Origin of the sequence: Klebsiella pneumoniae subsp. pneumoniae HS11286, assembly GCF_000240185.1 — a bacterium.
Taxonomy (GTDB): Bacteria; Pseudomonadota; Gammaproteobacteria; order Enterobacterales; family Enterobacteriaceae; genus Klebsiella; species Klebsiella pneumoniae.
In genome coordinates this window covers 4,485,716-4,540,317 of sequence record NC_016845.1, presented here as the reverse complement: position 1 = coordinate 4,540,317, position 54,602 = coordinate 4,485,716, and the positions used below count along the sequence as shown (strand labels likewise).

General features: G+C 52.0%; 66 protein-coding genes and 1 tRNA gene (2 of these 67 running past the window's edge). 39 read left to right on the top strand and 28 right to left on the bottom strand.

Going from position 1 to position 54,602, the window contains the following annotated elements:
- From KPHS_45130 to KPHS_45100, 4 genes are all read left to right on the top strand, one after another.
- Positions 1-937, top strand: the 3' portion of a protein-coding gene (locus tag KPHS_45130; protein ID YP_005228813.1) for a TraG-family protein. 1,163 nt of this gene lie to the left of the window's left edge; only the last 937 of its 2,100 coding nucleotides appear in the window; its start codon lies off the left edge, out of view; the stop codon is at positions 935-937.
- On the top strand, positions 934-1,197 hold the full coding sequence (locus tag KPHS_45120; RefSeq protein YP_005228812.1) for a hypothetical protein: 264 nt from the start codon (positions 934-936) through the stop codon (positions 1,195-1,197). Before KPHS_45130 ends, KPHS_45120 begins: the two co-directional genes overlap by 4 nt.
- A gap of 110 nt (positions 1,198-1,307) precedes the next feature.
- Positions 1,308-1,955, top strand: a complete 648-nt coding sequence (locus tag KPHS_45110; RefSeq protein YP_005228811.1) for a TIGR03747 family integrating conjugative element membrane protein — start codon at positions 1,308-1,310, stop codon at positions 1,953-1,955.
- Positions 1,956-2,056: 101 nt separating this feature from the next.
- Complete coding sequence (locus KPHS_45100) at positions 2,057-2,533, top strand: hypothetical protein (protein YP_005228810.1); 477 nt, start codon at positions 2,057-2,059, stop codon at positions 2,531-2,533.
- Between the two features lie 259 nt (positions 2,534-2,792).
- Here the strand turns inward: KPHS_45100 and KPHS_45090 are convergent, their stop codons facing one another.
- Positions 2,793-3,467: a hypothetical protein gene (locus KPHS_45090; RefSeq protein ID YP_005228809.1), complete on the bottom strand. Its 675-nt coding sequence runs from the start codon at positions 3,465-3,467 to the stop codon at positions 2,793-2,795.
- Between the two features lie 448 nt (positions 3,468-3,915).
- Between KPHS_45090 and KPHS_45080 the strand changes: the two genes are divergently transcribed.
- Genes KPHS_45080 through KPHS_45000 form a run of 9 tightly spaced genes read left to right on the top strand, consistent with a single transcriptional unit; the run spans position 3,916 to position 11,377 of the window.
- The gene (locus tag KPHS_45080; RefSeq protein ID YP_005228808.1) at positions 3,916-4,233 is read left to right on the top strand and encodes a hypothetical protein; all 318 of its coding nucleotides are present in this window, start codon (positions 3,916-3,918) and stop codon (positions 4,231-4,233) included.
- Positions 4,230-4,466, top strand: a complete 237-nt coding sequence (locus KPHS_45060; protein YP_005228807.1) for a TIGR03758 family integrating conjugative element protein — start codon at positions 4,230-4,232, stop codon at positions 4,464-4,466. The genes KPHS_45080 and KPHS_45060 overlap by 4 nt, the downstream gene beginning before the upstream one ends.
- 14 nt (positions 4,467-4,480) lie before the next feature.
- Positions 4,481-4,834, top strand: coding sequence for a TIGR03745 family integrating conjugative element membrane protein (locus tag KPHS_45070; RefSeq protein ID YP_005228806.1), 354 nt, complete (start codon positions 4,481-4,483; stop codon positions 4,832-4,834).
- A 9-nt stretch (positions 4,835-4,843) separates the two neighbouring features.
- Positions 4,844-5,215 carry a TIGR03750 family conjugal transfer protein gene (locus KPHS_45050; RefSeq protein YP_005228805.1) on the top strand — a complete coding sequence of 124 codons (372 nt, stop codon included), beginning with the start codon at positions 4,844-4,846 and terminating at the stop codon, positions 5,213-5,215.
- Positions 5,212-5,865 (top strand): TIGR03746 family integrating conjugative element protein, encoded by a 654-nt coding sequence (locus KPHS_45040; protein ID YP_005228804.1) that lies wholly within the window; start codon positions 5,212-5,214, stop codon positions 5,863-5,865. Before KPHS_45050 ends, KPHS_45040 begins: the two co-directional genes overlap by 4 nt.
- Positions 5,865-6,710, top strand: coding sequence for a TIGR03749 family integrating conjugative element protein (locus KPHS_45030; protein ID YP_005228803.1), 846 nt, complete (start codon positions 5,865-5,867; stop codon positions 6,708-6,710). Before KPHS_45040 ends, KPHS_45030 begins: the two co-directional genes overlap by 1 nt.
- Positions 6,707-8,191 carry a TIGR03752 family integrating conjugative element protein gene (locus KPHS_45020; RefSeq protein YP_005228802.1) on the top strand — a complete coding sequence of 495 codons (1,485 nt, stop codon included), beginning with the start codon at positions 6,707-6,709 and terminating at the stop codon, positions 8,189-8,191. Before KPHS_45030 ends, KPHS_45020 begins: the two co-directional genes overlap by 4 nt.
- A 13-nt stretch (positions 8,192-8,204) precedes the next feature.
- Positions 8,205-8,603, top strand: coding sequence for a TIGR03751 family conjugal transfer lipoprotein (locus tag KPHS_45010; RefSeq protein YP_005228801.1), 399 nt, complete (start codon positions 8,205-8,207; stop codon positions 8,601-8,603).
- Positions 8,600-11,377, top strand: coding sequence for a conjugative transfer ATPase (locus KPHS_45000; RefSeq protein ID YP_005228800.1), 2,778 nt, complete (start codon positions 8,600-8,602; stop codon positions 11,375-11,377). Before KPHS_45010 ends, KPHS_45000 begins: the two co-directional genes overlap by 4 nt.
- Positions 11,378-11,430: 53 nt before the next feature.
- Here KPHS_45000 and KPHS_44990 read toward each other — a convergent pair whose 3' ends face one another.
- Positions 11,431-11,610, bottom strand: coding sequence for a hypothetical protein (locus KPHS_44990; protein ID YP_005228799.1), 180 nt, complete (start codon positions 11,608-11,610; stop codon positions 11,431-11,433).
- Positions 11,611-11,757: 147 nt separating this feature from the next.
- The gene (locus tag KPHS_44980) at positions 11,758-11,913 is read right to left on the bottom strand and encodes a hypothetical protein (RefSeq protein YP_005228798.1); all 156 of its coding nucleotides are present in this window, start codon (positions 11,911-11,913) and stop codon (positions 11,758-11,760) included.
- Between the two features lie 735 nt (positions 11,914-12,648).
- On the opposite strand from KPHS_44980, the gene KPHS_44970 reads away from it, so the two are divergent.
- Positions 12,649-12,783: a hypothetical protein gene (locus tag KPHS_44970; protein YP_005228797.1), complete on the top strand. Its 135-nt coding sequence runs from the start codon at positions 12,649-12,651 to the stop codon at positions 12,781-12,783.
- A gap of 39 nt (positions 12,784-12,822) precedes the next feature.
- Here the strand turns inward: KPHS_44970 and KPHS_44960 are convergent, their stop codons facing one another.
- Both KPHS_44960 and KPHS_44950 read right to left on the bottom strand, forming a co-directional pair.
- Positions 12,823-14,190: a hypothetical protein gene (locus KPHS_44960; RefSeq protein YP_005228796.1), complete on the bottom strand. Its 1,368-nt coding sequence runs from the start codon at positions 14,188-14,190 to the stop codon at positions 12,823-12,825.
- A 52-nt stretch (positions 14,191-14,242) separates the two neighbouring features.
- A complete protein-coding gene (locus KPHS_44950; protein YP_005228795.1) occupies positions 14,243-15,358 on the bottom strand; it encodes a hypothetical protein in 1,116 nt (371 codons plus the stop codon).
- 589 nt (positions 15,359-15,947) lie between these two features.
- On the opposite strand from KPHS_44950, the gene KPHS_44940 reads away from it, so the two are divergent.
- From KPHS_44940 to KPHS_44870, 8 genes are all read left to right on the top strand, one after another.
- Positions 15,948-16,241: a type I toxin-antitoxin system SymE family toxin gene (locus KPHS_44940; RefSeq protein ID YP_005228794.1), complete on the top strand. Its 294-nt coding sequence runs from the start codon at positions 15,948-15,950 to the stop codon at positions 16,239-16,241.
- Between the two features lie 205 nt (positions 16,242-16,446).
- On the top strand, positions 16,447-17,457 hold the full coding sequence (locus tag KPHS_44930; RefSeq protein YP_005228793.1) for a hypothetical protein: 1,011 nt from the start codon (positions 16,447-16,449) through the stop codon (positions 17,455-17,457).
- Between the two features lie 203 nt (positions 17,458-17,660).
- Positions 17,661-19,259, top strand: a complete 1,599-nt coding sequence (locus KPHS_44920) for a hypothetical protein (protein ID YP_005228792.1) — start codon at positions 17,661-17,663, stop codon at positions 19,257-19,259.
- Positions 19,260-19,376: 117 nt separating this feature from the next.
- Complete coding sequence (locus KPHS_44910; protein YP_005228791.1) at positions 19,377-19,772, top strand: TIGR03757 family integrating conjugative element protein; 396 nt, start codon at positions 19,377-19,379, stop codon at positions 19,770-19,772.
- Positions 19,769-20,710, top strand: a complete 942-nt coding sequence (locus tag KPHS_44900) for a TIGR03756 family integrating conjugative element protein (protein ID YP_005228790.1) — start codon at positions 19,769-19,771, stop codon at positions 20,708-20,710. Before KPHS_44910 ends, KPHS_44900 begins: the two co-directional genes overlap by 4 nt.
- Positions 20,711-20,725: 15 nt before the next feature.
- Complete coding sequence (locus KPHS_44890; RefSeq protein YP_005228789.1) at positions 20,726-22,147, top strand: integrating conjugative element protein; 1,422 nt, start codon at positions 20,726-20,728, stop codon at positions 22,145-22,147.
- A complete protein-coding gene (locus tag KPHS_44880) occupies positions 22,144-22,485 on the top strand; it encodes a hypothetical protein (RefSeq protein ID YP_005228788.1) in 342 nt (113 codons plus the stop codon). Before KPHS_44890 ends, KPHS_44880 begins: the two co-directional genes overlap by 4 nt.
- Positions 22,486-22,487: 2 nt before the next feature.
- Positions 22,488-24,017 (top strand): conjugal transfer protein TraG N-terminal domain-containing protein, encoded by a 1,530-nt coding sequence (locus KPHS_44870; RefSeq protein ID YP_005228787.1) that lies wholly within the window; start codon positions 22,488-22,490, stop codon positions 24,015-24,017.
- A gap of 43 nt (positions 24,018-24,060) precedes the next feature.
- On the opposite strand, the gene KPHS_44860 is transcribed toward KPHS_44870, so the two are convergent.
- Complete coding sequence (locus KPHS_44860; RefSeq protein YP_005228786.1) at positions 24,061-24,360, bottom strand: hypothetical protein; 300 nt, start codon at positions 24,358-24,360, stop codon at positions 24,061-24,063.
- A 224-nt stretch (positions 24,361-24,584) separates the two neighbouring features.
- Positions 24,585-24,836 carry a transcriptional regulator Nlp gene (locus KPHS_44850; RefSeq protein YP_005228785.1) on the bottom strand — a complete coding sequence of 84 codons (252 nt, stop codon included), beginning with the start codon at positions 24,834-24,836 and terminating at the stop codon, positions 24,585-24,587.
- A gap of 103 nt (positions 24,837-24,939) precedes the next feature.
- Between KPHS_44850 and KPHS_44840 the strand changes: the two genes are divergently transcribed.
- Entirely contained in the window at positions 24,940-25,185 is a 246-nt protein-coding gene (locus tag KPHS_44840; protein ID YP_005228784.1) for an Xre family transcriptional regulator, read from the top strand.
- A gap of 78 nt (positions 25,186-25,263) precedes the next feature.
- Here the strand turns inward: KPHS_44840 and KPHS_44830 are convergent, their stop codons facing one another.
- The 3 genes from KPHS_44830 to KPHS_44810 all read right to left on the bottom strand — a co-directional run bounded on the left by KPHS_44830 (position 25,264) and on the right by KPHS_44810 (position 27,186).
- Positions 25,264-25,719, bottom strand: coding sequence for a cold shock protein (locus KPHS_44830; RefSeq protein ID YP_005228783.1), 456 nt, complete (start codon positions 25,717-25,719; stop codon positions 25,264-25,266).
- 107 nt (positions 25,720-25,826) lie between these two features.
- The gene (locus KPHS_44820; RefSeq protein ID YP_005228782.1) at positions 25,827-26,795 is read right to left on the bottom strand and encodes a transposase InsC for insertion sequence IS903; all 969 of its coding nucleotides are present in this window, start codon (positions 26,793-26,795) and stop codon (positions 25,827-25,829) included.
- A 130-nt stretch (positions 26,796-26,925) separates the two neighbouring features.
- Positions 26,926-27,186 carry a transcriptional regulator Nlp gene (locus KPHS_44810; protein YP_005228781.1) on the bottom strand — a complete coding sequence of 87 codons (261 nt, stop codon included), beginning with the start codon at positions 27,184-27,186 and terminating at the stop codon, positions 26,926-26,928.
- Positions 27,187-27,354: 168 nt separating this feature from the next.
- On the opposite strand from KPHS_44810, the gene KPHS_44800 reads away from it, so the two are divergent.
- Complete coding sequence (locus tag KPHS_44800) at positions 27,355-27,549, top strand: helix-turn-helix transcriptional regulator (RefSeq protein ID YP_005228780.1); 195 nt, start codon at positions 27,355-27,357, stop codon at positions 27,547-27,549.
- A gap of 50 nt (positions 27,550-27,599) precedes the next feature.
- Here KPHS_44800 and KPHS_44790 read toward each other — a convergent pair whose 3' ends face one another.
- Positions 27,600-28,790 (bottom strand): hypothetical protein, encoded by a 1,191-nt coding sequence (locus KPHS_44790; RefSeq protein YP_005228779.1) that lies wholly within the window; start codon positions 28,788-28,790, stop codon positions 27,600-27,602.
- A gap of 903 nt (positions 28,791-29,693) precedes the next feature.
- Here KPHS_44790 and KPHS_44780 point away from each other — a divergent pair.
- Positions 29,694-30,587 carry a DNA-binding prophage protein gene (locus KPHS_44780; protein ID YP_005228778.1) on the top strand — a complete coding sequence of 298 codons (894 nt, stop codon included), beginning with the start codon at positions 29,694-29,696 and terminating at the stop codon, positions 30,585-30,587.
- A gap of 4 nt (positions 30,588-30,591) precedes the next feature.
- Here KPHS_44780 and KPHS_44770 read toward each other — a convergent pair whose 3' ends face one another.
- The gene (locus tag KPHS_44770) at positions 30,592-31,545 is read right to left on the bottom strand and encodes a hypothetical protein (protein ID YP_005228777.1); all 954 of its coding nucleotides are present in this window, start codon (positions 31,543-31,545) and stop codon (positions 30,592-30,594) included.
- Positions 31,546-31,889: 344 nt separating this feature from the next.
- Between KPHS_44770 and KPHS_44760 the strand changes: the two genes are divergently transcribed.
- The 7 genes from KPHS_44760 (at position 31,890) to KPHS_44700 (ending at position 37,254) form a co-directional block, all read left to right on the top strand.
- Positions 31,890-32,168, top strand: coding sequence for a hypothetical protein (locus tag KPHS_44760; RefSeq protein YP_005228776.1), 279 nt, complete (start codon positions 31,890-31,892; stop codon positions 32,166-32,168).
- An 82-nt stretch (positions 32,169-32,250) separates the two neighbouring features.
- Positions 32,251-32,649 carry an antirestriction protein gene (locus tag KPHS_44750; RefSeq protein ID YP_005228775.1) on the top strand — a complete coding sequence of 133 codons (399 nt, stop codon included), beginning with the start codon at positions 32,251-32,253 and terminating at the stop codon, positions 32,647-32,649.
- Positions 32,650-32,746: 97 nt separating this feature from the next.
- Entirely contained in the window at positions 32,747-33,094 is a 348-nt protein-coding gene (locus tag KPHS_44740; protein ID YP_005228774.1) for a hypothetical protein, read from the top strand.
- 102 nt (positions 33,095-33,196) lie between these two features.
- A complete protein-coding gene (locus tag KPHS_44730) occupies positions 33,197-33,802 on the top strand; it encodes a DUF3085 domain-containing protein (RefSeq protein ID YP_005228773.1) in 606 nt (201 codons plus the stop codon).
- An 83-nt stretch (positions 33,803-33,885) separates the two neighbouring features.
- Positions 33,886-34,866, top strand: a complete 981-nt coding sequence (locus KPHS_44720) for an antirestriction protein (RefSeq protein YP_005228772.1) — start codon at positions 33,886-33,888, stop codon at positions 34,864-34,866.
- A gap of 134 nt (positions 34,867-35,000) precedes the next feature.
- Entirely contained in the window at positions 35,001-36,290 is a 1,290-nt protein-coding gene (locus tag KPHS_44710) for a TraI domain-containing protein (protein YP_005228771.1), read from the top strand.
- A 163-nt stretch (positions 36,291-36,453) separates the two neighbouring features.
- The gene (locus tag KPHS_44700) at positions 36,454-37,254 is read left to right on the top strand and encodes a Phage integrase (RefSeq protein YP_005228770.1); all 801 of its coding nucleotides are present in this window, start codon (positions 36,454-36,456) and stop codon (positions 37,252-37,254) included.
- Between the two features lie 217 nt (positions 37,255-37,471).
- On the opposite strand, the gene KPHS_t00540 is transcribed toward KPHS_44700, so the two are convergent.
- Positions 37,472-37,547 (bottom strand) — tRNA-Phe (locus tag KPHS_t00540).
- A gap of 105 nt (positions 37,548-37,652) precedes the next feature.
- Positions 37,653-38,366 (bottom strand): putative transport protein, encoded by a 714-nt coding sequence (locus KPHS_44690; protein YP_005228769.1) that lies wholly within the window; start codon positions 38,364-38,366, stop codon positions 37,653-37,655.
- A 419-nt stretch (positions 38,367-38,785) separates the two neighbouring features.
- Between KPHS_44690 and KPHS_44680 the strand changes: the two genes are divergently transcribed.
- Complete coding sequence (locus tag KPHS_44680; protein YP_005228768.1) at positions 38,786-40,924, top strand: ornithine decarboxylase; 2,139 nt, start codon at positions 38,786-38,788, stop codon at positions 40,922-40,924.
- A gap of 43 nt (positions 40,925-40,967) precedes the next feature.
- On the opposite strand, the gene KPHS_44670 is transcribed toward KPHS_44680, so the two are convergent.
- On the bottom strand, positions 40,968-42,221 hold the full coding sequence (locus KPHS_44670) for a nucleoside permease NupG (RefSeq protein ID YP_005228767.1): 1,254 nt from the start codon (positions 42,219-42,221) through the stop codon (positions 40,968-40,970).
- 191 nt (positions 42,222-42,412) lie between these two features.
- Positions 42,413-43,372: a murein transglycosylase C gene (locus tag KPHS_44650; RefSeq protein YP_005228766.1), complete on the bottom strand. Its 960-nt coding sequence runs from the start codon at positions 43,370-43,372 to the stop codon at positions 42,413-42,415.
- On the opposite strand from KPHS_44650, the gene KPHS_44660 reads away from it, so the two are divergent.
- A complete protein-coding gene (locus KPHS_44660) occupies positions 43,355-43,483 on the top strand; it encodes a hypothetical protein (RefSeq protein ID YP_005228765.1) in 129 nt (42 codons plus the stop codon). The genes KPHS_44650 and KPHS_44660 overlap by 18 nt on opposite strands.
- A 61-nt stretch (positions 43,484-43,544) precedes the next feature.
- On the opposite strand, the gene KPHS_44640 is transcribed toward KPHS_44660, so the two are convergent.
- A complete protein-coding gene (locus KPHS_44640) occupies positions 43,545-43,820 on the bottom strand; it encodes an oxidative damage protection protein (protein YP_005228764.1) in 276 nt (91 codons plus the stop codon).
- A gap of 28 nt (positions 43,821-43,848) precedes the next feature.
- Positions 43,849-44,907 carry an adenine DNA glycosylase gene (locus tag KPHS_44630; protein YP_005228763.1) on the bottom strand — a complete coding sequence of 353 codons (1,059 nt, stop codon included), beginning with the start codon at positions 44,905-44,907 and terminating at the stop codon, positions 43,849-43,851.
- Between the two features lie 136 nt (positions 44,908-45,043).
- On the opposite strand from KPHS_44630, the gene KPHS_44620 reads away from it, so the two are divergent.
- Genes KPHS_44620 through KPHS_44600 form a run of 3 tightly spaced genes read left to right on the top strand, consistent with a single transcriptional unit; the run spans position 45,044 to position 46,859 of the window.
- The gene (locus KPHS_44620) at positions 45,044-45,763 is read left to right on the top strand and encodes a tRNA (guanine-N(7))-methyltransferase (RefSeq protein YP_005228762.1); all 720 of its coding nucleotides are present in this window, start codon (positions 45,044-45,046) and stop codon (positions 45,761-45,763) included.
- Positions 45,763-46,089, top strand: coding sequence for a YggL family protein (locus KPHS_44610; protein YP_005228761.1), 327 nt, complete (start codon positions 45,763-45,765; stop codon positions 46,087-46,089). Before KPHS_44620 ends, KPHS_44610 begins: the two co-directional genes overlap by 1 nt.
- A 50-nt stretch (positions 46,090-46,139) precedes the next feature.
- Positions 46,140-46,859 carry a DUF2884 domain-containing protein gene (locus KPHS_44600; protein YP_005228760.1) on the top strand — a complete coding sequence of 240 codons (720 nt, stop codon included), beginning with the start codon at positions 46,140-46,142 and terminating at the stop codon, positions 46,857-46,859.
- 40 nt (positions 46,860-46,899) lie between these two features.
- Here the strand turns inward: KPHS_44600 and KPHS_44590 are convergent, their stop codons facing one another.
- The 5 genes from KPHS_44590 to KPHS_44550 all read right to left on the bottom strand — a co-directional run bounded on the left by KPHS_44590 (position 46,900) and on the right by KPHS_44550 (position 50,210).
- A complete protein-coding gene (locus tag KPHS_44590) occupies positions 46,900-48,036 on the bottom strand; it encodes a coproporphyrinogen III oxidase (RefSeq protein YP_005228759.1) in 1,137 nt (378 codons plus the stop codon).
- Positions 48,029-48,622, bottom strand: coding sequence for a putative deoxyribonucleotide triphosphate pyrophosphatase (locus tag KPHS_44580; RefSeq protein YP_005228758.1), 594 nt, complete (start codon positions 48,620-48,622; stop codon positions 48,029-48,031). The genes KPHS_44590 and KPHS_44580 overlap by 8 nt, the downstream gene beginning before the upstream one ends.
- A gap of 12 nt (positions 48,623-48,634) precedes the next feature.
- The gene (locus KPHS_44570) at positions 48,635-48,925 is read right to left on the bottom strand and encodes a YggU family protein (RefSeq protein YP_005228757.1); all 291 of its coding nucleotides are present in this window, start codon (positions 48,923-48,925) and stop codon (positions 48,635-48,637) included.
- A complete protein-coding gene (locus tag KPHS_44560) occupies positions 48,922-49,440 on the bottom strand; it encodes a YggT family protein (RefSeq protein ID YP_005228756.1) in 519 nt (172 codons plus the stop codon). Before KPHS_44560 ends, KPHS_44570 begins: the two co-directional genes overlap by 4 nt.
- A gap of 68 nt (positions 49,441-49,508) precedes the next feature.
- Complete coding sequence (locus KPHS_44550) at positions 49,509-50,210, bottom strand: PLP-binding domain-containing protein (RefSeq protein YP_005228755.1); 702 nt, start codon at positions 50,208-50,210, stop codon at positions 49,509-49,511.
- Positions 50,211-50,226: 16 nt separating this feature from the next.
- Between KPHS_44550 and KPHS_44540 the strand changes: the two genes are divergently transcribed.
- Positions 50,227-51,207: a type IV pilus twitching motility protein PilT gene (locus tag KPHS_44540; RefSeq protein ID YP_005228754.1), complete on the top strand. Its 981-nt coding sequence runs from the start codon at positions 50,227-50,229 to the stop codon at positions 51,205-51,207.
- A 50-nt stretch (positions 51,208-51,257) separates the two neighbouring features.
- On the opposite strand, the gene KPHS_44530 is transcribed toward KPHS_44540, so the two are convergent.
- Positions 51,258-51,401, bottom strand: coding sequence for a hypothetical protein (locus KPHS_44530; RefSeq protein ID YP_005228753.1), 144 nt, complete (start codon positions 51,399-51,401; stop codon positions 51,258-51,260).
- Between the two features lie 154 nt (positions 51,402-51,555).
- Between KPHS_44530 and KPHS_44520 the strand changes: the two genes are divergently transcribed.
- Positions 51,556-52,209 carry a DNA-binding transcriptional regulator CsgD gene (locus KPHS_44520; protein ID YP_005228752.1) on the top strand — a complete coding sequence of 218 codons (654 nt, stop codon included), beginning with the start codon at positions 51,556-51,558 and terminating at the stop codon, positions 52,207-52,209.
- Between the two features lie 52 nt (positions 52,210-52,261).
- Here KPHS_44520 and KPHS_44510 read toward each other — a convergent pair whose 3' ends face one another.
- From KPHS_44510 to KPHS_44480, 4 genes are all read right to left on the bottom strand, one after another.
- Positions 52,262-52,678, bottom strand: a complete 417-nt coding sequence (locus tag KPHS_44510) for a Holliday junction resolvase-like protein (protein ID YP_005228751.1) — start codon at positions 52,676-52,678, stop codon at positions 52,262-52,264.
- The gene (locus KPHS_44500; protein YP_005228750.1) at positions 52,678-53,241 is read right to left on the bottom strand and encodes a YqgE/AlgH family protein; all 564 of its coding nucleotides are present in this window, start codon (positions 53,239-53,241) and stop codon (positions 52,678-52,680) included. Before KPHS_44500 ends, KPHS_44510 begins: the two co-directional genes overlap by 1 nt.
- Positions 53,242-53,415: 174 nt before the next feature.
- On the bottom strand, positions 53,416-54,366 hold the full coding sequence (locus tag KPHS_44490; RefSeq protein YP_005228749.1) for a glutathione synthetase: 951 nt from the start codon (positions 54,364-54,366) through the stop codon (positions 53,416-53,418).
- A gap of 20 nt (positions 54,367-54,386) precedes the next feature.
- Positions 54,387-54,602, bottom strand: partial view of a 16S rRNA (uracil(1498)-N(3))-methyltransferase gene (locus KPHS_44480; RefSeq protein YP_005228748.1) — the end only. Its footprint extends 516 nt past the window's final position; the window shows 216 of its 732 coding nt (coding positions 517-732); its start codon lies off the right edge, out of view; it ends in the stop codon at positions 54,387-54,389.

The window sequence follows — 54,602 nt, the reverse complement described above, 5'->3', positions numbered from 1 at the left end:
GGACGGGCTGCGTTCCTCGGTGCGCTATGACCAGAAGTACTACGACAAAATTGTGGCTTCGCTGCTGCCGCTGCTGGAAAAGCTGACCTCCGGGAAGACGGCGCAGCTCATCTCTCCGAACTACAGTGACCTGAACGACCCACGCCCGATCTTTGACTGGCAGCAGGTTATCCGCAAAAAGGGCGTGGTGTACGTCGGCCTGGATGCGCTCTCCGATCCTGAAGTGGCTGCGGCGGTAGGTAACAGCATGTTTGCTGATTTGGTGTCGGTGGCGGGCTATATCTATAAGTTCGGCATTAATGACGGCCTGCCGCAGCAGAGCGGCGGCAACACACCGATCAGCCTCCACTGTGACGAATTCAGTGAATTAATGGGGGACGAGTTCATTCCTCTGATTAATAAAGGGGGCGGCGCGGGGATCCAGATCACGGCCTACACCCAAACGCTGCCGGATATCGAGGCGAAAATCGGTAACTCCGCCAAAGCGGCGCAGGTGGTGGGTAACTTCAATAGTCTGGTTATGCTGCGGGTCCGCCATACGGAAACCGCTGAGCTACTGACCCGACAACTGCCGGAAGTGGAGGTGTATACCAAAACGCTGGTTTCCGGCGTGACTGACATTTCCAATCCCGATCAGGGCAGCGACTTCACCAGTAACGTTCAGGACAGGGTCAGCAGCGTGCGAACGCCGCTGATAACGCCCGCCAACGTTATTAATTTGCCAAAAGGGCAGGCGTTTGCGCTGCTTGAAGGCGGGCGGCTCTGGAAATTAAGGATGCCGCTTCCAGCAGCAGGCGATGATGCCTTTATGCCGGAGAGCATCAGCCAGATCGCCGGATATATGCAGAAAAACTACCGCACCGGGGATGAGTGGTGGTCAGGCGGCGCGATGCCGGGCGACCGCATGATTGAAGAGGCAGAAGGAGAGGAAGAATGAAACGTTACCAGATTTGCGCCGTGATGGTCTCCGCGCTAGGGCACCCGGCCCTGTTACCTGACGCGGCAAAGCAGATTTTAATGCACCACGTCTGCACCACGCCCAGAGCAGCCGAAATTATCGCAGCGTTAAATGACGCGGGAATAGACGCCTGCCGGGAAGAGGATATGTGCTCATCTAATAGCGTCGGGATTTGGATCACCGTTGACGCGCATACGGTATTGCTTCAGTGCCAGCTTGAAGTGCTGGAGGTGCATTGATGGCGCAGCCCGGGGCTTCAACCACTGCCCCACGCCAGCAGGAGGTTCCCCGGCGTCCGCCGGGGCTGCTATCGAACGTGTTCTGGCACTGGCCCTGGCAGCTAGTTGGCATGTTACTCGTGTCGCTGATTTTCAGCCTGATCGTTGAGTATGTCGGCATTGCCTTCTTCTGGCCTGAAGAAGGAGCCCTGCACAGCAAAGCGGTCATGGAGACGGAAAGCCGGTATTTCTCTGAAGAATTCACCCGCAGCCTGCTGCTGTCTGACCCGGTGGTGACGGTAGAGTGTTGGCTGACGCTGGCGTATCAGTGGCTGTTTGTGGACAGCGGTTTTCTGGGCTGGTTGAATGCCCCCCACGCAGATCAAGGCAACGACTTTACCCGGACGCTAAACGGCGGCGCGGCCTGGCTGCTGGTGAAGCTGCGGGAGTATCTGCTGGCGACGGTGTACGTGACGCTGGTTTTTCTTATTCGGGTCACAATTTTGGTGCTGTCTGTGCCGCTGTTTGTGATGGTGGCAGCGATCGGCATCGTGGACGGCCTGGTTCGGCGCGATTTGCGCCGCTACGGCGCGGCGTATGAGAGCAGCTTTATCTATCACCACGCCAAGCGCTGGATTAAACCGGCGACCTGTTTACCCTGCGTTATCTACCTGTCGATGCCGTTTGCGGTATATCCCAATATTCTTCTGCTGCCTGCGGCGCTGCTGCTGGGGTTGGTGATTTCGTTGACGACCGGGGCGTTTAAGAAGTATTTGTGATTGTATTATTTAACGCTAAGTTTAATGACGTCGGTATAACTTATTTATAAATGAGACACCTGCACCCTACACATGGCGCGAACACTGAGAGGAAATAACCTATGTCTGGCAAGTATACCCCTGAGACATTGCTGCCCGCATTGAGGCTTTTTATTGAGGCAAGAAACAAGGCTAATGCCGCTGGCTTCCCTGATAACGGCGGCGCTATTCATTCAGTGGAACGCATCATTGATGTTCTTTGTATCCGCGTTAAATATGGGCTTACCCATGTCAATAATTTAAAAAAAATGCCGACCGCAGAATGCAGTATCGGAGCATACGAAGCCCGCCAACGTGGCGATGCACATTTATTACGCATTGAACACGTCATGCCGCAACGCGCGTTTGCAAAAAAGATAATTGATATTGTTGAAGAGGGGGCTACCGATGAGGAAATCATTGCTTTCATCGAACAGAACTATCGACTGGTGCTTTTAAATACTGAAGAAACCAGTATGTTGAATCTTAAGAATAGATCTCGAATCTCGCCAGACCGGCTGGGTGAGGCAGGAATCGTCATGTATCAGGGCTCGGCCTGAGCCTCTTTGGTTTTAACCAAAAAACAAAGGGGAGAATTGATATTCTCCCCTTCGCCGGTACTCTTTACCTGTTACAACAACATCATATGATGTTGAGGGGTTAGCCGCTGCCTAACCGGCGGGTTACTTACTCTTTACGAGCTGACCACCGCCAGGGTGCCTACGCGGGCCTCATCGGGATTTAGAGAGCGGGGAGGCTCAAGCACACTCTTTACATCTGTTGTAAAGTATACGCGGATGCCGCGTGATATTCAACCAATCAGCCCCTGAACTTCCTTTTCTTGAGAGTACCGCGAGTCAGTCTACCCATCGAACTGAACAGACAGGCGGCCTGAACCGATGCGCCCGGGCAGAGCGTCCCCAGAAGACTAGCTGCGGTTTCCAGCGTTGTTCCGGTCGCCAGCAGATCATCCGTAATTAATATTCTGTGTGCGTTGAGATGCATCGTTAAAGCGGTATTGATCGTTATCGGCGGGAAAACGGCCCTGTGCTCCGTTGGGATACCTTTTAGTGAAAAAGCGCCCTGATAACCCACTTCATTTTTTTGTCTTCTTAGCTGGTACTGAAGCGACTTTACGTCAGTTACATCAATATTCGCACGATCGAGAAGAATAAAAGCCTCTTCAACCGTAATTTTCCGCAGCAGATCTTTAAAATGCGGCGCGTTGAAATAGCGTGAGAATCTTTTCCCTACAATGTGGCTAATGTTGTGGGCGGATGGCATAGAAACGATCAGGTCGTAACCATCAGGCTCTGCCTGAGCAATGGCTTCCAGTATGGCGTTAAAGCTCTGGCTTAATGCCTTTATGCTGGAAAAGTCCGTTGTCAGCCCCTCTTTTCCCTTCAAAGCATAAATCAAGGGACAATTATCGCCCAGCTTGCGTTGTTTACGGTCACGGTTAAGGCTGGCGGGCGCTTTTTGCCTTCTGAACATGGAATAAATAGTGAGGTTTCCCACCCGTTCACGGGTTGGGTTTCCTTCAGGCGTTGTAATGAGCCAATGGCGATGCGAGTGATCGATTGTAACGTGATATCCCTGAAGATTAAGCCCCACTATTTTCATCCCTGATTAATGTCAGCAGCTCTATCTATCTTATTACCCTGACGTTTTTACGACCATCTAATTTTGTTTTTGCGTAAATGATTAAACCAAGCTGCGCGAAGACGGCGGAATAGCACGTCTGCGCCTCTTTCTGCCGCCTTCGCGCAGCCTGCGGGGAGACTGGCTTGCCAGACCGGGGCGGCAAAGAGCCCCGTCGATGCCGCAGGCGTCGCTCAGTGACGTATTAATTTTTGAAATCCGGGTTTTGATTGTTTACAGCTTCCGGTAACGCTTTTCGCCAATCTCCTTTGCGCACGTTTATTCAACAAAAGGAGGTTATATGCGCATGACGAAAGTCCGGGCGCTTTGTCTGTCGGGGGCCTTATTCACCGTGCTTCCCTGTGCGCAGGGCAGTGAAAAGGATGAACTGGCGTTAGTCATGAAACAGCTAGACCAGCTTCAGGCCAGTCTGGAGCGGGCGAAGGTCGTCGCAGTACAGGAACACACATCACACCGCTTTTATTTTGACTACCCGCAGGCCACTGATGATATCGCGAAAATCAAACGCGGCATCTCAACCTATCTTGAGCCTTCCCGCGCTCAGCCGGTACTGCCGCAGGATATCAGCGGCCAGTACCAACGCGAGGGGGAGCAATGACCCACGAACAGGAGCAGGCGTTTCGCGCCTCGACCAACAACGCCGACCCGAATCTCCTCAATCTGCTGTTTATCGGCACGCTGGTCGCCGTGCTGTTTCTGTGGGCCGCGTTTGCCTTTGTCACCGTCTATCGCGGCTGGGAAGCAGGGAACGTGTCGGAAAAGACCGTCCTGTCGTTTGTCATTCGCGTCGTCGTCCTGTTGGTGGTCAGCCTGTTTTTATTTGCAAGTTAATGAGAAGGAATAACATGAACGCACTTTTTTTACGCGCCAGGAAGACGGTCTGTACCGCACTGGTTTTAGGACTCTCTTCCCCGGCGCTGGCCGATTTGCCGACGGTCGAAGGCCCGAAGTCGAAAACCGACGGCACGTTCTATGGAAAGATCGCCGGTTATATCAATGACGGTCTGGTGTTGGGCGGGTTAGTGGTCGCCGCCGTGGCCTTTATCGTGGTGGCGATGAGCTGCGTGTCCACGTTTGCCGAAGTCCGGGATGGCAAGGCGACTTGGGGCAAGTTTGGTGCCATGGTGGCCGTGGGTGTGGTACTGATTGTCGCCGTGATCTGGCTTGCCAACGAAGCCGCCACCATCGTGGCCGGATAAGGGGGCACGATGGCGACGATTCAGTTCATGCCTGACAGGCTCAACGCTGAACCGGTCGTTTTCCGGGGGTTCACCACCCCCGAATTAGGTTTGACCGCGTTGTTCAGCACGCTGGCAGGCATCGTTATCTCCCTGCCGTTCCTGTTTTTTTCCTGGGTCATGATCCCAACGATTGCCCTCATTTTGCCGCTACTGGTGATTGTCTTCGGCGGCAAAGTGCTGGCGCGGATCAAGCGCGGCAAGCCGGAAAACTACCTTTATCGTCGCCTTGAAGCGGCGCTCGTCCAGTGGGGGCTGGGCAATCCCCGGCTAATTCTGGTGTCGCGCCGCTGGTCGCTGCGGCGGAGCAGGGCGGTGATACAGCTGGAGGTGAACCTGTGAGCCGTTTCAAAAATGCCCTTAACGCCCGCGATGCGCATATCTGGACGCTGCGCGGAACCTGCGTTTTGCTGATTCTGGTGTGCCTGGTGCTGGCCCTGGGCTGGATGAACGCGCCGCGCAACCTCACTATCCATCAGCCGCCGGACCTGCGCAGCGGCAGCACCCGCCCCTGGTGGGAAGTGCCGCCCAGCACGGTATACGCGTTTGGCTTCTACGTATTTCAGCAGTTGAACAGTTGGCCGAAGGATGGTGAACAGGATTATCCGGCCAGAATTAAGTCTCTTTCCCCTTACCTGACCCCGGAATGCCAGACGTTACTGGAGGACGACGCGCGCAAGCGCAACTTCTCCGGCGAACTGCGCGAGCGGGTGCGCGGTATCTATGAAATCCCCGGACGAGGTTACCGCGGCGATCGGGTGGAGATTGTCGATCGCGACCATTGGGTTATCCGGCTCGACCTCACCGCCGATGAGTATTACCACAACGAACCGGTCAAACGCGCGTTAGTTCGCTATCCGCTGAAGGTGGTGCGCTGGGACGTCAATCCGGAACTGAACCCGTTTGGCCTGGCGCTGGACTGCTTTGCCGCGATGCCGCAGCGCCTGGAAGCCGCCCCGGTCGATGTGCCTGAGAAGAAGGGGATATTTTGATGAAGCGACTGTTATTAAGCCTCGCGCTGCTGGCTCCCTGCGCCGTTCAGGCCGTGGAGCTCATGAAATGGGAGCGCATTCCACTGCCTGTCCCGCTGAACGTCGGGCAGGAGCGGATTGTGTTTGTTGATAAGAACGTGCGGGTAGGCTTCCCCGCAACCCTGAACGGAAAGATGCGCATCCAGAGCAGCGGCGGCGCGGTCTACCTTCAGGCGGAGGAGGCATTCCCCGTGACCCGCTTGCAGTTGCAGGATCTGGAAAACGGCGAGCTGATCCTGCTGGACGTCAGCGCCCAGGACGGAAAAGCCGCGCTGGAGCCGGTCAGGCTGGTTTACTCCGGGGAAGTCGCGACGGCGAGCGCCAGCCATAAGGGAGCCGTGTCAGGGCGTGACGCCAGCGGTGAAAGGGAAAACGGCGCGGCTGGTCAAGGCGAAGTAAAGCTCTCCGCGCCTTTACCGGTACAGCTGACGCGCTACGCGGCGCAGCATCTGTATGCCCCGCTGCGCACGGTGGAGGCCGTGCCCGGTATTTCTCCTGTCTCCCTTAAGCCTGCCGTCATCACCTCTCTGCTGCCCTCGGAACCTGTCGAAACCAAAACGCTCGCCGCATGGGCCGCGAGCGGATACAGCGTGGTCGCCGTCCGGCTGAAGAACCAGAGCGATAAGCCAGTGGTGCTTGACCCTCGCCGCTTACAGGGGCGTTTTTACAGCGCCACATTTCAACACCGTTGGTTAGGTGCGCAGGGGACGCCGGAGGATACCACTCTGCTGTATCTGGTTTTCACAGGGCGGCCTGAAAACGCCTTCTTGCCCAGTGCGGTGATGGCGAAAAAGGGAGGTCGATGATGCAGGTGAAGTCAAACACGTTGTTAAAGATGGCGGTGCCCGCCTGTCTGTTTATCGCCATTGCCATTGGGGTGAAGTCCTGCGGTTCACGTTCACAGCCTGCGGCGACGCAGACAGGGGATAGCGTGGTCGCGGATCTGACGCAGGAAGAGCTGAAGGCGTTGGGTGTGGAAGGGGATACGCCTCAGGACACGTTGCGCACGCTGGTTGGCCGGATGCGGACGATCCAGAATAAGCAGGTCGAACTGGATCGAGACAATAAAGCGCTGGCGGAAGAGAACGCCAGACTGGCGCAGGGGGAAAGTGGTCTGGATAACCGCATCAGTGCGGCGGTGGCAAAGGCGCAAAAAGAGGCGGAACAAAAGGCCGAAGGGGTAAAGGAAGAGCAGCGCCAGTTGAGCAAAGCCCTCGATGAGCTGAAGGAAAGACTGCTGAACGGCGGCGCAGGCGGTTCGTCTGCCGGGGCGAACGGCGATTTACCCGTTGGCCTTGGGCTGGGAGCCGGAGATGAGCCGCCTGCACCGGCCAGTGGCGAGGGCATGGTCTGGATTGAGCCGCAGGATGCGATGCAGATGAGCCGTGACGGCAAAATGACGCTGGCCGACGTTTCCGCATCAGGAACCGGCGGCGCGCTTCAGTTCCCCAGCCGTTTCTCCAGTCTGGAGGATAACGAGATCACCCGCCAGAAGGCCGAACTGGCGCGTAACGCGAAAAATGAGCGCGGCATTGAGGACGCGGCGACGCCGGTGTATACGCTGCCGGAAAACTCAACGCTGGTAGGCAGCCAGGCCATGACGGCCTTGCTGGGGCGGGTACCGATTGACGGTAAAGTCACCGACCCTTACCCGTTCAAAGTGCTGATCGGCAAAGATAACCTGACGGCAAACGGCATCCAGTTGCCTGACGTGGAAGGGGCGATTGTCTCAGGAACGGCAACCGGCGACTGGACGCTCTCCTGCGTGCGGGGCGATGTGCAAAGCATCACCTTCGTTTTCAGCGACGGTACGGTTCGTACCGTTCCCAGCCCGGCTAAATCGACCGACGGCAGCGATAACAAAAACCGCAGCGGCGGCAGCATCGGCTGGCTGTCGGATGAGCATGGCGTTCCGTGTCTGGCCGGTGAGCGTAAATCCAATGCCTCCACCTATTTACCGACCCTGTTTGCCCTGTCCGGCGCGACGGCAGCGGCGGAAGCAATGGCGGAAGGGGAAATGACCTCCTCCACGGAGGGGACTGACGTAACCCGGACGTTAACGGGAGATGCCGGAACCTATGCGCTGGGTAAGGCGGTGTCCGGCGGGATGCAGGAAACCACCAACTGGGTACGCCAGCGCTACGGCCAGACGTTTGACGCTATCTATGTGCCACCCGGCCTGCGCGTGGCGGTACATATCACCCGCCAACTGCCGATTGACTATGAAGAGCAGGGCCGCAGGGTCAAATACGATGCGGCCGTCGGCCCGCAGCAGCATCTGGATTAAAGGAACGAGGTGAATGATGCCCAGAATATATTTACTGCTGGCCGCGCTATGGCTGGCCGGATGCAGTACGTCAAAAGAGCAATTACTTCCCCCGGGGGATTCCACCATGCTGGATCTGTGGCAGCAAAAAAGCGGCTCGCCGCAGATGACCGCAGAAGCGCGCGCCGTACTGCGCCGCGACCTGAATGACGTCGAGCGGAACGCGCAGCCGGCAGTGGCGGAAAGCTACAGCCGGGATGCTAACAGCGAGATCCAGCAGCAATTTCCTCGCTTGCCCAATCCCGATCTGGTGATGTATGTCTTCCCACATATGACGGTAGGCAACGTGCCGGTACCGGGCTACAGCACGGTATTTCCTTTCTACAGCCAGGTGCAGTATGCCCTGCCGGGTGAACGAGTGGGAGCGCTGTGATGTTTAGCCTGTTTACGCGTGAAAAGGCGGCGGCACCTGTGCCGCAGGCTGAAGAGAAGGCGGTACTCAAACCGTCGTTGAGGAAATCGGGCAAGCTGAAAATCTCGGATGAGCAAGCGCGCTACCATCGTGAACCGCCATTGATTGACTACTTGCCCTGGGTTGAATATCTGCCGTCCAGCCAGAGCATTTTGCTGGATGACGGCGTGTCGGTGGGCGCGGTGTTCGACGTGCTGCCGGTCGGTTCGGAAGGGCGTACGGCGGAGCGCCTGGAGGAGATCCGTGACGTCATTGAAGACGCCATTCAGGACAGCTTTGACGAGCGGGATACTTGCCCGTGGGTGATCCAGTTCTTCTGTCAGGATGAAACAGACGTCACCGCCTATCTGGACAGGCTGCGCGGTTACATCAAGCCCTGGGCGCAGGGGAGCGCCTTCACCGAGGACTACCTGCGGGAGATTGAAGGCCACATGCGCGGGATCGCCGTACCGCAAGGGCTGTTTATTGATAAGACCGTCACCGGCGCGCCGTGGCGTGGTCAGCAGCGGCGTACCCGCATGGTGGTCTATCGCTATGTCGACCCCGCCCAGCGCGATCCGTATTCACCCGAAACGGCGCTGAGTCAGGTGTGCGAGCGGCTGGTTTCCGCCCTGAACGGCGCGGGCGTGGTGGCGGAACGCCAGAGTGGGGAGCAGATCCACGCCTGGCTGCTGCGCTGGTTTAACCCCGACCCGCAGTGGGTGGAAAAGGAGGTGCTCTACCGCACCGCCCGCCATCACGACAACCCACATAACGCACTGCCGCTGATGACCGACTTCAGCGAATCCTTATGGTTTACGCCGCCGCGCTCGGATGCGGAAAACGGCGTCTGGTGGTTTGACGAACAGCCTCACCGGGCGGTAACTATCGATCGCCTGCGTCGCCCCCCTGCGGTGGGACATCTGACCGGGGAGACCCGCAAGGGTGACAACATCAATGCCCTGATGGACCTCATGCCGGAAGGCACCGTGATGTGCATGACCATTGTGGTGCAGGCACAGGACGTGCTGGAAGAGCGTTTTACCCATCTGGCAAAAAACGCGATTGGCGAAAACGTGGAATCGTCCCGGGTGCGGGAAGATGCGGCCATTGCCAAGTCGTTTCTGGGCGAGCGGCACAAGCTCTATCACGGCAGCATGACGTTTTTGCTAACGGCTCCGGATCTGCCGCAGCTCCAGTCGCGCCAGCGCGAGCTGAACGCAGTATTGCTGAACGCCGGTTTACAGCCCACCCGGGGCGAATACGAGGTTGCGCCGCTGAATGGGTACCTGCGCGCCATGCCGATGTGCTTTAACCCGGCCCGGGATAAGCACCATTGGTATACCCGCCTGACCTTTGTCCAGCATCTGGCGAACCTGTCACCGCTGTTCGGGCGGGATACCGGCACCGGCAACCCGGGATTCACCTTCTTTAATCGCGGCGGCGCGCCGCTCACGTTCGATCCGCTGAACAGCAATGACCGTACCAAGAACGCCCATATGGCGATTTTCGGGCCGACGGGCTCCGGCAAGTCGGCCACGCTCAACAGCCTGTTTTCCCAGTTAATGGCGATCCACCGGCCCCGGTTGTTCATCGCTGAAGCCGGGAACAGCTTTGGCCTGTTTGCCGATTACTGCGGTGAGCTGGGGCTGACGGTGAACAAAATCAGCATCAAGCCGGGCTGCGGGATTTCTCTGGCCCCGTTTGCTGATGCGCACAAGCTGATTGAGCAGCCGGTGGTCCCCGTCAGTGAAAGCGAGCTTAGCGACGGCATTGATATTGACGACGTTGACGGTGAAGAGGACGGCGACGAGGAGCGCGACATTCTGGGGGAGCTGGAGATCGCCGCCCGCCTGATGATCACCGGTGGGGAGGAGAAGGAAGAGGCCAGGCTGGAACGCGCCGATCGCGGCATGATGCGTGAGGCCATTCTGGCGGCGGCGCAACAGGCCTGGGACGAAGGCAGGCAGATGATCACCGGCGACCTTCAGTCGGCGTTTTATCAGTTTGCCCGCGATCCCGCCCGCCCCGCCGAACGGCAGGTACGCGCTCAGAATATGGGGGAGTCGCTCGGCGTGTTTATGCAGGGCTTTCTGGGTGAGCTGTTTAATCGCCCGGGCGAGAACTGGCCGGAAGCGGACGTGACGCTGATTGACCTCGGCACGCTGGCGCGTGAAGGCTATGAAGCGCCGCTGGCGGTAGCCTATATTTCGCTGGTGAACACCATCAATAATCTGGCGGAACGCGATCAGTTCGACGATCGGGAAATCGTGTTCGCCACCGATGAGGCCCATATGATCACCACCAACCCGTTGCTGGCTCCCTACGTGGTGAAGGTGGTCAAGATGTGGCGAAAGCTGGGAGCATGGCTTTGGCTGGCGACGCAGAACCTTGATGACTTCCCCAATGCGGCGAAAAAGATGCTCAACATGATCGAGTGGTGGCTGTGCCTGGTGATGCCGCCGGAAGAGGTGGAGCAGATAGCGCGCTTTAAAAAGCTGACGGAGGAGCAGAAGGCCATGCTGCTGTCGGCCAATAAAGCGAAGCACTGCTATACCGAGGGTGTGGTGCTCGCCAGCCGGATTGAGGCGCTGTTTCGCGCCGTGCCGCCCAGCCTGTATCTGGCGCTGGGGATGACGGAGAAAGAGGAGAAGGCGCAGCGCAGGGCGTTGATGAATGAATACGGTATTAGCGAGTTGGGGGCCGCGAAGCGGGTTGCCCGGCAGATGGATGAATTGCGGGGGATCCTTCGCTAGGGGAGGGAGTCGTGAGACGCTGTCTTCTGGTGTGGGCCGACGTAACGGTGGATTTAATGGCACACTGACACTCTTTGTAGCATCAGCTCGAGGTATTCTCTGGTTTCATCACTGGCTGTCTCGACTAATAACGTCGAGCGCAGACGGGATAAGAGTATTTCTTTTACGCAGCTGTCGCTTAATGCGATATCGATAATAAAGGCGGCCAGTTCGCTGTCTGATTGTTTGATCATTTTTTGGTTAGGTGTGTTTGTTTGTGGGGGGGGGTATTAAATAAGGCGATGGGGGAGTTGCACAATATTGAGTTGGTGAATTTGGAAGATGTCTCGCAATTTATATGTAAATGGAGGAGATTATTATTGCTCATATTGGGGGCGGAGTTAAACGTCATCCAGTCGATTATGTTCTGCTATGAGATATGAGAAAAATAATTTTGACCATGAATGCATAAAACTGCTAACGATTAAAAGACTAAAGTTAGCCGGATTGTTATCTGAGTAGTTATTTAATGATGTTGATCTGGCGCTCACATTCATTTAATTTTTCCTCAAGTTCTGAAATTAAGGGTTTTATAGCCTTTACAACTTCCTCAGGAGATTTAAAAATTCGGGGGGTGTGTGGGAAGAGAAATTTCCCTGGATCTTCACATTCAAAGGGATATACACCTCTAAATGAACGAGAAAATAAATCTCTGCATAGCTCGACTACACGGGGGGCTGAATAGTTAATTGCTCCAACTTCAGGTCGAAGACCATACTTAATTCTCTCATCTTTAGGTATATTCCAATAACGTTCATTACAGATTTCAACTTGGTTATAGAGCTCGCGCAATCGCATGGAATATATATCTTTACTGGCAGATAAACTCAATTCTGCAAGTGATGTTATATGGACATTTGTTAGGTTGGCAGCCTCAATAGCTCCGCTTTGAAAACCTGATTCAGACAGTAATATTCCTCGATCTGCACCTATTTCAGTGACTATTTCACGCAAAGCTAGAACGTGAAGTTTCGAAACTGGGTTTTTCCAATGCTTACACTCTACAAGCCATATAATATCAAATCCTGCATGATGGGATTTAACCAAAACATCAATGTCATGGTGCGTCCTAATGCCGTTAACTCTAACATTAGTTGTTGCTTCAAGACCAAGAGATCTGAAGAATGATGCAGCTTCTTCTTGATAATCTTCCCAAGTAGTTGCCATAAACACCTATTAGGTTAGTTATATTGACATTGAACGCCCTGCAACCCATGATAGCCCATAGGAGAGTGGAATTAAATACCTTAAATAATAATATTTTTATGTGCTTTTTAACTCAATATCAACACGAATTGAATAAGAATTCGATATGGCATGTGCTATATGATTTCACCATAAAGCAACCCATTGCTGCTTTATGGTGATTGTGGGGGGGCGTCCGGTAACGGTTATTTATCAAAAAATCATGCCTCAATTTTCATATTTATTGTCATTGACGAATAAGGATGAAATTCAGGTAAGTGGCTGACAATTTGACCATTGTCATAGTAATGGTGAGCAATTGATGGAAATAGCGCTTCAGGTACGGGATGCTTAGCGTTAGGATTGTGAAACATAGATAATCCCTCACCCCATGTTTCGTTAGAATTAGTGGTAACTGTATAAGCAAATTGCTTGGGGAGAAATGCGTTAGGATCATGATCATGGCAAGTACCAAAGCGATGCATGATAATATTTTCAGGGCCATAGCCAGCCTGTCGACCAATGCGATTAAATTTTGATATTGTTCCACTTGATGAGAATAACACCGCACTGATGTTCTCAGCTTCATCCTGGAAAAAATAACCAGAGGGTATAGTTTTATTTCCTACTTGATGTTTTTCAATTTTCAAAGGTGAGATAATTAGCTGGCCATCTTTATCTCGGGTAAATTCATGCTTTACACCATAAAGATAACTTATCAAAGCATTTGAGCTCCATTGCATAGATTGATCATCATGGAAGTCAGCAATTGCGAATATAAGTGCATTTCCCTTTACATGGTCAAGCTTCCAGTATTCTTTTCTGAGCTTGCTAAATAGAGGGCTACCAAATTTAATAGGCATTTCATCTTTGAGCTTTTCCTTTATCTCTGATGGAGTTAAAAACTTTGGTTCATCTTGAAAAAAAGATATTGGATTACTTTCTTTTCTACCAACAATTACTGCTTCGATTGCTACTTTGATTCCATACTTTTGAACTAAGAAATCCGGGGCATGATATTCTCTATCTAAAAAAAGCTGCTCTTCATTGAGATATGTATTTAGGTATAACTCCCAGAGTCGGGCGTCAAAACCTGAGCTTTGAAACTGCTCAACAAAATTACCATCAATATCAGTATAATGGGGCATTAATTGATTTATTATTGCCTTGGCTGGTATAAAAGAATCTTCTTGGGCTAATTTGGCAAAGTATGGATGTTGCTTTGCTACTGGAACTACAGGAGTAAATAAATCTAAACCTTTGCTTTCATCGCCCTGAGGGAACGTTCTCTCCCCTTTTCCAGCATACCATTTGATACCACCATGTACCCAAACTCTTGCTTCTTCTTGGGTTGGTATTGATGCCTTAACATCGAAAGCGCGGAACCTGTCCCCCTCATCTCTCCCTAAAATAATTCCAACAAAATCGCTATCTATTGTGTCTCTGAGAACAATACCCAATACAATTTCGTCGGAATCTGCGTACCATTCAAGTTCCTCACTCATGTATGCTGCTGCAGGGCTTCTTGACTGTGCAGCTAATGCATTGAATCTTTTTATATCTAAGTTTTTTATTACTATTTTTTCCATAACAGCACTCCATTGATAAACTAACAACAATAAGAGATTTTTACTTACTTCTTTAATTTGGGGTTGACTTGAAGTTATTTATTAATAATTTTCCATCAAGGATATATATAGTTATCTCATCTTGATCCATAAGGTGTGTTAGTACGTTAAATCCATCAAGCTTGTTTTTTAATAGTGAAAATATTTTCTCATTAATTTCTTTAACGAAATTAATGTGTTCGGCTAGGTTTTTTTCTAATTCTTTTCGGTCATGGCCAGTTAAATTTAAATCTTCATCGATGATGTTTTTTTGTTCCATAGTGAAGCGTTCGAAAGCACATAACCGGTATTTCATAAGTTCTTCTAGCTTGGTTTGGATTCTATATATGAAATCTTTGTGTCTTTGAATATTGCTATCGGAAAAGTTACCGCTAATAACAATTTCACAAATTCTGCCAGCGACTAATCGTTCAAAGACTGCGAATACAGGATGTGTTAATACGTTATTTATAAAAAAACGATCAGGATAAAATCGTTGGCCGTTGTTGCTATTGTAATAATGGTTGTAACCGGTAGAATAGTATTCTGGCTCTGATTGCAAAAGCTTTGCGAATTGTATTCTTTGTGAAGCATACAGTTCAAAACAATCGTCATTGTTTTTAACGATTCGCGTTAAATAAACATCCCTCATCGAACGATCTAATGAAATATCAGGTATGCTTCTAAAACTATCTACTATTGTTTCAGAAATTCTTTCAAATCTGGCTTGTTCCTCGATAATTTGGTGGTTTCTTATATCAGTAAAGAGTTGAGATATATAGGATAGACTGGCTTGAATAGAACTATAAAGACTTATGCCTAACAATGTGGGCATAAGTTCATTTTTATTATCTATTTCTATTTTTTCTAAACCTGCCACATCACTAATTTTACCTTTCTCTATACAAGTAGTAGTGAGCAATCCCTTTAATTCGCCACTATTAATGGCCATTAAATCTCGAGATGAATCTTTCTTAAAGACAACTTTATAAATATCGTCTTTTTCAGAGTTTTTTGTGCTCAGTGCTAGTTTATCATTAAAAGCAACGATAAAAGATGATCCTGAGGCCAAAACTGGATTCGGGATTAGTTCCTTGAGCATTGGGTTGTTATCAAATATAACTTGGATATTCTTTGGTAAGTCTGACATACCCATTCCTTCTTGAGTTTTGGCGTTCATTGGGCCGAAAAATCCGTTTTTAAACATAGGGTTTCCGGACATTGATAATGTTCACGTAATGAACTTACTGTGCTTTTTACTAAGTTACAACAATTTATAGATAAAAATTGACGTTGTAGTTTGATATAGATACGAGAAAGCCTTTGTTATAAATCAATTTGTTTTTGTTAGCATATACCCGTAATTATCCCAGTTACTTGTATGTTGGCTTTCTTCTTACCATTCCTGTAACTTATTGACATTGAAACATTTCATTTCTGCGATCTTCCTTCAGATAAAACCTCTTGCCGCCCGTCAGCGATCGCAGTATCTTTCCCATGCATCTGCAAAATCAGATGACGGGATTGACCTCCTGAAACACTTCACTGACGACACAAGGCGCGTCTGCGCTTTTTTGTGCCGTGCGTTCTGCTACATCTCAATGGTGGGCCGGACGGGGGCGTCGCGAGACGCGCCGGTGTCAGTGAGGCCGGTAAGGTCAACCTCGTCCGGTTCCACCGCCAATGAGATTGACCTCTCTAGTGGTGGGAATAACTTGCTACTCACTGGAGGTTGCCTTATGGCTACGACCCCTATCCAAACTGACCTGTCATCCGAAAAACCTGTTAAAACCCAGCGGCGCTACACCGTCGGCTATCTTCCCGGTCGGGGCGATGCCAGCACACCTTCTCTACACCTGAGCGGAAAATGGCTTAAGGACGCCGGTTTTGAAACCGGAACCGGCGTTACTGTGAAGATTGCCGGAGACTGCATTGTGCTTATCCCTGATAACGACGAAATACATGAGCTGCGTAAGCAACTTCAGCAGATAAAGCAGGCCTTCATCGGGCTCAAAGGAGAGGTTGAGGGGTAACGCCCCACGAAATGCCGTGTTGACTGGAATCGTAACTGCTCGCCTATGGGCGGGCAGTTTTCCATGACGAACGATCGCGAAGAAAACACTTACTGGTTACTATAGATATCAGGTAGTTATTAGTGAATAAGTGGACGAATCTGCTTGCCATTACTCCGTGTGTGGTTTATTTTTGAACTGTACATAAATTGGCTAAGGAGTGCATATGGCAGAAAAGGCTATATATTTTTCTAGCTATAACGAGATAGAAAAGCGGGCATCTTTCAATTCTGAGCAAGAAATTAGTCCAGATAATTTTAAATCACTGGTAGGAATGTATCGTTTTGATGAGAATGTGATTTGTCAGGTTCGCACAAAAAAAGGAATTTGCCATCAAAAACACAAAAATGGCTGGCTTGGAATAACTAATGATGGAGTGGAAGCCCTTATAGGAGGGCATTGCGCTTCAGAATATTTTAAAGCAGATAATTCATTTAGGTTAGAGAAAAAAAGAGTTGAAAGTGAGATTGAACGGAGATTAGCTGTAGAAAAACTTCGCGGATATATTTTTGGTGAAAAAGATTACCCTAATGAAGTTGCATGTCTCAGGACTAATCTTATTTCTGCAAGAAAGATTCTTGATAGTTTTTATAAATCATTCCCTAATTCTGTTTTACGATTTATAGATGATGCCCAGAGAAATCAAAACTGGATTATTAATGTAGATGTTGGTACTGAAATACAAAGAACTATCAAAAAAGATGGTGAGGAAGAAGTTATCACTTTCTATGAATGGACTCCCGATACTATTGGTCGACTAAAACCCATTATTCCTACCAGAGATATAATCAGTTTAATTAATAAAGTCAAGGAATTAGCGGAATCATATGGTGAGGTTTGCGCCCAAAATATTGATGATATAAAAACACCAAAGCTAAAAAAATATGTTGAGAGGCTTTCTGAAAAAGAGGATTATGCAACTCTTTATGATAAATATAAAGCTTTGATAGAGGATTTTATCAAACCTGGAAATCTGGATTCATTAATATACGTATGTGATGATGAAGAGGAACAATTTTTGACAGTGAAAGCGATCATGTCAATGACTGGAGCAAAGGTATCTTCGGATGGTCATATAAAATTGCGTTTGCGTCGTATACATGATCGCTATAAACAACAGTTCAATGGTAAAAAAATTAGGAAAAATCAAAAATCTTCTCTGTATAAACATAGGTGATTTTTATTATATCGGTACTCTTTAATCGAGTGCCGATACATTGATTTAAATTGATTTATATTAGGTATTTTAAGTGTATAGGTAAGTGCAGTGTAGTGCGATTTTTGTCAATTTAAAATTTGGTTTTGAATGATGTTGAAATAACCTTAATTTTGAGTGATCGCACAAAAAAATCAATCATTATATTAATAAGGTAATAATACATGGCACTTAAAGCCTTCCCCAGAGTTAAAGTAAGAAAAGATTATAATGGTAAGGTTGTGGCAATAAAAAAGAAGCTATCAGGTTATGATGACGCTTCTTTTATAACGATGATGTACGATCATTTTCAAACCATTTTAAAACCAGAACTTGGGATTTCTTCTAATTTCCCATGGTGTTGCTTCTTAGCATTAAAATGGAAATTATCGGAACCGCTTAAACGAAATGTATCTCCAATGAATAAAAGAGATTTCATCGATATTGTTAATAGGATATATAATCTTCAGAATGAGGTTTCTGGTTTTTTTGATGATAAGAAGGTACTGCTTAGTCTCAGGCGTATGATCATTAATCAACAGCTGTATCAAGCTCCTATGAAACTAGAGTTAAATACACTAGCAAGACAATACTATTGGTATTGTAATTATGATGGTGGCTATTTTGATAAGGTTTTCCAGGAAACGCATGGAATAACATTGGAATCTTATTATAAAATAAGTGCTTATTTTGCAATGATGTCATGTATTGATAATGGTAAAGAGTCGGAATACATTCCAGTTAGGTTGTATTTAATACATTTAATTCCAATGTTTGGTACTGATATTGTGAAGAAATACCTAGACTTAGTTTCAGTGAAATGGAATGAACTGAGAGGGTTTATGTCAGGGTTCAAAGATATAAAACAACGAGAAAGTGAATACTACCTTGACCCGCCAATGATGATGAAACCTTTTATTTTGATAGATGAAGGATTAATCATATTAAGCAAACATCTCCTGAGAGCATCTCTGTCCTCTTTGGTTCCAACTTTATTAAAAGATAAACATGGTTCCAGTTATAAAGATAGATTTGCGAAAGTAATGGAGTCATATATTGGTTCGATATTAAACGAATTACCATCAAAAATTATTTCCGAAAAGGAAATTATCAGCATCTATAAACAAAATGAAGTACAGTCAAAAACTGTCGATTTTATTGTTAGAGAGGATGTAGGTACTGTTTATATTGATTCCAAAGCGATAGAGCCTGATAAAATAATAAAGCACTCCAATTCTGCTAAATCTATCAAGGAAAGGTTGGCAAATAGTTTCATTAAAGGTGTGATTCAAGGTATGGATTGTGCTTATAATATGAATGAAATAGATAAAAAAGAAAAATGTATAAAGGACTCTTTGATTATTATCACACACATGGATCATTATATTCCTACAGGTAAGATGATAGAGGATGTGCTGGATGGTTCATTTTTTGGTATGTTTGAAAATAAATATGGTGAATTACCTATCAACAAAAACAGAATATACTATATGACAATCGATGAGTTCGAGTTTATGATTGAGGTCTGTTGTAATAAAAATGTATCAATAACGTCGATTATTGATAGTTGTTCTGATAATGATGCGGCAACGAGTTCTCAAAAATTTAATGTTATGATGCATCTTCATCAATTATCTCCAGAAGGAATTTCTGACAGAAAAGTGATTGTTGAAAATAGAGATTACTTATTCGACGACTTGATTAATTCCATGCAAAAGTCTTCATCTTTGTGGGATGGTCGTGTAAAAGAGTACTTGGCAGTAAGAAAATATCTTCAAAGCTAATATAGTTAATATTTTAACCCCATGAGAGAAAAATCTTCAAAACCCAATTAACAGTTCTTTACTGCCTTTTATCCCACCCCAACGCACCCTGTCGCTTTCCCCACACAGGAGTGCGTTATGCAACGACTACTCATCATAATTGCATCACTGGTGCTGGCCGGGCAGGCCTGTGCCGACGTGGTTTTGTACACCGACCGCCATCACCCTCCGCTAGATAACGATCCGCAGGTCACGGTGGTCTGGCTGGATGCGCCGGACACGGCGCAGCAGCAGATTTTCGGCAATCTGGCGCTTGAGCCCGACAAAGCGGAGCGGCAGGCAAAGGTGTTGCCTCAGTCGCCGAACTGGGCACGTCAGCAGGCGCGGATCGTCGATGCCTGGCAGGGCGTACTGAAGGCCTGGCAACTGGACATTCGCAAGGTGCCCGCCGTGGTGTTTGACGATCGCGATGTGGTGTACGGCACCACGGATATTCAGCGTGCGGCGGCGCTGCGCGCAGGGAGCAGGCCATGAAGCATCGGTTTGCTTATCCACTGGCCGCGCTGCTGATGGCGGGAAGCGCCGTACCCGCATCCGCCTCGCTGACCACGCCCCAACTTGTCGCCAGCGCCGCGTGCCCGGACTGCATTGACTATCGGGTAGTGGGTGTTTGTTACTGGCTGCTGTGTACCCCGTTTGGTTGCAGCGTCAAGACGTCGGTAAAAGTACGTCACTTTATCCCGCAGGTGGTGGTGTCGGCCTATCGCCAGCCGGGCGATAACCCGTGGCGTGAGGTCGCGATGCTGAGCCGCAGCGCATTAGGCGGGCTGGCTGACGGTGGCGGTGAGAATCAGCAAAAGCGCGGCCAGCGTAAAGACAATGTGCGCTACCGCAGCGTGGACGCGATCGGCCATCCCGCCGCCAGCCTTATCGGTCAGCAGACCTCCGGCTATTCCTGCAAGGGAGCCGCCACCGCTTGGCAGCCGTATTTCCTGAGCAATCTGGATGCGCTGATGTGGCGCACCGGTTTGCCGGAAAGTGTTTACCCGGAGGCGCTCACCCCGGGGCGGCGGGAAATCGGCGCAACCACTGCCGGGAACATGTGGGGCAACGTCTATCCCCGTTCCGGCTTTGTCACACAGACGGACGACTATAAGGCCGCTGCCGTGACGGCTCAACGTGCGGCAGACATCATTACCCGCCCCGGGCAGATCCACGTTTATCGGACGCTGAAGGCCAACGCTTCCGCTGGCTACTGGCCGCCCGATCCGGTGACGGAAAACACCGGCACCCGCAACCATAAGTGGCAGCGCCTCGCTCCGAAGGTGTCCATGTCCTGCGCCGCGTTTCCCGACCGCGCGTTTTCCTATGCCGAAGACGGCAACTATGCTTGGGCGCTGTGGCAGCCCTTTGCCTGCTGCAAAAAGCGCGGCCAGACGTTTCTTTTCAGCACCGATATTGGTGGCTATTAACCTCAGGGAGTGACCATGATCAGAATGACGATGTTTCAACGCATGTTTCTCGCCAGCCTGGTGCTGTGCAGCGCTTCAGCCAGCGCGGTGGATTTACCGGCGTTTTCCATGAACAGCTCAGGCAATGACACCAGTCGTCAGGTGCAGGGCGGTATTAACGACGATCTCTATTACGCCATCGGCGGCGGGACGGTGGTGTCCAACCCGCCCAGCGGCAACCGGCTGAATAAAATTGGCATGGGCGTTGGCTGGAATGCCGACCTGATGTGTGGAAATTTTGACGTCAAAACCACGGTAAAAAATCAGCTCAACGGCCTGACCAGCGGCTTTAAAGACATGATGGGGGACGTGATCAGCAGTGCGACCGGCGCGGTCGCCAGCCTGCCCGCGATGGTTATCCAGCGCGCCAATCCCGGCCTGTACGAGCTGTTAACCAACGGCACGCTTCAGGCCAACGCTTACTTTGATAAGGCGCAGTTGAACTGTCAGGCCATGTCGAAGAAGCTGGCGGATCACACCCTGTCCGGGCCGTGGGTGCAGGCCGCCGTTGGGGAGGAGTATCAGAACGCCCTGAGTGGGACGAGCGACGCGGTGAAGGCCGATCAGCAACTGAGCAAATCAACGGGAACCGAGGGCGTCTCCTGGGTCGGCGGCAAAAAGCGTGGCGGTAAAGGGCAGGCCGCGATCCGGCCAACGCACGATATTGCCAGGGCCGGGTACAACATCCTCAATAAGCAGGCGGCGGACAGCAGCGCATCCATTAGTGAAAGCGCCTGTAACGGCGCGCTGTGCCGCAAATATAAAAACGGCGATGAAGCGGCTCAGGTGGTCGCCAGCGTGTTAGGCGATCGCTCTATTCGCACCTGTAAATCCGGCAATGAGTGCGCCAGCGGCGGGCTGGAGAACGAACCCGGCACCACGACGCCGGGAACCGGCTTCACGCCGATGCTCGATGAGACAACCCAGAAGAATTACGAGGTTCTGGTCGAGCTGGTGAACGGTTCATTGCCGGTCAATGCGGCTAATCTGGCGAAGCTGAAAACCGGCGACCTCACGGTGACGCGCGGCGTTGTTCAGGCGCTAAAGGATGACCCGGACAACACCGCTCTGGTGCAACGTCTGGCAAGCGAGCTGGCGATGGCGGATACGGTGGCGACCGCGTTCGGTATGCGCCGGATGCTGACCGCCGGGCAGTCGGAACCTCACGTTGCGGAGCAGCAGGAAGCGCTGACGGAAGCCGAGCGCCGGCTGGAGTTTCTGGACCGGGAAATTGTGGCGCTGAAGAACGAGATGGAGCTGCGCAAGCAGATCAGCAACAACACCATTGTTACAGCGCTGTCGCGACAGACCCAGCGCGGCCTTGAGAACAGCGCCCGCCAAAAAAATCCCGATGCCGATGAAGCCGTACAGCAGCTGGGGACGGAGGTGGCGCCATGATGGTTTCCGGAAGAAAGATACTCTGGCGCAGCATTCGCCTGAGCGGGAAAGTGTTACTGGCCATCGTCGGCTCGCTCGCTCTGGCGTTAGGGATCAGTTGGCTGGGCGTTCGCTATGCCGGAAGCCTGACGGCGTTTCGCGTCTGGCTGGATGACGCCGCCCCCTGGCTGCTGGTCTGGCGATTGGCGTTGTATGGGCTGATCGCCGGGCTGTGGTTTCAGCGGGTGCGCCTCTGGTTGCTTCAGCAAACCGGCAACCTTGCCGCCGTTCGCCGCATCGAGTGGTTGATGGCGGGGATGACGCTCATGGTTGAACTGAATATTTACGCGGGGAGCTGACGATGAGTGCCGACAGCTATCTGGAGTACTTCCTCATCCTACTGGGCTGGATCCTGAATAACGCCATCTGGAAAACGCTGCTTTCAACCGGCCTGTTTGCGTTGCCTATTGCGGGTAAAGTGGTGGCGACCTGGTTACGAACTCGCGAAGAGGGGGACGATGAGGGCAATAAGGGCACGCTGGCGCTGGTGCGCATCGAGCACGTTATTTACGTGGCCTTCGTTGTGCTGATGTTTTGCGTGACGCCGGTCGTTAATGTGGATGTCAACACCATCAAGTTCAATAAGGAACGCAGCGCCCAGTGCGGCGTGAACATCCCGCTCCCCCAGAAGTCGGGCTATGCCACGCTGATTAATGACTTTGACGGTAAAACGGCCATGGTACCGGTGTGGTGGTACATGATCCACAGCCTGTCAAAAGGCGTAACGCACGCGACGATCGCCGGTATTCCCTGCGGTGATAACCTGCGTCAGCTACGTTTCGACGTGCAGCACACGCAGATAAAGGATCCGATCCTGCTGGAAGAGGTGCAGGACTTCGCTAATCAGTGCTATGCCAAAGCCTATTTCCGGCTGAAGTCGACCAACGCCCAGCTTTCGGACGCGACCATTAATTCCGTCGGCTGGATTGGCTCTGACTACTTTCTTTCGACGTCAGGGTATTACGACTATTACACCTCCACCAAACCGCGTTCGCAGTGGCCCTACGATGCGAATCGGGATGATGGTTATCCCGACGTAGGGCGGGGCGGTTACCCTACCTGTAAGCAGTGGTGGAACACTCCGACCGTCGGTCTGAAGACGCGGGTGATGTCCAGCTACAATGACATCACGACTCGCGCGCTAAAGAAGAAGTTTGGCAACGAGTGGGAAGAGATCGCGTTGCGCTGGGTGGTCAGCCCGAAAAATGCCTCGCTCTCCGGCGACGGCGAAACCTATATGATGGGGAATAACGCCTCGGCGGGTACATTCAGCTTTGTGTCCAGCGCGCTGGGAAGCCTGGGCGTCGCTGCCGGGCAGGTGGTGGCGCTGCCCGGATTCGATATTCTCAAATATACCCTGCCGATGGTGCAGGCGCTGCTGGAGATGGCGCTGGTGATTGTCATTCCTCTGGTGCTGATGTTCAGCGTCTATTCGCCCAAGGCTGTGGTGACGGTGTCGTTCGCCATGTTTGCCCTGATGTTCCTGACGTTCTGGTGGGAGTTTGCGGGCTGGCTGGATGACCGCCTGATCGACATCGTCTACAGCGGGCTGGATAATGTCGACGGCGGGAACCCGGTGCCTTTTGCTGACTTTGCCGGTTCAACGACGGACGGCTGGGTGATGAACCTGGTGATGGGAACGATGTATCTGGTGTTTCCGGCGTTCTGGATTGGTGCGCTGAGTTGGGCGGGAATTAAGGTCGGTGGTGAAGTGGCGGGGTCGCTGCAAAAAGGCGCAGGTAAGGCGCAATCAGCAGGAGAAAAAGGGGGCGAGGTTGCGTCAGACGTCGCCGGAGCTGCGATGACAAAGGGAAAATCGATGATGAAATAACCGTCGGCCAGAAGTACCTGTTCATTATTCAGGGTGCTTCTGGTTATTTATCGTCTGATTGGCTGGGGTCAAAAGTACGATTCCTCAGACCTGTTTCATCATAATAGCCATATCCTTCCGAGCCATCCCGATAGCCTGCTTTTGTTATCGGGGTGTGCTTAGTGGAAATAGACAGCGCGCCGAACGCAAGAATCGGAAGCGCTTTGACGATTTCTATGGCCCCAATGCCGATGCTTTTGGCGATTTCGGGAATATCGCCTTTCTTGACTTTGTGGCTGTCGGAAGACGGCGGGCGAGAGAGGATCTCTTCAATATCCTGCGGGTTAAACTTTTCTTCACTCATCAAATCCATCCCTGATTTATGGCCGTGATATTGTCCGATGCTAACGCACGGGGTGCTATTGTTCAACAAGTCGCCACATTCACAGGCCGTCCGTTATCCACAAATCCACATGAGACTAAGCCAGCGAACCGGCCACCATCAAAGGGGCCGGTGAGTGGCAGCGGTCGTCGTTCGCCAGAACGACGATGGCGATTGTGGGGTTGTGGGTAACGGTGTAAGGATGGTCAGATTTTTGAACGCGTGTGGCGATGAACGGGATTTCCGACCTCATCAAAATAACGGCTGGGCCAGATTATTTCCGGTGAGATGCCCATCGCATCGGCAATAAGCTTCTCGCCTTTCGGCCACGGGCGGAGCAGCGCGTTTGCCAGCGTGGAGCTAGACAGGCCTGCACTTCGTGAAACGGCGGCAAGTGATGTTCCTTTCTTTTTGAGCCCGGCGATGATGTCCGCCGGATGCCAGTCTTGTAAGTCCATGTTCTTCGTTCCGTAACGTTATCGAGTTACTGATTATCCTGTTTTGGGATAATCATGTAAATGGCGGATATTCGATTTTGGGATATAACGCGGAATAGCTGCCATGTCATCAATATATTCATCTGAATATCAACTTGTTATAAAGAATCTTCGCGAGATAAGAATAAAGAAAGGCATTACTCAGGAAAGACTGGCGCAGGCGTTGAAACGCCCACAATCTTTTGTTGCCAAGGTGGAAAGTGGCGAAAGAAGGTTAGATGTGATTGAGTTTGCCTATATCGCGGGGCTGCTGGGGATTGAACCGGCTCCGCTGCTACAAAAGATTCTGGTAAAGGTCGCGCCGCTCTGATGGTGGAAGTGCTTTTACCTCTTTGACCACAAGCGGTGCGACCAGTTGCCATTAGTGGTGAAAGCGAACGGTTTAAGACTATTTTTTCTTACTTTTTTTGATCTCAATAACAATGGCCGTGGCGGTGTCGATAATGGCAACGGCAATGTTTCTTATCATTCCCCAGAATATATCGCCGAGATCATCCAGTATTGATGTGCCTGTAAAATCTTTTACGGTGCCGCCACAGAAAGGGCATAAGGACTTTTCCGATTCACCTTTGTAGGTGACTAAGCGAGGGATTATTTGGCGGGCGCAGTGGGGGCACTTGATTTTGTTATCCGGAGCGGTGTGCTCAGGCTGCGAAAGAATGGTGATTTCAATCGCTTTTGGCCCTTTGGGTCCGGTGGCCGGGGTAAATGTGACCTGAGAGCCAGTGGCGGGCAGAACAGCGCCGATAACATCTCTGACGCCAAAGAAATAATCCTGATTACCTTCTGCGGTAATAAAGCCATATCCCTTTTCCTGACTAAACCACTTCACCGTTCCTTTCATTCGAGCCATCCATGCTGTTCGTTTATAAACCAGCTGACATCTTATTCTGCGGGCTTTGTTGAATAAATCAGATTTCGGGTAAGTCTCCCCCGTAGCGGGTTGTGTTTTCAGGCAATACGCACGCTTTCAGGCATACCTGCTTTCGTCATTTTGTTCAGCGCTCGTACCAGGGCCATAGCCTCCGCAACCTGACCATCGTAGTCACGCAGCGTCAGTGAACCCCCGAACAGCTGTTTTACCCGGTACATCGCCGTTTCCGCTATCGAGCGACGGTTGTAATCTGTTGTCCATTTCCACCGCGCATTACTCCCGGTCATTCGCTGATTAGCCACTGCACGGTTACGGTCTGCATATTCACCGGGCCAGTAACCCGCACCTTTTCGGGGCGGGATAAGCGCGCTGATTTTCTTACGCCGCAGTTCATCGTGACAGAGCCGGGTATCGTAAGCTCCATCGGCGGCGGCTGACCTGATTTTCCGGTGGGTTTGCCGGATTAACCCGGGGAAGGCCTCTGAGTCCGTAACGTTGTTCAGCGACAGGTCAGCGCAGATGATTTCATGTGTTTTACTGTCAACTGCCAGATGCAGCTTACGCCATATACGACGGCGTTCCTGGCCATGCTTTTTGACTTTCCACTCGCCTTCACCGAAGACCTTCAGCCCGGTGGAATCAATTACCAGGTGTGCGATTTCACCCCGGGTGGGCGTTTTGAAACTGATATTAACCGACTTTGCCCGCCTGCTGACACAGCTGTAATCCGGGCAGCGTAGCGGAACGTTCATCAGAGAAAAAATGGAATCAATAAAGCCCTGCGCAGCGCGCAGGGTCAGCCTGAATACGCGTTTAATGACCAGCACAGTCGTGATGGCAAGGTCAGAATAGCGCTGAGGTCTGCCTCGTGAAGAAGGTGTTGCTGACTCATACCAGGCCTGAATAGCTTCATCATCCAGCCAGAAAGTTATGGAGCCACGGTTGATGAGGGCTTTATTGTAGGTGGGCCAGTTGGTGATTTTGAACTTTTGCTTTGCCACGGAACGGTCTGCGTTGTCGGGAAGATACGTGATCTGATCCTTCAACTCAGCAAAAGTTCGATTTATTCAACAAAACCTATTCTGCGGTATCGTTTCGTTCAACGTCTGCATGTTGATGAACGGGGTAGATGCAGAGGAGGGCGGTGTACTGTGTTATTGGCTAATAATTCTTACGTTATTTGTTGGTTCTTCCACTCCTTATCTGGCGCGCGAGTAGTTTGCCTTCACTGTCAAAATAGCGGCTGGGCCAGATTATTTCCGGTGAGATGCTCAGCGCATCGGCAATAAGCTTTTCGCCTTTCGGCCACGGGCGGAGCAGCGCGTTTGCCAGTGTGGAACTCGACAGGCCTGCGCTGCGTGAAACTGCGGCAAGCGATGTTCCCTTCTTTCTTAGCCCGGCGATGATGTCTGCCGGATGCCAGTCGTTGTTTTCCATGGTTTTATCTCCAGTATGCGAATCCATATTTAGTAACTCTAAAGATAATTAATCTTAAGGAATGCTAAAGATACTGTCAATATATTGATTGATGGTAACAATATGATTCCTAAACGTTTGAAGGATGCCAGATTACGCGCTGGGCTAACTCAGGAAAAGTTAGGTGTAATGGCTGGGATTGAAGAGGCTACGGCATATTCACGTTTGTCCCATTATGAAAGCGGAACGCACAAGCCTTCATTTGAGCTGGTTTGTAGTTTTGCAAAAGTGCTGGATGTGCCAGAGTGCTATTTTTATACCGTTGATGATGAGTTTGCTGAAGCGGTGTTGGCTCTTTATCAGGGTTTTAAAACTGAATCGTAGCCGAAAAAAGTAAAGCCAGAATAATAATTCTGGCTACAGGCAGACAATTCTTATCCTTTGTTTTGAACGTTATTTTCGAAAAAAGTATCCCATTGTTGTGCATTGTCGCTGTCTAAAACGACACAGATCTTGGTCATATCTTTTAGTTTTTTTGCGTTATCTTCATTATCAGAGGAAGTGATTAAATCATAGTTTGTTCCATTAATTTCCCTTTTGAAGGAACCAACGCTATCTGGACAAATCAAATTTTTATTCCCGGCGGAGAACATTCTTATCCCGTAGATAAAGAAGTCTGGTCCGATTTTATCGGTTGTCGACGTCTTCCATGTATTCTGTGGGAACATATCTGGCTTGTATTTTTCTCCATCTATTAGAAAATAATGATTTTTATTATCAATGACTCCGATAGAGTAAAGAGAGCTATTCATTAAGGTAGTCGTTACATTGGGGAACAGAAGGGACGTGATAGTTATCGTTATAATGACTGCTATAGATAAGTTTTTTGCTAATGGAATGATGCTTTTGCTTTCATTGTTTGATGATGTGTTTTTTATATTGCGATAATAAACTATTGCGGGAAGAAAAGATGATAGAGCAAATGCGATCATGAAAGCCAGTGCTATGAGTAGTGATGTGGTTTTTTCCCCAGTGCTGTCTTTTAATAAAAATGTAATGGGGATGGCAATTGATAATGTGGCGAATACTGTAGTAAATGTTTCTATTAGTGCTTTACCGACATTTTTAGCTATTTTAAATAAATCGTTGTTTTTGAAATCACCACTGTACCATGAAATAACCAAGAAAATGATAAATGATATTACTGCTATTATGATAAAGATTAATGATGCTGAAGGTGGTGATATTATTTTTGTTATAGATGGAATGTGTGGAAGAAATGTTAACATCAAGAATAAAGTAGAAAACCCCCAACCTAACCATGGTATAGATATTGGTTTGTTAATTATATTAGGAAACATTGAGGAGTGAAAAATGAGTATCGAACTGGGTAGGATGAGTGTTATGGCTATTGCGAGAGATAATACTACAGCGGATATTAATAAAGATACTAATCCGATATTAATGGAAAAGGAATCTATCAGTAAATCTAGTCTGCCGATGTTATTTAAATAACTCCATACCATTAAGCCTGACAAAATTGTCAGGTAAGGAATTAGTTTAACGACTTTCTTACTGATTTTCTGGAAAATTTCTTTTAATTCTTCGGTTGTGTTATCTGTCATAATGCATCCTTTCAAATGTAAATTATAAATATTATGAATAACTAAAAAGTGTCTTGTTGGCAATAAAAATAACGGCTAGTATAAAAACGCTGTAACGTTGCTACAGGCAACACCCAAAGCCACCATGACCTGTAAGGTAGCGCTGAAATAGCGGTCAAACCCAAGCCCGTTTAGCCTTTGCCAACGAGCGTCGCTACCCGCGATTAAGGCACTCTCTTCATATCAGCGCCTCCACGGCGTTCTCTTTTTCGAGCTGAAAAGCTCATCCTCCAGGCAATGAGTGTTATTCATTTAGCCAGCTATCGTTGCCAACGTTTGCGTGTCGTCTGCTATGCCATTTGGAACATTTGGCATCTGCTACGGCAGGCATTTAGCGGCAGAAGGTTGCGCGGCGTCACTTGTGTCAGAGCGTTAGCGATACCAAGTGACGCGCGCAGCGCGCAACCCACGGGCCCAGACTATTCGGCCTTTAACAACATCCTCTACGCTCTGACCGACACGTAGTACCGGTTGGCGAATGTGCCTTAAGGGGAATAATCAGGATGTTTTTTCATCAATCGACGTTAAAAACGGGCCGAACCCGTTTGAAAACGTCCACCACTAAAAAAGGAGAAAGATCGACTCGGTATCGACGGCAGTGCCAGCAGAAACTGGCAATGGAGGCGGCCTGACAGTAGTCAGCATGGCGTTAGCCACGAGCAGCTCAGAGAGCTGGGGAGCCTCGTAAGAACTCAACATTTCGCCGCCCCGATGCACAGATACCAGTCGAGCCGCAGGATGCGCAAAATTAACCGTGTCGTCGGGGTTGAGATGCACAGCTTTAAAACGGTTGGGGCTTACCTTTGCTCACGCAAGGCAAAGGTAAGCCTGACAGGGAGTACGTGTTTATAACCAGAGGTCTTGATGTCTAAATTGAGTAAAAGCCTGTCGACGTTGGCCCGGCAGGCCGGGGGCAGTTTTAAAACCGTGGCTGACAGAATGAAAATCGCCGATCGCATGGCGGAGAGAATGCTGAATCTGAATATTCAGATCCGGGACGTCAGGCATATTAAAACTCATCACGTTGAGCTGTATATTCGCAGCCGTCTGGCGGAAAGCATTTCAAAGCGCACGTTGCAGAATGAAATGGCGGCGCTACGGGCGATATTTAACGTAGCCGGAAGGTCGAAACTGGCCGATCCCGCCCATGAGTGTTTAAGCAATAGCGCGCTTGGGTTGTCCGGGGCCAGTCGTGACGGAACGAAGGTGGCTATTTCCGACGAGCGTTATCAGGCCGTATTTTCTGTAATTAAGATCAAGGATGAAGGCGTCGCGGCTGCGGTGCAGCTTTCCCGCTGCCTGGGGTTAAGAACGGAAGAGGCCGTGCAGTCAGCCAAGTCATTGCGTACCTGGCAGCAGGCCTTATTACGCGGCGATGAGCGCGTACGAGTTGTTTTTGGCACCAAAGGCGGCAAGCCCAGAGATACGACGGTTGTCGATCGTGAGAAAACGCTTCAGGCCGTGAATCATGCGCTTAAAATAGCAATGAATAATAACGGCAAGCTGGTCGATAAACCCAATCTCCATTCCGCCATCGATCGCTATCGGAATATCGTTAAGGACGCAGGGCTAACGGGAAAGATTTCTCCGCATAGTTTGCGCTATGCCTATTCCCGCGAGGCGACGGAATATCATATGCAGAGAGGTTTTAGCAAAAAGGAAGCCGAAGCGTTGGTTTCTATGGATTTGGGGCACGGGGACGGGCGCGGGCATTATGTGGCGCGAGTTTATAACAAAGGAGAGCCTCATGACGATTAGCCTTTTATAAAATATACGAGTGTATTTCATTGAGTAATTTTGCTGCCTCTTCCTTGGTCGCTCCCGGGAATAATTTGGCACAAACGCTATGTAATCTTGGCTCTATTGCGCCATTTAATATTCTTTTTTGATGTCGAAATATAACATGTAAGTGTTCATGCAGTTCTATATACAACATATAAAATTCGAGTAATGCAGCGTCAGCACTACAGAATACAAAGCGATGTTTAAAATTTAGTGTTACAGAACTACCGTCTGGATGTTTTACCTTACCATTATTGGCATCAGCTTCTGCAATATATTTCTTCTCGCTGCTAATAGATATTAGAACTAATGTAATGATCATTAGGTCGCTGATAACATTATGAAGCTTTTGTTCTAAAGGTTCTTGCTTGTTAACTTTTAACAGTTTGTCTATGAAATGTCTTCCGCGTCCTTTGTATAAATGACAAAATACAAGCAATATCAGAAGCGGGTTCATCTTTGATGGGTGCTCTTTTGAAATGCTGTGCGTTAGTTCTATGATTTTCTCTGCTTTTTCAGTTAGGGTTTTATCTTTTAGAATCTCAATGGATTGCGCGAGGAATTTATATTCGGCATTAATGTGTGATTCATACTCGCCTTTCACTGCATAATAAAAAGATTCTATCTTTTCCCTGTCTACCCGATCCTCCCCGAATGCTAGTCCTATCTTCTCGGATGATTTTTGATATTCTTCAATATATTCTTCATGGGTCGGTAATCGCTTGTTCTTTCCTTCCATTGCCGAAAGAATGACAGAGAAACGGTAATGCTTTAATGATGAGAATTTGTCTTTTAAACTATTACTGGTTACAGGGCTCACGACGTTTCTGTCGAGAAATATGATGCCCATTCCATTCTTAAATTTACGTGTTTTAAGAAACGTATCTAAAGAAATAACGCCATCTCTTGCCATAAAGCTAATAGAATTTTCCATCTCACTTGTCCCTTTTTATAACTCACCACATAGCTGCTTGTTGTTTTTTTATACATGACTGGTTTAGAATCGTAACGCCTAATCGTTGTCTCTGACAACACCCAAAGCCTCCACGACCTGCAAGGTGGCGCTTACGGCGGTCAAACCCAAATCCATTTAGCCTTTGTAAACGGATGCCGCAAACTGCGGTGAAGGTACTCTTCTTAATACCTACGCCTTTTCAGGCTCATTCCTGCACTGAACGTCGCTTACGCAATGAATAAGCGTGGTTAGTGCATTCTACTCACCCAATGGGAACATTTTCCCGTTGGGGACGTGTTCCCTTTTTACTGTAAGGAACACAGATGAACACCTATGAAATGTTATCCATCTCGATTACGTCTCCCGCCTGGGAAGCTGCGGTCGACTTTTCCAGCTCTGTTGAAAGCGCTATCGCCAGCCAAAACCGGTTGGTTAAGGAAGCGCTGAACGTCTGGGAGCATCGGCAGAACAGTGAAACGGGGCAGGTGACGTTCCAGCTGATCGTTTTTACTCGTACTGGGGGAAGCGTCACTGCACACATCGAGAAATTTACGGTTAAGCGCGTTGGCTGCTGCCTTATGGTGTCATTAGCCACCGCCTGACACTAACTCTTTTCATCATCCCGGAGGGAAAACACCCTCCAGGCGTGTTCTCCCTCCGCTTTATTCAGGGAGATACCCATCAATGACAGATTTCACTATCACACAGGTCGATTTTGATCGCCTGCTCGATCAGAACGATGAAGAACAGGCGGTACGTCTGTTTTGTTTTGAACAATTACTTTACCGCTGGGCAGACCGGCTAAGCTGCGAGTATCAGGGCGGGCTTTGGCTGGGGATGAAGTTATCCAACGGCGGCTTTTATGCTTATCCGGCCACGTCTCAGAACTGGAGCATATCGGCGGAAAATTACTATCAGGGCACGATGGACTCCGACACGTTTGGTATTACGGCTTCGCTTTACGCTCTCTGCGAGCTGGCGAACCGTACTGAAGCCGATGAGGACATCGAAACCTATTATGCGTTGCGCAATTACGCCTTAATGCATTCATGTACTAACGCCATTATGGCGGCCATTGACTAAAGGTTATTACTGACCGTTAACGTAATAAACGCTGCCCGAAAGGAACCACTCCTTCGGGGGCGTTCTCCTTTCGGTATGACATCGCAAGGAGAACACCATGATCGCGTTATCGTTTGAGCCACAGCCTGTTGTTCAGGATCTTTATGACTTAGCCAATGCAGAGGGGGAGCTGTTATCCGTTGCCGCCAAAATGCGTTTAGGAATTGATGAGGAACGCGATGAGGACGGTTTTACCGATAACGAATATGTCCTTACCGACATTGCTTATCAGCTGGCGCAGGCTTTAGTTTTTGGCCGTTTTACTCATTCAGCCAGTGAACCGTTATTACATGACGTTCTGGCGCTTGGAGAGAAGGTGAACAGGGAAGCCTGGGCTCATTATTTCTATACCGGGAACGCAGATGCAAAGTGCTCTCTGGCACTGGAAGCGATAGGATATTTATAGCCTTCGCATAATCCGTTTCACTTCTTTTTACTGAACTTACTTCCCCGGAGGGAGCTTCTCTCCCCGGGGAAGCTGTCTCCGGCAATTATTGAGGAGATATCTATGCTGCGTTTTTATGGTTCTGACCTGAAGGCCATCGTGACGGAATCTATAACGACCGATAAATCTGTCGTTCTGGCTAAGGATCACGGCGTTTATTTGATGGTTGACGGCGGTGAACAACGCGATGATGGCCGGGTAAGGCATTTGGCCTATGCTGACGGCTGCCATCCCGATCTTGACCCGGAATGGGTCTCGATGGCCCGCATACTGGTCGGCGGCGATAGCTTTGAAGAAAGGATACCGCTGACGGAAGGCGGGATCGTGGACATCATCACCAAACCCTACCAGCTGTCCATTATGCTGAAGGCGCAGAGGCTGGCGATGTTCATTACCGGCTGGCAAAACTGTGTACCCGTCGCGGAGTACCGTCATCTGACGGACAGAATAAACGTTATGGCTCAGGCACACTTCACTGCCTGCCGAAGCCAGAAAGAGCTGAAAAGCTGGCGCATGATGGCGCAGCGGCTGCTTGTTGACGTTGCCGTTGTTGGCTGCAAACGGGCAAAAGCTGATGACCATCACTGTTTTCTTATCGCATGCAGGCAACTGCAAAAGCAGTTCGAGCGGGTAACGACCGAAGGCGTTATTCAGGCCGTCGCCATTTGAACTGACTGACATTCATCAATCCCTGTGGGGCGTATTTCTGCGCCCATAGGGAGTGGGATACGCCTTTTTAAAAGGAGTTTCCCATGAAGAAATCGACCTCTCGTTCTCAACGCGTTGAGCGTACAGACCTGTACCAACAGGTGACCGATCGCATTGTTGCCGCGCTGGAAAAAGGCGTACCGCCCTGGCGCAAGCCGTGGCGCTCGGTGGAGAAATATGCCTCCAGCCCGTTTCCGGTTAATGCCGCGACGGGGGGTCACTACAACGGCGTTAATATCATGCTGTTGTGGCTGGCAGCGGAAGAGAAGGGCTACCGTTCCAATCGCTGGCTCACCTATAAGCAGGCGCAGGCAGTCGGTGGGCAGGTTCGTAAAGGTGAAAGCAGCAGTCTCGGCGTTATCTTCAAACCGTTTGAAAAGCAGGCGGAAGATAAAAGCGGCAGTAAGCTGTTTGACGCCGATGGCAAACCGGTTATGGAATCCCGGGTTATGGCTAAATCGCTGTACCTGTTCAACGTTGAACAGTGCGATAGTTTACCAGAATCCGTCGTTGGGGTGACTGCCGTTCCTTTGTCGCAGGAGGATGTGGATACCGTCAGTACGCCGGTGTTTAATCGCATTCTTGATATGCTGAATGCCTCCGGCGTAAAGGCTACATCGTTTAGCCAGAACCGGGCATTTTACCGTCCATCCACCGATGAGATTGTATTACCAGCAGTCGGTCAGTTTTTTTCTGATGCTGATTATTGGGCGACATTGTTGCATGAGCTGGTTCACGCCAGCGGCCATGCCAAACGGCTAAACCGCGAGGGCATCACGTCTTCATTGAGTCGGTTTGGCGATCCGATTTATGCGTTTGAAGAGCTTATCGCAGAGCTGGGTAGCGCTTTTCTCTGTGCCGAACTGGGCGTTTATGGTGAGGTGCAACATGAAAGCTACTTTGCCTCATGGCTGAAGACGCTGAAAGAGGACAAACACGCTATTTTCCGGGCCAGCCGTCAGGCGCGCGAGGCCTGTGAATTTTTACTTAACCTTGCTCAGGATGTGCGCCGTTCAGTGGCCTGATGCGCTAAATGCTCCTTCGGGAGCATTTTTTATGGGATTTGGAAATTATTAGGAACCTAAACAGAGTTGTTTGTTGTTGTTTATGGGCGGAGAAATAGAGTGGCAGCTTTTCATTTCAGCCATCGGCGGTATTTATGCTCAATACTCTATTTTTCTGGCGTGACAAGGCGCATCCGCCGGAACCCTTATCCGATAACCGTTCACCTGTGCCTGCGGGTTATTTTGCTCCGGCCAGCGTAGAGGAGTTGTTGGGCACACCTCTACGTCAGCAATATCTGCAAACGCTGTGGGATTACTCTTCTCTGCCCAGAAACCTGTATCAGCAGTATTACCTGACTCCTCTGGAGCAGTGTGTACTACTAATGCAGCAGTTTCCGGTAGCGGAGCAGGGGGCGTATGCGTACCCCGGTGGGATGGTCGATTGTTTTCTTAAAACGCTGGCAAACGCGGTGAAACTGTCAAAAAGCTACATGTTGCCGCCGGGTGCTGACCCTGAAGATCAGGCGACGCAGGGGGCTGCGTGGTCTGCGGTTATTGTCTGGGCGACCATGTTTAGCGTGTTGGACAATTTGGCGCATCTCCACGTTGAACAGGAGAACGGGCAGGTCTGGTCGCCGGTTGCAGGCGTTCTGGATAAACCCTACCGCTTCCGCTTTGTGCCAGAAACTCAGCCGGAAAAGGTATATGGCCACAGCGCCATGCTGGCTTTCAGGCTGCTGCCGGAAGAGGGGCTGCGTTGGCTGATTCGATGGCCCGACGCGTTAAAGGCGCTTTCGATGTTTCTTGCCGGGTATCGGGCGCAATCAGGCGTAGTAGGGGCAATAGTTTTACAAGCCGGGGAGGGCAGCGATAAAACGCCGCCAGTCACACCATCCGCGTTGCCAGAAGCTTGTCCTGATTCAGCTTTTGACGATTACGCCACTTTCTTACAACAGGCACCGCCGCCCTGTGAATATGTTGAAAATATTCCCGATGATTTACCGTCTTTTATGGAGAATGTGGAAGGAGCCGATCTTTCTTCTGAACCGGCATTGTGCCGCTTTCATCCTGCTGGTGAGTTGTTTATTGACTGGCTCAGACAATCTATACAGCAGAAAAAAACGATAGCCAATGAGCCGGATGGTCACGTATATGTGATCGCGGGGGCTGTATTCCTGAAAACTCCGTCAATTTTTCATAGGTTTATGGCGGAACAGAGGGAGGCACTGCGACCATTAAAAATAGACAACTGGCGTGATGTTCAGCGCCAGTTTGAAAAAATAAATCTGCACAGGCGGCAGCGCGGGGGAGCAAATGTATACCAGTGCCGTAATAGGGAGAGCCAGAAGGTTTATCACGGCTATCTTGTACCTGCGAAAGAAATTTATGGCGCAGCAACAGTGCCAGCAGATACCCCGTTATTAGAAGTTAGCTCTTTGAACTAATGGGACGAAATTGACTATGGATGAATTGTTAACATTTGAAGTTCTTCTGGAGAAGTATTTTTACGCTAAAACATTACGGCCTGACACGCAGTGGAGTTATTGCAAGGTAGTAAGAACGTTTACGAAGTTTGCGAAAGTATTACCTGGGGAGGTCAGTGCCGATTTGGTGCTGAGGTGGAAAGAAGAAGTATTAAAAGTGCAGGGGCTGAAGGTTCGTACCTGGAATAACAAGGTTGCCCATATGCGTGCGTTGTTCAACTTTGCTATCAAGAAAAAACTATTCCAGGAAGAGAACCCGTTTAATGGCGTTGTGGCTTGCCCGGGCGTTAAACGTAAAAAAACACTTTCTGACAGTCAGCTTGAAACGGTCTATCGGGTTATGCAGCAGCAGAGGGGAAGGGAGCAATCCGGCGATCGTTATCGTAATGCATTGGCTCCAGCATGGTTCTGGACTGCCGTGCTGGATATCTTGCGCTATACGGCCATACGCCAGAATCAGTTCTTACATATCAGAATTAGCGATGTCGATTTTGATTCGCACTGCATTCACTTACGGCTTGAGGGGGCTAAAAATCACCGTGAACATCAGGTGCCGATTATCTCCGCCCTGCGTCCATCGCTTGAGGAGTTGGTCAGTCAGGTGACAAAAGCGGGGGCAATGCCACATGAGCAGCTATTTAACATCGCCTGGTTTGATTTCAGGAGAAAGGCAAATTATCAGGATGGTATGACGAAAGTTCCTCTACGGTCCTTTTTCCGTCGGTTGTCCCGGGAGTGTGGTTTTCTGGTTAGCCCTCATCGTTTCCGTCATACCATCGCGACAAAGCTGATGCGTACGCCGGAACGTAATCTGCAAACGGTGAAAACCTTGCTGGGGCACGTTAGTCTGGCGTCAACGCTGGAATATGTGGAGGTGAATATCGAAAGCCTGAAGGCGACGCTGGAGCAGGAGTTAAGATGGTGAAAAATGGCGCATATTGACAGTTTCACTAAAAACTGTAACATCGCCTAAAGCGAAAAACCCTATTCAGGTGGGCTGAATAGGGTTTCGCACAGAGTGGAACAATCAAGTTCAACAGGTGATGACATTCATCGCTGTCTAAACTCTGTCCTCACATCTGATTTCGCCCCGCTATTTCATGCCTTGTACACATGAAGCTAGCCGAACGGTACTGTGTAAGTGGTGCCCGGACTCGGAATCGAACCAAGGACACGGGGATTTTCAATCCCCTGCTCTACCGACTGAGCTATCCGGGCAACGGGGCGCATTAAACCGTAATCGCCGCGCCTCGTCAACGAAATTTATCTGTTTTGCAGCAGACTGAACAATCTATCACCACATTGCGCTAAAAGCACGCGTTTTCAGGCAAAAAACAGCGTCCAGGCCGCGGAAATCGGCATCGCCAGCACCAGCGCAGGCAGCATATTCACTACGGCAAACATTTTTATCCCGCAGATGCGCAGCCCGGTGGCCACCAGCAGCATGCCGCCGACGGCGCTGAAATCCGCCAGCATCATCGGCGTGGTAAGCGGCATAATGATCGCCGCGCAGGCTGCAAGAGTCAGCTGGATAAGCAGCATCGGTACGCTGATGGCGGCGACGGCAATGCCCAGGGTGCAGGCGAAGATGGTGGCGGTGAAAAAGTCGAGAAACGCTTTGGCAATCAGAATGCTGGCGTCGCCGGTCATCCCTTCGCGCATGGCGCCGAAGACGCCGGTGCCGCTGGCGCAGAACAGGACGATAATCGCCACATAGCTCTGAATATAAGACTCATGAGCCGAAGCCTTTTTCTTGCCTTTCGCTGACATCAACTGCTGGAGTTTACTGACCAGCGTATTGATGCCTTTTTCCATATTGCATATTTCGCCGAGCAGCGTCCCTACCAGGGTCGACAGCACCATCACCGGCAGATTGGCGCACTTAATGACCAGTAAAATGCCGATGCCCAATGACGCCAGGCCAAAAATAGAGGTCATTGCGGTGCGGATCCGTTCCGGCAACCGTTGGCTGAGTAAGGCGCCCAGCACACCGCCGACCAGCACCGCGCTGGCGTTAATAAAAGGTCCTGTAACCACGCTGACTCCTGTTAAAAATCCCTGATAACCGCATTATTATGGCGTTAACTTACCGGGAAAGCTTGTGTATCCGTGATATAAGTGCATACGGTTTTCATCTTGCGCCTGTTCGGGAAAGGTGCCATGATTGCGCGAATTTTCTCCTCCCTGATATGAGGCCGCCGATGACGACACAGCCATTATCTCGCCAGCGACGCCGCGCCCAGATGCGCGGGCTGCCTCATCTTGCTACGCTTACCCCTCTGTTCACCATGCGGTGAAGGACACGTATGCTCACTGTAGGGCAACAGTAAGATCGGACGCGTCTGCTTTTACTGATGTCCGGCGGTCGGAGCTGAATCCGTCAGACCCGGACACATCGTTGGGCAAGGTCTCCCTTGTCTGAGATTTTTACACTCCCGATACGGGCATTTGCGCTTATGAAATCCATGCACATTGCCGCCAGCTGCGAGCTGGTCACCCGCTTGTCCACCCACCGTCGCGTTGTGGCGCTGGACAGTACCGATTTTACCGATGTGGCGGCAGTCGTCATCTCCGTGGCCGACAGTCGCAGCGGCATCCTTACTCTCCTCAGGCGTAGCGGATTTAACCTGCCGGTCTACCTGCTGAGTGAGACGGCGGTCGACAAGCCGGAGGGGGTGCAGGCGGTGATCGCCGGTAAAGATCAGGAGTGGCTGGAGCTGGAGGCGGCGGCCTGTGATTATGAAGCGCGTCTACTGCCGCCGTTTTTCAATACCCTGACCCAGTACGTCGAGATGGATAACAGCACCTTTGCCTGTCCGGGGCATCAGCACGGGGCGTTTTTCAAAAAGCACCCTGCAGGCCGTCAGTTCTATGACTTTTTTGGCGAAAATGTCTTTCGCGCCGACATGTGCAACGCCGATGTGAAATTAGGCGATCTGCTGATCCACGAAGGATCGGCCAAGCACGCGCAGAAGTTCGCTGCGAAGGTGTTCAACGCGGATAAAACCTACTTCGTCCTCAACGGCACCTCGGCGGCCAACAAAGTCGTGACCAACGCGCTGTTGACCCGCGGCGATCTGGTGCTGTTCGATCGCAACAACCACAAGTCAAACCATCACGGGGCGCTGATCCAGGCGGGGGCGACGCCTGTTTACCTGGAAGCCGCGCGCAATCCGTTCGGCTTTATCGGCGGCATTGACGAGCGCTGCTTTGATGAGCATTACCTGCGGGATCTCATCCGCGAAGCGGCGCCTGAGAAAGCCAATGCCTCCCGCCCGTTTCGTCTGGCGGTGATCCAGCTGGGGACCTACGACGGCACGGTCTATAACGCCCGCCAGGTGGTGGATAAGATCGGCCACCTCTGCGATTACATCCTGTTCGACTCGGCGTGGGTGGGCTATGAGCAGTTTATCCCAATGATGGCCGACTGCTCGCCGCTGCTGCTGGAGCTGACCCCCGACGATCCGGGTATTTTTGTCACCCAGTCCGTGCACAAGCAGCAGGCCGGCTTCTCACAGACGTCGCAGATCCATAAAAAGGATAACCATCTGCGCGGCCAGGCGCGTTTCTGTCCGCACAAGCGGCTGAATAACGCCTTTATGCTGCATGCCTCCACCAGCCCGTTCTATCCGCTGTTTGCCGCGCTGGACGTCAACGCCAAAATTCATGAAGGTGAGAGCGGCCGCCGCCTGTGGGCCGAGTGTGTGGCGCTGGGCATCGAGGCGCGCAAAGCGATCATCGCTAACTGCAAGATGATCCAGCCCTTTATTCCGCCGACGGTGGCGGGGCGCCCGTGGCAGGATCACCCGACCGAGGCGATCGCCCGGGAGCGCCGCTTCTTCAGCTTCGAACCCGACGCGCGCTGGCATGGTTTTGAAGGCTACGCGGACGACCAGTATTTTGTCGACCCGTGCAAGCTGCTGCTGACCACCCCGGGCATCGACGCGGAGAGTGGGGAGTACAGTGAGTTCGGCATTCCGGCGACTATTCTGGCGCATTATCTGCGTGAAAACGGCATCGTGCCGGAGAAGTGCGATCTCAACTCGATTCTGTTCCTGCTGACGCCGGCGGAAAGTGCCGAAAAAATGGCGCAGCTGGTAGCGATGCTCGGGCAGTTTGAACAGCATATTGAAGCGGATACGCCGCTGGCCGATGTGTTGCCGACCATCTATAACAAATATCCGGTGCGTTATCGCGACTATACCCTGCGCGAGCTGTGCCAGGAGATGCACGATCTGTACGTTAGCTTTGACGTGAAGAGCCTGCAAAAAGAGATGTTCCGTAAACGGAGCTTCCCAAGGGTGGTGATGAATCCCCAGGATGCCAACCACGAGTTTATTCGCGGCAACGTTGAGCTGGTGCGTCTGAGCGAGGCGGAAGGCCGCGTCGCGGCGGAGGGGGCGCTGCCGTATCCGCCGGGCGTGCTGTGCGTGGTGCCCGGCGAGGTCTGGGGCGGCGCCGTGCTGCGCTATTTCCTCGCGCTGGAAGAGGGGGTCAATATGCTGCCTGGCTTCTCGCCGGAGCTGCAGGGGGTTTACAGCGAGACGGATCCGGACGGCATTAAGCGGCTGTATGGCTACGTGCTGAAGGGATAAAAAAACGCCCCGCCGAACAGGCGGGGCGTTTTACTTTTGCCGATCACACGCTCTGCTGGGCGGCGGTCGGTTGTCTGACGTGTTTGTATTTGAACAGCGCCACGAAGGCAAAGGCCAGCACCAGCGAATAGCCGGCGAAAATCAGCCACACGCTCTGCCAGTCAGTGATCCCCTCGACGGTAAAGTGTTCGACGACTTTGCCGCTCACCATCCCGCCGAGAATACAGCCGAAGCCGTTGGTCATCATCAGGAACATCCCCTGAGCGCTGGCGCGGATTTCCGGGCGCACCTCTTTCTCAACGAACACCGAACCGGAGATGTTAAAGAAGTCGAAGGCGCAGCCGTAGACGATCATCGACAGCACCAGCAGTACAGTGCCGAACGGCGTCGGGTCGCCAAAGGCGAACAGGCCGAAGCGCAGCATCCACGCCACAATACTGATAAGCATCACATTCTTAATGCCGTAGCGGCTAAGGAAGAATGGGATGGTCAGGATAAACAGCGTTTCGGAAATCTGCGAAATCGACATCAGCACTGACGCGTGCTCGACGATAAAGCTGCCGGCAAACAGCGGATCTTTATCGAAGCTGTGCAGGAAGGTGTTACCGAACATGTTAGTGATTTGCAGCTCGGCGCCGAGCATCATCGAGAAGATAAAGAAGATAGCCATACGCTTGTTTTTAAACAGCGCAAAAGCGTTCAGGCCGAGCATCTCCGCCCAGCTTTGATTGCGCTGGGCGTTGGCGACCGGAATATGCGGCAGCGTCAGGGTGAACAGAGTCAGCAGGACCGACAGCGTCGCGCCAATGTACAGCTGCATATGGCTCAGTTCAAAGCCGGAGAAGCTCACGCCCCACATGGCGAGGATAAAGCCGATGGTGCCCCAGATACGAATTGGCGGGAAATCGGTGACAATATCCAGCCCCGCCGACTGCAGGCGGTAGTAGGAGATGGTATTGATCAAGCCAAGCGTCGGCATGTAGGCCAGCGAGTTAAGCAGGATCACGAGGAACATCTCGCCCGGCGTGGTGACCTGCGCCGCGAGGTACAGCGTTAACGCGCCGACCAGGTGGCAGATGGCGTATACCCATTTGGCGCTGATCCACTTATCGGCGACGATGCCGAGCAGCGTCGGCATCAACACCGCGGCGATACCGAGCGAGCTATACACTGCGCCGATTGCCGCGCCGTCAAACTTCAGCGTGACAAACATGTACGAGCCAAGCGTGGTGAGCCAGCTCCCCCAAAGGCAGAACTGCAGGAACGACAGTATTTTGAGCTGCAGCTTAAGATTCATGTAGTTATCCTCACGAATGTGGGCTTGTTATGTTTTTAAAATAACATTAATCCCGTTATTTTGATGCGATTCTATCATTCACTAGCTTAATGCTTCTGTTAACTGCCGCAGAAAACCGAAAGATATTACAGAGTATGGCGGAGAATAAGCGCGGCCTCAGCGCGGGGCTGAGGCCGGAGTCGGGAGGAGGGCTATTTACGGCGGTAGCTTTTCTGCGCCGTATTAACTTTGTACAGATAGCGGCGCGATTCCGCCGACGGATGGCGGGTGGTCAGCGTCTGGTAGACGTCCCCTGGCGCCATGCTGTTGATAATATTGGCCGCCTGCACTTTATCGCTGGAGAAGACCCGCAGTACGCTGCCGGCGCCGCCGTTATAGGCAGTGATCACCGCGTAGCGACGCGAGGTGGGGTTATCGATGCCGGCGAGGTAAACATTGTTCAGCATCGCCAGGTAGGCGGTACCGGTGTCGATGTTATTCGCCGGGTCAAACAGATAGCTGCGGCTTGGCAGGCCGGATTTACCCTGGGAGCGGAAGACGTCTCTGCCGGCGCTGTGCTGGACCACCTGCATCAGCCCCATGGCGTCGGCATGGCTGACCGCATAGGGGTTAAAGGAGGATTCGGTCTGCATAATCGCGAGGATCAGCGACTCATCAACCCCATACTTACGCGAGGCCTGACGCACCATGCCGAGGTATTTATGCGCACGTTTGTCGAGGTGGTTCGGCACCAGGTTAATGGTGATGCTGTAGACCACGCGCAGGCCGTTGTTGCGGCTCTTCAGACGGGTTTGCAGCAGATAGTCGGCAAAGCGCGCGGCGCGCCACTCCCAGCGAATCGACGCCCCGGTGTTATCCACCACCTGGCCATAGAGGAACGGCTCTTTGGAGATCTGGATGTCATCGACATCGGAATAGAGGTCAATGGAGTTGGGGTCATCGCCCATCAACAGGGTTTTGACGATAGCCTGGCGCAGTCGTCCGCGAGGGTCGGTGCCGGCAATGGTCTCGACGGTGATCGTCCCTTCATCGAAGTTGATGTGGCTGCGGGTTTGATACTGGTCGGTGTACTTGACGTAGTCCTTTGGCCCGGCGAGCAGGACTTCGTTGTACCCCCAAATGTTCTCGATGTTGTGGGCGAACTGGCCCATCAAAATATCGAATCCGTTCGTGTCCTTGACCCAGGCCTCGTTGTATTCGGCGCCTTTTTTATTGGAGCTGGAACACGAAACGAGCAACGGCGCAATCAGCGCGAGCGCTAAGTATTTTTTCATCATTCCGGGCGTGCGTGTTGTGTTTGTTTTTTTAAAGGCCGCAGGGCCCTTACTGTTTTTCCGGCGGCGTGTAGCCTTCGATGTGCACGTCTTTCCCTTCAAACAGGAACTGCACCATCTCCTGCTCAAGCAGTTTGCGGTGCTCCGGGTTCATCATGCTGAGCTTTTTCTCGTTGATCAGCATGGTCTGCTTGTGCTGCCACTGCGCCCAGGCTTCTTTGGAGATTTCGTTGTAAATACGCTTTCCGAGCTCGCCCGGATACAGCTGGAAATCCTGGCCGTCCGCTTCACGCTGCAGGAAGGTACAAAAAATGGTTCTGCTCATAATTAATCCTCTTTGATAGCCGAAAAATTTATACCGGCGCTCCGGCTTTTAGCTGTTGCAACAAGCGCTCCACGGGGGCCGCCAGACCGACCGACGGCGGCTGCGCTAAGTTATACCAGAGTGCGTTGCCTTCATCCATGCATGCGCCAGATGAGTGCACTGTAAGCCACATCGGCACAATATCCAGGTGGAAATGGCTGAAAGTGTGGCGAAAAGCGGTTAATTGCGTCAGATTATCGGCCTTTATCTGGCGCTGCGCCAGCCACTCGCGTAGCTCCGCTTCGTCTGCAAACTGCGGAAAACAGAACAACCCGCCCCACAGACCCACCGGCGGACGCTGGGAAAGAAACACCTCGTCGCCGTGCTGCATCAGCAGGAAGTAGCCGGTGCGTTCCGGGAGGGTCTGCTTCGGTTTTTTGCCCGGATATTCCGCCCATGAATGGTTCGCGTAGGCCACGCAGCCGTTGCTCAGCGGACACAGCTCGCACTTCGGCTTCGAGCGGGTGCAAACCATTGCCCCGAGATCCATCATCGCCTGGTTGAAGCGCTCGACGCCCTCTGCCGGGGTGACCTCTTCGCTGATGTCCCACAGCCGTTTTTCCACCTCTTTTTTCCCCGGCCAGCCGCTGACAGCATAGCAGCGGGCGAGCACGCGCTTCACGTTGCCGTCGAGAATCGGATAATGCTGACCGAGCGAAAGGGATAAAATCGCCCCCGCCGTTGAGCGCCCGACGCCGGGCAGCGCCGCCACTTCGTCAAAGGTCCGGGGGAATTCGCCGCCGTGCAGTGTGGCGACTTGCTGCGCGGCTTTATGTAAGTTGCGCGCCCGGGCATAGTAGCCCAGACCGGTCCACAGATGCAGCACTTCATCCAGCGGCGCGTTGGCGAGATCCACCACCGTGGGGAAACGCGCCATAAAGCGTTCAAAATAGGGGATTACCGTGGTCACCTGGGTTTGTTGCAACATCACTTCGGAGAGCCATACTTTGTAGGGCGTCTTGGCGATTTGCCAGGGCAGGGTTTTACGCCCGTATTTGTCGTACCAGTCCAGAACCTGGGCTGAAAATTGCGTGGCGAGAAAAGTCAAAGCTACGGCTCCGGGATCGCGATTACAGGGGGGCAGATTGCAGCATAAGGGCGAGTGGCTGTAAACCCTTGCATCCGCCGGGTAACTTTGGATAATGCCCGTTTTCCGAACACATTCACAAGCAGACCAAACTTTTATGAAAAACGACGTCATCTCTCCGGAATTCGATGAAAACGGTCGCCCGCTGCGCCGGATTCGTAGCTTCGTCCGTCGCCAGGGCCGCCTGACGAAAGGGCAGCAGCATGCGCTGGATAACATTTGGCCGGTGATGGGCGTTGAATTCAACGATGCGCCGCTCGATTTCGCCGCCCTGTTTGGCCGTGACGCGCCGGTCACCTTAGAAATTGGCTTCGGGATGGGCGCCTCGCTGGTGGCGATGGCGAAAGCCAAACCGGAACAGAATTTCCTCGGCATTGAAGTACACTCCCCGGGCGTTGGCGCTTGTCTGGCTTCTGCGGAAGAAGAAGGCGTACAAAACCTGCGCGTAATGTGTCACGATGCGGTGGAAGTGCTGCATACCATGATCCCGGATAACTCGCTGAATATGGTGCAACTGTTTTTCCCTGATCCGTGGCATAAAGCGCGTCATAATAAACGTCGTATCGTGCAGCCGCCTTTCGCTGAGCTGGTGAAAAGCAAGTTGAAGCTCGGCGGCGTCTTCCATATGGCGACCGACTGGGAAGCCTATGCCGTGCATATGCTGGAAGTCATGTCCTCGCTGGAAGGCTATCGTAACCAGTCGGCAAGCAACGATTACGTACCGCGCCCGGAATCGCGCCCGGTAACCAAATTTGAACAGCGTGGCCATCGTCTCGGCCACGGCGTATGGGACTTAATGTTCGAGAGGGTGAAATAATGGCCAAGAATCGTAGCCGTCGTCTGCGTAAAAAAATGCATATCGATGAGTTTCAGGAGTTAGGCTTCTCCGTCGCCTGGCGTTTCCCGGAAGGGACCAGCGAAGAGCAGATCGACCAGACGGTCAACGATCTGATCGAAGAGGTGATAGAGCCGAACAAGCTGGCCTTCGACGGCAGCGGTTATCTCTCCTGGGAAGGGCTCATCTGCATGCAGGAGATTGGTAAGTGCACTGAAGAGCATCAGGCTATCGTACGCAAATGGCTGGAAGCGCGTAAGTTAGAGGATGTGCGCACCAGCGAACTTTTTGACGTCTGGTGGGACTAAGTTTGACAAGGGTCGGCAATTGCCGGCCCGTTTTGTCTTAAGGGAGTTTTATGATGCGTAAAACGCTGCTGGCGGTGGCGCTCTCCGTCACCGCTTTGTCTGCCCATGCGGACTACCAGTGTAGCGTCACGCCGCGTGACGATGTGATCCTCAGCCCGCAGCAGGTGCAGGTGAAAGGGGAAAACGGCGATCTGGTGATAAAGCCGGACGGCAATCTGACCTTTAACGGCAAGGCCTATGCGCTCAGCGCCGCCCAGCGCGAACAGGCGCAGGATTATCAGGCCAGCCTGCGCAGCAGCCTGCCGTGGATTGACGAAGGCGCGCGTTCGCGAGTCGAAAAAAGCCGCAAGGCGCTGGATAAAATCATTACCGAACAGGTTGGCGCCAACAGCAGCATGCACGGTCGCCTGACCAAACTGGACGCGCAGCTGAAAGAACAGATGAACCGCATAATTGAGCGCCGCAGCGATGGCCTGACCTTCCACTATAAAGCCATCGACCAGGTACGCGCCGATGGCCAGCAGCTGGTGAATCAGGCGATGGGCGGCATTCTGCAGGACAGCATTAACGAGATGGGCGCCAAAGCGGTGCTCAAAGGCGGCGGTAATCCGTTACAGGGCATTCTTGGCAGCCTCGGCGGCCTGCAAACGGCGATTCAGGAGGAATGGAAAAACCAGGAGGCCGATTTCCAGCAGTTTGGTAAGGACGTCTGCAGCCGGGTGGTATCGCTGGAGGACAGCCGCAAAGCGCTGGTTGGCTCGCTGAAATAATGCCATGGCGGTCCGCTTCCCGGCAGGACCGCCGCTGCGTTTACTCGTTCAGAAACAACTCAAGCAGGGAATTCAGGAACAGCTTACCGTGCTCGGTAATCTGCCAGTTCTGCTCGTCTTCCTGCAGGTAGCCCTGGGCTATCGCCGCGTCCAGCTGCGGGCGGATCGCCGCTTCCTCAAGTCCGGTATAGCGGCTAAATTCAGCGCGCGGCGCGGCCTCCAGCAGGCGAAAACGGTTCATAAAGAACTCAAACGGTTTATCCGCTTCTTCCACATCATGCTGACGCTCAAGGTAACGGCCTTCCATATACCCGCGCGGGTGGCGGGTTTTGGCGGTTCGCAGAATGCGTCCGTCAGGGAAGGTGATCTTGCCGTGCGCGCCGCAGCCGATGCCGAGGTAGTCGCCAAAGCGCCAGTAGTTGAGATTATGCTGACACTGGAAGCCTGGCTTAGCATAGGCGGACGTCTCGTACTGCTGATAGCCGGCGGCGCTCAGCAGCTGATGCCCCTGCTCGAAAATATCCCATAGCGCGTCGTCATCCGGCAGCACCGGCGGCCGGGAGCCGAACAAGGTGTTCGGCTCAATGGTCAGCTGGTACCACGACAGGTGCGGCGGGTTGAGGGCAATCGCCTGACGCAGATCGTCCAGCGCCTCCTCCAGCGACTGGTCCGGCAGACCGTGCATCAGGTCGAGGTTGAAGCTGCGCAAGCCGAGGCCGCTGGCGAGACGTGCTGCGCGCTTGGCCTCCTCCGGGCCGTGGATCCGCCCCAGGCGCTGCAGCTTCGGTTCGCTAAAGCTTTGTACGCCGATGGAGATGCGGTTCACCCCGGCGCGCTGATAATCAACGAAGCGATCGGCCTCCACGGTACCCGGGTTGGCTTCCATGGTGATTTCCGCCCCGGCGGCCAGCGGCAGGCAGGCGCGGACGCCATCCAGCAGGGTTTGCATGGCCGGGCCGGACAGCAGGCTCGGCGTTCCGCCGCCGATAAAAATAGTGCCTATTTCCCGTCCCTGGGCATATTGCGCATCAGCCTGCAGATCGTTCAGCAGATGCTGGACGTAGTCATCATGCGGCACCTCGCCTTTCAGCGCATGCGAATTAAAATCACAGTACGGGCATTTCTGCACGCACCAGGGAATATGGATATAGAGACTCAGCGGCGGCAAATTAGCCATTACGTAATGCTTCCAGTAACAGTTTCAGCGCCTGCCCGCGATGGGAAATGGCGCTCTTTTCTTCACGGCTCAGTTCGGCCGCGGTTTTCCCTTCTGACGGGACGAAGAAGATCGGGTCGTAACCGAAGCCGCCATGACCGGCGGCTTGTCGGGTGATTACCCCAGGCCAGCTGCCGTGGCACACCAGCGGCGTGGGATCCTCGGCATGGCGCAGATAGACCAGCACGCAGTGGAACTGGGCCTGACGCTGGTCGTCCGGCACGTCCTTTAACGCGTCGAGCAGCTTCTCAAGATTCTGCTGGTCGCTGGCATCGACGCCGGAATAGCGTGCGGAGTAAATACCCGGCGCGCCGCCAAGAGCATCGACGGCCAGACCGGAATCGTCGGCGATGGCCGGCAGGCCGGTGATCTGCGCCGCGTGGCGCGCTTTCAGAATCGCGTTTTCAATGAAGGTCAGGCCGGTCTCTTCCGCAGAGTCCACGCCCAGCTCGGTCTGAGCGACGATATCGAGACCAAAATCTTCCAGCAGCGAGGCCAGTTCGCGCACTTTGCCGGCGTTGCCGGTAGCGAGGACGACTTTTTGCATGATGAATCCTGTTTATTCAGTTAGCGCCGCGACCGCAGTCGGGATCTGTTGTGGGGCGATGATTTTAACTTGCTTATGGCGGCCCAGCTCGCCTTTTTCAATCAGTACCTGGCTTTTGGCGACGCGGAACTGTTTGGCGAGAAATTTCACCAGGTGGGCATTGGCCTGGCCATCAACGGGCGGGGCGGTAATGGCGACTTTAAGCTCGTCGCCATGTACGCCCACGATGCTATCGCGGCTGGCCTTAGGCTGAATGTACAGCCTCAACACCAGCCCGTCAGCGCAGGTTTCAACGGCACTCATAGCGCCATCCACAGCCCCGGCAGCAGTACATTACCGGTGGCCTGCAGCACTTCGGCGATGCCCATATTGATTACGTACAACAGCAGTACCAGCACCATCGGCGAGAAATCGATACCGCCCATCGACGGCAGCAGGTTGCGGATAGGGCGCAGCAGCGGGTCCGCCAGCTGCATCAGCACATACTCCACCGGGCTACGGCCCTGGCTGACCCAGCTCATGATCGCCATCAATAGCAGTACCCAGAAGATCAACGAGCCGATGGTTTTCAGCAGAATAAGCAGAGCGGAGATCCAGATGATCGGCTGGAAGGTGATCACCATAAACAGCACGATCGCTTTGATGACGCAGAGAATAAATGCCACCAGCAGCGAGGCGCTGTCAATCGGCCCCATTGCCGGGATAATCCGGCGCAGCGGTCCGACAATCGGCTGCGTGGCTTTCACCACAAACTGCGAAAACGGATTGTAAAAGTCGCAGCGCGCCCACTGCATCCAGACGCGTAACAACACGACCATCGTGTAAAGCTCAATGACCGTTGAAAGCAGGAAAGTCAACGTCTTCATGGCGTTCCTCAGATTCCTTATTATTTGCTGTAGTCGCGCGCACCAAAAATGGCTGTACCGATGCGCACCATCGTGCTTCCCGCCGCGATTGCGGCTTCCATATCGTCCGACATTCCCAGAGACAACGTATCGACCGTGGGGTACCGCGTTTTTAATCGCGCAAATGCTACCGCCATTTGCCGGGCGACGGCAAACTGCCTTACATATTCTGACTCAGGCGCGGGGATGGCCATCAGGCCGCGCAGTTCCAGATGAGGTAACTCAGCGATCTCCGCCGCTAAGCCGTCGAGCGCTTCCAGCGGGATGCCGGATTTGCTCTGCTCATCGCTGATGTTAATTTGAATCAGCACCTTCAGCGGCGGCAAATGCGCCGGGCGCTGCTCGTTCAGGCGGGTGGCGATTTTCAGCCGATCGACGGTGTGGCACCAGTCAAAATGCTCTGCCACCAACCGACTTTTGTTGGACTGCAGGGGGCCAATAAAGTGCCACTGCAGCCCGCTGACGCCAGCCTGCTGGAAATGGTTAATCTTCTCCACGCCCTCCTGGACGTAGTTTTCACCAAATGCCCGCTGGCCTGCCGCAATGGCTTCTTCGATCGCGCTCGCAGGTTTCGTTTTACTCACTGCAAGCAATGTCACTTCTTCTGGCGCACGCCCGCATAGGGCGGCAGCACCGGAGATTTTGTCCCGGACCTGTGCCAGGTTATGCGCAATATCGTTCATATTCCGAGGATGAGTTATGAAGCTGGAAGAAATCGTAGCCCTTAGTGTAAAGCATAATGTCTCCGATCTACACCTGTGCAATTCCGCCGCACCACGCTGGTGGCGGCAGGGCAGGCTGCAGCCCGCGCCCTTTCCCGCGCCGGATATTGCGAATTTACTCAACGACTGGCTCGATGCCGCACAGTTACTGCACTGGCAGGAACACGGCCAGATTGACTTTGCGCTGACCCTGGCCTGCGGTGCGCGGCTGCGCGCCAGCGCCTTCGCCCATACGCGTGGGATATCGCTGGTGCTGCGCCTCCTTCCTGAACAGTGCCCGCGTCTGGACACGCTCGGCGCCCCGCCTGCGCTGAGCGAACTGCTGGCGGAAGAGAGTGGTTTGCTGTTGGTCACCGGAGCGACGGGCAGCGGCAAGTCGACCACCCTGGCGGCAATGGTGGGGCACCTCAATCAGCATCTTGATGGCCATATTCTGACGCTTGAAGATCCGGTGGAATTTATTCATCACAGCGAGCGCTGTCTGATCCAGCAGCGGGAAGTTGGCCGTCACTGTCCTTCGTTCGCCGCGGCGCTCCGCGTGGCGCTGCGCCAGGATCCGGATGTGATCCTGCTCGGGGAGCTACGCGATAGCGAAACCATTCGCCTGGCGTTAACCGCGGCGGAGACCGGGCACCTGGTAATGGCGACATTACATACCCGCGGCGCGGCGCCGGCGGTGGAGAGATTAATCGATGTCTTTCCGGCGGAGGAGAAAGATCAGGTTCGTAGCCAGCTTGCCGGAAGCCTGTGCGCGGTACTGGCGCAAAAATTGTTACCTGCACGTCAGGGCGGGAGAGTTGCGCTATACGAGCTTCTGGTCAACACGCCAGCGGTGGCGAATTTGATCCGTGAAGGAAAAGTACATCAATTGCCTGGTGTGATGCAGACCGGGATGCAGGCCGGAATGTTGACCTTTACCCAGAGTTTTCAGCAATGTGTCGCTGCAGGCGCGCTATAAGATGAGAAAGAGATTGATATGACAGGTTAAATAATATGTTAGATGAATGTTTATTTGTTGTTTATTAATATTATTTGGTAATACAAATAACTTTTGATTATAAATTCAAATAACACATTCAGATTAGATATGTCGACAGTGAATACGCATTTCCAGGAAAAAAGTTTGATTATCTTTTGACAGCTTTGAGTCATTCGATTTATGCTGTTTGTGGGAATAGGATGATTCTCATGGAATAACGTTTCAGTTTGTAAATTACCTTGGTGATTTATAAATTCACGACTGTTTGTATCTTTTTTTATTCATTTAACCACCATGGCGGTGGGTAACAGCTAAGGAGAGTTTTAAGTGATTAATTTAAATGGAAATTCATCATCTTCTCGTCAGGTAACCTTTATTACCCACCCGTCTATTCAAAGCAAAGCCTTTGCCAGCTATCTGAGCGAAACCCTGATGGCACCGGTGGTTTTACAAAATATTAATAAACCGCTGGCGCAGCGTTTGGCAAAAGATTCTGTAATATTATTTGATATTGCAGTGTCAAATAAGAAATTAAACGGGGTGTGGCGGGATATTATTCGCCTGCAGGCAGATAATCCTCGTTTGTTGATTATTAATAGCGCACAAAAGTATGAGCTATACGAAATGGCGCAGTGGCCGGCTTTATATGGCGTGTTCCGTCATGACGATGATGAATCGCGCTTAATTGAGGGCGTTAAGGCCGTGCTGAACGGCGAGCAGACGGCTGAATTGAGCGTGATGCACCCGGCGATGTACGCTGCGGACCATGCATCGACTCCAGTAGAGAACTCGCCGCTGACCGAGCGGGAATGCGAGATCCTCAACGAACTGCGCTGCGGCGCGACGAACCTGGATATCGCCCGCGCGCTGTTTATCAGCGAGAACACGGTGCGGACGCACCTGTACAATGTGTTTCGTAAACTGAGCGTGAAAAATCGCACCCAGGCGGTGAGCTGGGCTAACGAACATCTGCGCCACTAAGCGGGTAAACGTGCGCCGTCAGCGGTCCGCCGGCGGCGCAGGAGGGCAGAGTTTAAAAGCTCTGCTCGAAGTAGCTTTCCAGTATGACTACGGCAGAGGCTGAATCGACGCTGCCTTTATTCAGCGCCCGGTAGCCGCCGTGTTCAAACAGGCCCGCGCGGGCCTCAACCGTACTCAGCCGTTCATCGTGGAGAAGGATCGCGACGCCAAAGCGGCCATGAATTTTATTGGCGAAATTACGCGCGCGCGCCGTCAGCGGTTGCTCGGTGCCGTCCATATTGAGCGGCAGGCCGACGATTACCGCCTCAGGCTGCCACTCTTTAAGCAGTTTTTCGATGACGTTCCAGTCCGGTTTACCATCCTGCGCCTTCAGCGCCGGTAATGGTCGTGCGGTCGCGGTGATGCGTTGTCCCACCGCCACGCCGATGCTTTTGGTGCCAAAGTCAAAGCCGAGAAAGGTTCCGCTCATCACGCATGCCCCGCGACGCCTGGCATCGTCACAATGTCGATACCAATCAGTTTAGCCGCCTCGCGCCAGCGATCGGCGATCGGCGTACGGAAAAGAATATTCTGATCCGCCGGGGCGGTGAGCCAGGCATTATCTAAAATCTCCTGCTCCAGCTGCCCTTTCTCCCACGAAGAGTAGCCCAACGCAACCAGCACGTTGCCCGGCTGCCGATCGGTTCCTAAGGTTTCAAGAACATCCCGCGAGGTGGTAATCACCGTGTTATCCGAGATGCGAATGCTCGAGGAAAAGTCAGAGGGCGGGGTATGCAAAATGAAGCCGCGGTCTTCCGCCAGCGGGCCTCCCAGCATCACCGGTTTATCCAGACGGATCTCTGGATTGCGCGGCTCCGGGACAATTTTGAGCTTCTCAAGGATCCCTTCCACCTGCAGATTTTCCAGCGGCTTATTGATAATAATGCCCATGGCACCCTCGTCGTTGTACTCGCAGATATAGACTACGGAGCGGCGGAAAATGGGGTCCTGAAGCGCGGGCATGGCAATCAGAAAGTGATGCTGTAAATTCATTGTCAGAGGTTCGTTCCTGGTTCAAAAAAGCAACACCCAGTATGCGGGCAAAGTAGAATGGTGTCGATGCACTTTATCTGGCTGGCGCCCGAGTGGCGTCAGGCTGGCAACGTTTCACGAGCGCGGTAATCCGCGCTCGCTGCGCCAAAAGCGGACGTTGGTCCGCCGTCGTGCTTATTTATCGATACGTCTTTCGATAGCGTCCATCAGCATACCGGTGATCGAAATATCCGGGAAGGCGGCTTCGATTTCGCGTACGCAGGTGGGGCTGGTGACGTTAATTTCCGTCAGACGGTCGCCGATGATATCCAGGCCGACGAAGATAAGGCCTTTGGCCTTCAGCGTCGGGCCGACGCGGCGGGCGATTTCCCAGTCGCTTTCGGTCAACGGGCGGGCTTCGCCGCGGCCGCCGGCGGCCAGATTGCCGCGGGTCTCGCCACCCTGCGGAATTCGCGCCAGGCAGTAAGGCACGGGCTCTCCATCCACTACCAACACGCGCTTGTCGCCATCTTTAATGGCCGGCAGATAGTTCTGCGCCATGCAGTAGCGGCTGCCCAGTTCGGTCAGCGTCTCGGCAATCACCCCAAGGTTTGGATCGCCGGCTTTAACCCGGAAAATAGAGGCGCCGCCCATGCCGTCGAGCGGTTTCATGATGATATCGCCGTGCTTTTCCCAGAAGGCTTTCAGCTGGGCTTTATTGCGGGTGACCAACGTTTCCGGAGTCAGTTCAGAGAACCAGGCGGTGAACAGCTTCTCGTTACAGTCGCGCAGACTCTGCGGCTTGTTGACGATAAGCGTGCCTTTCTCTTCCGCCCGCTCCAGGATGTAGGTGGCATAAATAAATTCGGTATCAAACGGCGGATCCTTACGCATCAGGATGACGTCAAGGTCCGCCAGCGGCAGATCCTGCTCGCCGGTGAAGTCATACCATTTATCGTAGTTCTGTTCGACGCTCAGCGTGCGCGTCCGGGCGCGGGCTTCGCCGTTGATCAAATAGAGGTCGTTCATCTCCATATAATGGAGTTCATAGCCGCGACGCTGCGCCTCCAGCAACATAGCGAAGCTGGTGTCTTTCTTGATGTTGATGGTTGCGATGGGATCCATCACGATGCCGAGCTTGATCATGGTTCTTCTCCGTTAACGCCTCAACCTAAGTCGCCAAAACGCACCTGTAGGGCGGTGATGGCGGTGAGCGCAGTAGTCTCTGTACGTAGAACGCGCGGTCCCAACAGGATATCAGTAAACTGGTATTGCGCGGTCATCGCTATCTCTTCAGCCGACAGCCCGCCTTCCGGGCCAATCAGCAGACGGACGCGTTCAACCGGCAGCGGCAGCGTGTTAATGCTGGCGCTGGCGCGCGG

Excerpts from the sequence above, each read along its gene's own strand:
- KPHS_44890 (YP_005228789.1), top strand. The coding sequence starts at position 20,726 with ATGATCAGAATGACGATGTTTCAACGCATGTTTCTCGCCAGCCTGGTG.
- KPHS_44790 (YP_005228779.1), bottom strand. The coding sequence starts at position 28,790 with ATGACAGATAACACAACCGAAGAATTAAAAGAAATTTTCCAGAAAATC.
- KPHS_44740 (YP_005228774.1), top strand. The coding sequence starts at position 32,747 with ATGATCGCGTTATCGTTTGAGCCACAGCCTGTTGTTCAGGATCTTTAT.
- KPHS_44830 (YP_005228783.1), bottom strand. The coding sequence starts at position 25,719 with ATGAAAGGAACGGTGAAGTGGTTTAGTCAGGAAAAGGGATATGGCTTT.
- KPHS_44500 (YP_005228750.1), bottom strand. The coding sequence starts at position 53,241 with ATGAATTTACAGCATCACTTTCTGATTGCCATGCCCGCGCTTCAGGAC.
- KPHS_44640 (YP_005228764.1), bottom strand. The coding sequence starts at position 43,820 with ATGAGCAGAACCATTTTTTGTACCTTCCTGCAGCGTGAAGCGGACGGC.
- KPHS_45120 (YP_005228812.1), top strand. The coding sequence starts at position 934 with ATGAAACGTTACCAGATTTGCGCCGTGATGGTCTCCGCGCTAGGGCAC.
- KPHS_44780 (YP_005228778.1), top strand. The coding sequence starts at position 29,694 with ATGTCTAAATTGAGTAAAAGCCTGTCGACGTTGGCCCGGCAGGCCGGG.
- KPHS_45050 (YP_005228805.1), top strand. The coding sequence starts at position 4,844 with ATGGCGACGATTCAGTTCATGCCTGACAGGCTCAACGCTGAACCGGTC.
- KPHS_44960 (YP_005228796.1), bottom strand. The coding sequence starts at position 14,190 with ATGGAAAAAATAGTAATAAAAAACTTAGATATAAAAAGATTCAATGCA.
- KPHS_44840 (YP_005228784.1), top strand. The coding sequence starts at position 24,940 with ATGTCATCAATATATTCATCTGAATATCAACTTGTTATAAAGAATCTT.
- KPHS_44910 (YP_005228791.1), top strand. The coding sequence starts at position 19,377 with ATGCAACGACTACTCATCATAATTGCATCACTGGTGCTGGCCGGGCAG.
- KPHS_44560 (YP_005228756.1), bottom strand. The coding sequence starts at position 49,440 with ATGGTCGTGTTGTTACGCGTCTGGATGCAGTGGGCGCGCTGCGACTTT.
- KPHS_45010 (YP_005228801.1), top strand. The coding sequence starts at position 8,205 with ATGATGCCCAGAATATATTTACTGCTGGCCGCGCTATGGCTGGCCGGA.
- KPHS_44710 (YP_005228771.1), top strand. The coding sequence starts at position 35,001 with ATGCTCAATACTCTATTTTTCTGGCGTGACAAGGCGCATCCGCCGGAA.
- KPHS_44860 (YP_005228786.1), bottom strand. The coding sequence starts at position 24,360 with ATGAGTGAAGAAAAGTTTAACCCGCAGGATATTGAAGAGATCCTCTCT.
- KPHS_44880 (YP_005228788.1), top strand. The coding sequence starts at position 22,144 with ATGATGGTTTCCGGAAGAAAGATACTCTGGCGCAGCATTCGCCTGAGC.
- KPHS_44570 (YP_005228757.1), bottom strand. The coding sequence starts at position 48,925 with ATGAGTGCCGTTGAAACCTGCGCTGACGGGCTGGTGTTGAGGCTGTAC.
- KPHS_45100 (YP_005228810.1), top strand. The coding sequence starts at position 2,057 with ATGTCTGGCAAGTATACCCCTGAGACATTGCTGCCCGCATTGAGGCTT.
- KPHS_45080 (YP_005228808.1), top strand. The coding sequence starts at position 3,916 with ATGCGCATGACGAAAGTCCGGGCGCTTTGTCTGTCGGGGGCCTTATTC.
- KPHS_45060 (YP_005228807.1), top strand. The coding sequence starts at position 4,230 with ATGACCCACGAACAGGAGCAGGCGTTTCGCGCCTCGACCAACAACGCC.
- KPHS_44850 (YP_005228785.1), bottom strand. The coding sequence starts at position 24,836 with ATGGACTTACAAGACTGGCATCCGGCGGACATCATCGCCGGGCTCAAA.
- KPHS_44510 (YP_005228751.1), bottom strand. The coding sequence starts at position 52,678 with ATGAGCGGAACCTTTCTCGGCTTTGACTTTGGCACCAAAAGCATCGGC.
- KPHS_45020 (YP_005228802.1), top strand. The coding sequence starts at position 6,707 with ATGATGCAGGTGAAGTCAAACACGTTGTTAAAGATGGCGGTGCCCGCC.
- KPHS_44980 (YP_005228798.1), bottom strand. The coding sequence starts at position 11,913 with ATGAATGTGAGCGCCAGATCAACATCATTAAATAACTACTCAGATAAC.
- KPHS_44870 (YP_005228787.1), top strand. The coding sequence starts at position 22,488 with ATGAGTGCCGACAGCTATCTGGAGTACTTCCTCATCCTACTGGGCTGG.
- KPHS_44760 (YP_005228776.1), top strand. The coding sequence starts at position 31,890 with ATGAACACCTATGAAATGTTATCCATCTCGATTACGTCTCCCGCCTGG.
- KPHS_44720 (YP_005228772.1), top strand. The coding sequence starts at position 33,886 with ATGAAGAAATCGACCTCTCGTTCTCAACGCGTTGAGCGTACAGACCTG.
- KPHS_44930 (YP_005228793.1), top strand. The coding sequence starts at position 16,447 with ATGGCAGAAAAGGCTATATATTTTTCTAGCTATAACGAGATAGAAAAG.
- KPHS_44990 (YP_005228799.1), bottom strand. The coding sequence starts at position 11,610 with ATGATCAAACAATCAGACAGCGAACTGGCCGCCTTTATTATCGATATC.
- KPHS_44610 (YP_005228761.1), top strand. The coding sequence starts at position 45,763 with ATGGCCAAGAATCGTAGCCGTCGTCTGCGTAAAAAAATGCATATCGAT.
- KPHS_44580 (YP_005228758.1), bottom strand. The coding sequence starts at position 48,622 with ATGCAAAAAGTCGTCCTCGCTACCGGCAACGCCGGCAAAGTGCGCGAA.
- KPHS_44800 (YP_005228780.1), top strand. The coding sequence starts at position 27,355 with ATGGCTGGGATTGAAGAGGCTACGGCATATTCACGTTTGTCCCATTAT.
- KPHS_45030 (YP_005228803.1), top strand. The coding sequence starts at position 5,865 with ATGAAGCGACTGTTATTAAGCCTCGCGCTGCTGGCTCCCTGCGCCGTT.
- KPHS_44950 (YP_005228795.1), bottom strand. The coding sequence starts at position 15,358 with ATGTCAGACTTACCAAAGAATATCCAAGTTATATTTGATAACAACCCA.
- KPHS_44670 (YP_005228767.1), bottom strand. The coding sequence starts at position 42,221 with ATGAATCTTAAGCTGCAGCTCAAAATACTGTCGTTCCTGCAGTTCTGC.
- KPHS_44920 (YP_005228792.1), top strand. The coding sequence starts at position 17,661 with ATGGCACTTAAAGCCTTCCCCAGAGTTAAAGTAAGAAAAGATTATAAT.
- KPHS_44810 (YP_005228781.1), bottom strand. The coding sequence starts at position 27,186 with ATGGAAAACAACGACTGGCATCCGGCAGACATCATCGCCGGGCTAAGA.
- KPHS_44620 (YP_005228762.1), top strand. The coding sequence starts at position 45,044 with ATGAAAAACGACGTCATCTCTCCGGAATTCGATGAAAACGGTCGCCCG.
- KPHS_44600 (YP_005228760.1), top strand. The coding sequence starts at position 46,140 with ATGATGCGTAAAACGCTGCTGGCGGTGGCGCTCTCCGTCACCGCTTTG.
- KPHS_44540 (YP_005228754.1), top strand. The coding sequence starts at position 50,227 with ATGAAGCTGGAAGAAATCGTAGCCCTTAGTGTAAAGCATAATGTCTCC.
- KPHS_45070 (YP_005228806.1), top strand. The coding sequence starts at position 4,481 with ATGAACGCACTTTTTTTACGCGCCAGGAAGACGGTCTGTACCGCACTG.
- KPHS_44490 (YP_005228749.1), bottom strand. The coding sequence starts at position 54,366 with ATGATCAAGCTCGGCATCGTGATGGATCCCATCGCAACCATCAACATC.
- KPHS_44750 (YP_005228775.1), top strand. The coding sequence starts at position 32,251 with ATGACAGATTTCACTATCACACAGGTCGATTTTGATCGCCTGCTCGAT.
- KPHS_44940 (YP_005228794.1), top strand. The coding sequence starts at position 15,948 with ATGGCTACGACCCCTATCCAAACTGACCTGTCATCCGAAAAACCTGTT.
- KPHS_44680 (YP_005228768.1), top strand. The coding sequence starts at position 38,786 with ATGAAATCCATGCACATTGCCGCCAGCTGCGAGCTGGTCACCCGCTTG.
- KPHS_44590 (YP_005228759.1), bottom strand. The coding sequence starts at position 48,036 with ATGGCTAATTTGCCGCCGCTGAGTCTCTATATCCATATTCCCTGGTGC.
- KPHS_44550 (YP_005228755.1), bottom strand. The coding sequence starts at position 50,210 with ATGAACGATATTGCGCATAACCTGGCACAGGTCCGGGACAAAATCTCC.
- KPHS_44650 (YP_005228766.1), bottom strand. The coding sequence starts at position 43,372 with ATGGGCCAGTTCGCCCACAACATCGAGAACATTTGGGGGTACAACGAA.
- KPHS_44730 (YP_005228773.1), top strand. The coding sequence starts at position 33,197 with ATGCTGCGTTTTTATGGTTCTGACCTGAAGGCCATCGTGACGGAATCT.
- KPHS_44770 (YP_005228777.1), bottom strand. The coding sequence starts at position 31,545 with ATGGAAAATTCTATTAGCTTTATGGCAAGAGATGGCGTTATTTCTTTA.
- KPHS_45090 (YP_005228809.1), bottom strand. The coding sequence starts at position 3,467 with ATGTTCAGAAGGCAAAAAGCGCCCGCCAGCCTTAACCGTGACCGTAAA.
- KPHS_44530 (YP_005228753.1), bottom strand. The coding sequence starts at position 51,401 with ATGACTCAAAGCTGTCAAAAGATAATCAAACTTTTTTCCTGGAAATGC.
- KPHS_45110 (YP_005228811.1), top strand. The coding sequence starts at position 1,308 with ATGTTACTCGTGTCGCTGATTTTCAGCCTGATCGTTGAGTATGTCGGC.
- KPHS_44900 (YP_005228790.1), top strand. The coding sequence starts at position 19,769 with ATGAAGCATCGGTTTGCTTATCCACTGGCCGCGCTGCTGATGGCGGGA.